The organism is Methylobacterium sp. WL120, assembly GCF_008039465.1.
Classification (GTDB): Bacteria; Pseudomonadota; Alphaproteobacteria; order Rhizobiales; family Beijerinckiaceae; genus Methylobacterium; species Methylobacterium cerastii.
Map to the genome: position 1 here is coordinate 1 of NZ_VRUT01000011.1, position 55,566 is coordinate 55,566.

The 55,566-nt window shown below is 71.2% G+C and carries 55 protein-coding genes, 1 tRNA gene and 1 pseudogene; 29 read left to right on the forward strand and 28 right to left on the reverse strand.

What is annotated here, in order from left to right; all coding sequences use genetic code 11:
• Both FV229_RS03900 and FV229_RS03905 read left to right on the forward strand, forming a co-directional pair.
• On the forward strand, positions 1 to 533 hold a 533-nt coding region (locus FV229_RS03900; protein ID WP_147750692.1), incomplete at its 5' end, for a TlpA disulfide reductase family protein.
• 250 nt (positions 534 to 783) lie between these two features.
• Positions 784 to 1,335: a PAS domain-containing protein gene (locus tag FV229_RS03905; RefSeq protein WP_147750693.1), complete on the forward strand. Its 552-nt coding sequence runs from the start codon at positions 784 to 786 to the stop codon at positions 1,333 to 1,335.
• Between the two features lie 67 nt (positions 1,336 to 1,402).
• Here FV229_RS03905 and FV229_RS03910 read toward each other — a convergent pair whose 3' ends face one another.
• On the reverse strand, positions 1,403 to 2,707 hold the full coding sequence (locus FV229_RS03910; protein WP_147750694.1) for an MFS transporter: 1,305 nt from the start codon (positions 2,705 to 2,707) through the stop codon (positions 1,403 to 1,405).
• A 143-nt stretch (positions 2,708 to 2,850) separates the two neighbouring features.
• Here FV229_RS03910 and nhaA point away from each other — a divergent pair, with 143 nt between their 5' ends.
• The gene (gene nhaA, locus FV229_RS03915) at positions 2,851 to 4,023 is read left to right on the forward strand and encodes a Na+/H+ antiporter NhaA (protein WP_147750738.1); all 1,173 of its coding nucleotides are present in this window, start codon (positions 2,851 to 2,853) and stop codon (positions 4,021 to 4,023) included.
• A gap of 572 nt (positions 4,024 to 4,595) precedes the next feature.
• Complete coding sequence (locus FV229_RS27220; protein WP_187273555.1) at positions 4,596 to 4,757, forward strand: hypothetical protein; 162 nt, start codon at positions 4,596 to 4,598, stop codon at positions 4,755 to 4,757.
• A 50-nt stretch (positions 4,758 to 4,807) separates the two neighbouring features.
• Here the strand turns inward: FV229_RS27220 and FV229_RS03920 are convergent, their stop codons facing one another.
• The 3 genes and pseudogenes from FV229_RS03920 to FV229_RS03930 form a co-directional block, all read right to left on the reverse strand.
• The gene (locus FV229_RS03920; RefSeq protein WP_147750695.1) at positions 4,808 to 5,728 is read right to left on the reverse strand and encodes a metallophosphoesterase; all 921 of its coding nucleotides are present in this window, start codon (positions 5,726 to 5,728) and stop codon (positions 4,808 to 4,810) included.
• A gap of 75 nt (positions 5,729 to 5,803) precedes the next feature.
• Complete coding sequence (locus FV229_RS03925) at positions 5,804 to 6,247, reverse strand: DMT family transporter (RefSeq protein WP_147750696.1); 444 nt, start codon at positions 6,245 to 6,247, stop codon at positions 5,804 to 5,806.
• Positions 6,248 to 6,348: 101 nt separating this feature from the next.
• A pseudogene (locus FV229_RS03930) lies at positions 6,349 to 6,819 on the reverse strand (VIT family protein); the annotation flags it as partial.
• A 443-nt stretch (positions 6,820 to 7,262) separates the two neighbouring features.
• Here FV229_RS03930 and FV229_RS03935 point away from each other — a divergent pair.
• The 16 genes from FV229_RS03935 to FV229_RS03995 all read left to right on the forward strand — a co-directional run bounded on the left by FV229_RS03935 (position 7,263) and on the right by FV229_RS03995 (position 18,714).
• Positions 7,263 to 8,015, forward strand: coding sequence for a lysophospholipid acyltransferase family protein (locus FV229_RS03935; protein WP_147750698.1), 753 nt, complete (start codon positions 7,263 to 7,265; stop codon positions 8,013 to 8,015).
• Between the two features lie 10 nt (positions 8,016 to 8,025).
• Positions 8,026 to 9,330 (forward strand): 3-deoxy-D-manno-octulosonic acid transferase, encoded by a 1,305-nt coding sequence (locus tag FV229_RS03940; protein ID WP_147750699.1) that lies wholly within the window; start codon positions 8,026 to 8,028, stop codon positions 9,328 to 9,330.
• Entirely contained in the window at positions 9,330 to 10,322 is a 993-nt protein-coding gene (gene lpxK / locus FV229_RS03945; protein ID WP_147750700.1) for a tetraacyldisaccharide 4'-kinase, read from the forward strand. Before FV229_RS03940 ends, lpxK begins: the two co-directional genes overlap by 1 nt.
• Before the next feature lie 237 nt (positions 10,323 to 10,559).
• Positions 10,560 to 10,820, forward strand: coding sequence for a DNA adenine methylase (locus tag FV229_RS27915; protein ID WP_246688044.1), 261 nt, complete (start codon positions 10,560 to 10,562; stop codon positions 10,818 to 10,820).
• Positions 10,821 to 10,837: 17 nt separating this feature from the next.
• The gene (locus FV229_RS27920; RefSeq protein ID WP_246688039.1) at positions 10,838 to 11,176 is read left to right on the forward strand and encodes a hypothetical protein; all 339 of its coding nucleotides are present in this window, start codon (positions 10,838 to 10,840) and stop codon (positions 11,174 to 11,176) included.
• Positions 11,177 to 11,343: 167 nt separating this feature from the next.
• Positions 11,344 to 11,544, forward strand: coding sequence for a hypothetical protein (locus tag FV229_RS27925; RefSeq protein WP_246688040.1), 201 nt, complete (start codon positions 11,344 to 11,346; stop codon positions 11,542 to 11,544).
• On the forward strand, positions 11,544 to 12,161 hold the full coding sequence (locus FV229_RS03955) for a hypothetical protein (protein WP_246688041.1): 618 nt from the start codon (positions 11,544 to 11,546) through the stop codon (positions 12,159 to 12,161). The genes FV229_RS27925 and FV229_RS03955 overlap by 1 nt, the downstream gene beginning before the upstream one ends.
• Positions 12,158 to 12,382, forward strand: coding sequence for a hypothetical protein (locus FV229_RS27930; RefSeq protein ID WP_246688042.1), 225 nt, complete (start codon positions 12,158 to 12,160; stop codon positions 12,380 to 12,382). The genes FV229_RS03955 and FV229_RS27930 overlap by 4 nt, the downstream gene beginning before the upstream one ends.
• Before the next feature lie 203 nt (positions 12,383 to 12,585).
• Positions 12,586 to 13,290: a 50S ribosomal protein L25/general stress protein Ctc gene (locus FV229_RS03960; protein WP_147750701.1), complete on the forward strand. Its 705-nt coding sequence runs from the start codon at positions 12,586 to 12,588 to the stop codon at positions 13,288 to 13,290.
• Positions 13,291 to 13,402: 112 nt separating this feature from the next.
• Positions 13,403 to 14,020, forward strand: coding sequence for an aminoacyl-tRNA hydrolase (gene pth / locus FV229_RS03965; protein ID WP_147750702.1), 618 nt, complete (start codon positions 13,403 to 13,405; stop codon positions 14,018 to 14,020).
• 263 nt (positions 14,021 to 14,283) lie between these two features.
• Positions 14,284 to 14,730: a PIN domain-containing protein gene (locus FV229_RS03970; RefSeq protein ID WP_147750703.1), complete on the forward strand. Its 447-nt coding sequence runs from the start codon at positions 14,284 to 14,286 to the stop codon at positions 14,728 to 14,730.
• Between the two features lie 13 nt (positions 14,731 to 14,743).
• A complete protein-coding gene (gene ychF, locus FV229_RS03975) occupies positions 14,744 to 15,841 on the forward strand; it encodes a redox-regulated ATPase YchF (protein WP_147750704.1) in 1,098 nt (365 codons plus the stop codon).
• A gap of 47 nt (positions 15,842 to 15,888) precedes the next feature.
• Positions 15,889 to 16,878 (forward strand): MaoC family dehydratase, encoded by a 990-nt coding sequence (locus FV229_RS03980; RefSeq protein ID WP_147750705.1) that lies wholly within the window; start codon positions 15,889 to 15,891, stop codon positions 16,876 to 16,878.
• 484 nt (positions 16,879 to 17,362) lie between these two features.
• Positions 17,363 to 17,800 (forward strand): hypothetical protein, encoded by a 438-nt coding sequence (locus FV229_RS03985; RefSeq protein ID WP_147750706.1) that lies wholly within the window; start codon positions 17,363 to 17,365, stop codon positions 17,798 to 17,800.
• A 106-nt stretch (positions 17,801 to 17,906) separates the two neighbouring features.
• On the forward strand, positions 17,907 to 18,284 hold the full coding sequence (locus FV229_RS03990; RefSeq protein WP_147750707.1) for a glycosyl hydrolase: 378 nt from the start codon (positions 17,907 to 17,909) through the stop codon (positions 18,282 to 18,284).
• A 7-nt stretch (positions 18,285 to 18,291) separates the two neighbouring features.
• On the forward strand, positions 18,292 to 18,714 hold the full coding sequence (locus FV229_RS03995; RefSeq protein ID WP_147750708.1) for a hypothetical protein: 423 nt from the start codon (positions 18,292 to 18,294) through the stop codon (positions 18,712 to 18,714).
• A gap of 117 nt (positions 18,715 to 18,831) precedes the next feature.
• On the opposite strand, the gene FV229_RS04000 is transcribed toward FV229_RS03995, so the two are convergent.
• Both FV229_RS04000 and FV229_RS04005 read right to left on the reverse strand, forming a co-directional pair.
• Positions 18,832 to 19,830 (reverse strand): helix-turn-helix domain-containing protein, encoded by a 999-nt coding sequence (locus tag FV229_RS04000; protein ID WP_147750709.1) that lies wholly within the window; start codon positions 19,828 to 19,830, stop codon positions 18,832 to 18,834.
• Between the two features lie 127 nt (positions 19,831 to 19,957).
• Positions 19,958 to 22,615 (reverse strand): glucosidase, encoded by a 2,658-nt coding sequence (locus FV229_RS04005; RefSeq protein WP_147750710.1) that lies wholly within the window; start codon positions 22,613 to 22,615, stop codon positions 19,958 to 19,960.
• Positions 22,616 to 23,050: 435 nt separating this feature from the next.
• On the opposite strand from FV229_RS04005, the gene FV229_RS04010 reads away from it, so the two are divergent.
• Positions 23,051 to 23,887 carry a transglutaminase family protein gene (locus FV229_RS04010; RefSeq protein ID WP_147750711.1) on the forward strand — a complete coding sequence of 279 codons (837 nt, stop codon included), beginning with the start codon at positions 23,051 to 23,053 and terminating at the stop codon, positions 23,885 to 23,887.
• 36 nt (positions 23,888 to 23,923) lie between these two features.
• Here FV229_RS04010 and FV229_RS04015 read toward each other — a convergent pair whose 3' ends face one another.
• Positions 23,924 to 24,766: a type 1 glutamine amidotransferase gene (locus FV229_RS04015; protein WP_147750712.1), complete on the reverse strand. Its 843-nt coding sequence runs from the start codon at positions 24,764 to 24,766 to the stop codon at positions 23,924 to 23,926.
• Positions 24,767 to 25,111: 345 nt separating this feature from the next.
• Here FV229_RS04015 and FV229_RS04020 point away from each other — a divergent pair, with 345 nt between their 5' ends.
• The 4 genes from FV229_RS04020 (at position 25,112) to FV229_RS04035 (ending at position 29,234) form a co-directional block, all read left to right on the forward strand.
• Positions 25,112 to 26,608, forward strand: a complete 1,497-nt coding sequence (locus FV229_RS04020) for an ATPase domain-containing protein (RefSeq protein WP_147750713.1) — start codon at positions 25,112 to 25,114, stop codon at positions 26,606 to 26,608.
• Positions 26,605 to 28,659: an ATP-binding protein gene (locus tag FV229_RS04025; RefSeq protein WP_147750714.1), complete on the forward strand. Its 2,055-nt coding sequence runs from the start codon at positions 26,605 to 26,607 to the stop codon at positions 28,657 to 28,659. The genes FV229_RS04020 and FV229_RS04025 overlap by 4 nt, the downstream gene beginning before the upstream one ends.
• Before the next feature lie 67 nt (positions 28,660 to 28,726).
• The gene (locus tag FV229_RS04030) at positions 28,727 to 29,056 is read left to right on the forward strand and encodes a multidrug efflux SMR transporter (RefSeq protein ID WP_281406029.1); all 330 of its coding nucleotides are present in this window, start codon (positions 28,727 to 28,729) and stop codon (positions 29,054 to 29,056) included.
• A gap of 94 nt (positions 29,057 to 29,150) precedes the next feature.
• Positions 29,151 to 29,234: transfer RNA gene (locus FV229_RS04035), tRNA-Tyr, on the forward strand.
• A gap of 90 nt (positions 29,235 to 29,324) precedes the next feature.
• Here FV229_RS04035 and FV229_RS04040 read toward each other — a convergent pair.
• The gene (locus tag FV229_RS04040) at positions 29,325 to 30,053 is read right to left on the reverse strand and encodes a YggS family pyridoxal phosphate-dependent enzyme (protein ID WP_147750715.1); all 729 of its coding nucleotides are present in this window, start codon (positions 30,051 to 30,053) and stop codon (positions 29,325 to 29,327) included.
• Between the two features lie 249 nt (positions 30,054 to 30,302).
• Between FV229_RS04040 and leuS the strand changes: the two genes are divergently transcribed.
• Positions 30,303 to 32,930 carry a leucine--tRNA ligase gene (gene leuS / locus FV229_RS04045; RefSeq protein ID WP_147750716.1) on the forward strand — a complete coding sequence of 876 codons (2,628 nt, stop codon included), beginning with the start codon at positions 30,303 to 30,305 and terminating at the stop codon, positions 32,928 to 32,930.
• Between the two features lie 241 nt (positions 32,931 to 33,171).
• Here leuS and FV229_RS04050 read toward each other — a convergent pair whose 3' ends face one another.
• From FV229_RS04050 to FV229_RS04060, 3 genes are all read right to left on the reverse strand, one after another.
• Positions 33,172 to 33,537, reverse strand: a complete 366-nt coding sequence (locus FV229_RS04050; RefSeq protein ID WP_147750717.1) for a response regulator — start codon at positions 33,535 to 33,537, stop codon at positions 33,172 to 33,174.
• Between the two features lie 148 nt (positions 33,538 to 33,685).
• The gene (hpt, locus tag FV229_RS04055; RefSeq protein ID WP_147750718.1) at positions 33,686 to 34,258 is read right to left on the reverse strand and encodes a hypoxanthine phosphoribosyltransferase; all 573 of its coding nucleotides are present in this window, start codon (positions 34,256 to 34,258) and stop codon (positions 33,686 to 33,688) included.
• 58 nt (positions 34,259 to 34,316) lie between these two features.
• The gene (locus FV229_RS04060; RefSeq protein WP_147750719.1) at positions 34,317 to 35,183 is read right to left on the reverse strand and encodes a zinc-ribbon domain-containing protein; all 867 of its coding nucleotides are present in this window, start codon (positions 35,181 to 35,183) and stop codon (positions 34,317 to 34,319) included.
• 172 nt (positions 35,184 to 35,355) lie between these two features.
• Between FV229_RS04060 and ftsE the strand changes: the two genes are divergently transcribed.
• The 3 genes from ftsE (at position 35,356) to FV229_RS04075 (ending at position 37,999) form a co-directional block, all read left to right on the forward strand.
• Positions 35,356 to 36,066, forward strand: coding sequence for a cell division ATP-binding protein FtsE (gene ftsE, locus FV229_RS04065; RefSeq protein ID WP_147750720.1), 711 nt, complete (start codon positions 35,356 to 35,358; stop codon positions 36,064 to 36,066).
• Positions 36,066 to 37,040: an ABC transporter permease gene (locus FV229_RS04070; protein ID WP_147750721.1), complete on the forward strand. Its 975-nt coding sequence runs from the start codon at positions 36,066 to 36,068 to the stop codon at positions 37,038 to 37,040. The genes ftsE and FV229_RS04070 overlap by 1 nt, the downstream gene beginning before the upstream one ends.
• 143 nt (positions 37,041 to 37,183) lie before the next feature.
• Positions 37,184 to 37,999 carry a YdcF family protein gene (locus FV229_RS04075; RefSeq protein ID WP_246688043.1) on the forward strand — a complete coding sequence of 272 codons (816 nt, stop codon included), beginning with the start codon at positions 37,184 to 37,186 and terminating at the stop codon, positions 37,997 to 37,999.
• Between the two features lie 104 nt (positions 38,000 to 38,103).
• On the opposite strand, the gene FV229_RS04080 is transcribed toward FV229_RS04075, so the two are convergent.
• The 17 genes from FV229_RS04080 to FV229_RS04160 form a co-directional block, all read right to left on the reverse strand.
• Positions 38,104 to 38,760: a hypothetical protein gene (locus FV229_RS04080; RefSeq protein ID WP_147750722.1), complete on the reverse strand. Its 657-nt coding sequence runs from the start codon at positions 38,758 to 38,760 to the stop codon at positions 38,104 to 38,106.
• Positions 38,761 to 38,822: 62 nt separating this feature from the next.
• Positions 38,823 to 39,209, reverse strand: coding sequence for a PepSY domain-containing protein (locus FV229_RS04085; RefSeq protein ID WP_147750723.1), 387 nt, complete (start codon positions 39,207 to 39,209; stop codon positions 38,823 to 38,825).
• Positions 39,210 to 39,677: 468 nt separating this feature from the next.
• Positions 39,678 to 39,974: a hypothetical protein gene (locus FV229_RS04090; RefSeq protein ID WP_246688045.1), complete on the reverse strand. Its 297-nt coding sequence runs from the start codon at positions 39,972 to 39,974 to the stop codon at positions 39,678 to 39,680.
• A 53-nt stretch (positions 39,975 to 40,027) separates the two neighbouring features.
• Positions 40,028 to 40,495, reverse strand: coding sequence for a PTS IIA-like nitrogen regulatory protein PtsN (gene ptsN / locus FV229_RS04095; RefSeq protein WP_147750725.1), 468 nt, complete (start codon positions 40,493 to 40,495; stop codon positions 40,028 to 40,030).
• A gap of 133 nt (positions 40,496 to 40,628) precedes the next feature.
• Positions 40,629 to 41,237, reverse strand: coding sequence for a ribosome-associated translation inhibitor RaiA (raiA, locus tag FV229_RS04100; RefSeq protein WP_147750726.1), 609 nt, complete (start codon positions 41,235 to 41,237; stop codon positions 40,629 to 40,631).
• A gap of 241 nt (positions 41,238 to 41,478) precedes the next feature.
• The gene (rpoN, locus tag FV229_RS04105; protein ID WP_147750727.1) at positions 41,479 to 43,035 is read right to left on the reverse strand and encodes an RNA polymerase factor sigma-54; all 1,557 of its coding nucleotides are present in this window, start codon (positions 43,033 to 43,035) and stop codon (positions 41,479 to 41,481) included.
• Positions 43,036 to 43,316: 281 nt separating this feature from the next.
• Entirely contained in the window at positions 43,317 to 44,327 is a 1,011-nt protein-coding gene (locus tag FV229_RS04110; RefSeq protein WP_147750728.1) for a helix-turn-helix domain-containing protein, read from the reverse strand.
• A gap of 216 nt (positions 44,328 to 44,543) precedes the next feature.
• Positions 44,544 to 46,166, reverse strand: a complete 1,623-nt coding sequence (locus FV229_RS04115) for an ABC-F family ATP-binding cassette domain-containing protein (protein WP_147750729.1) — start codon at positions 46,164 to 46,166, stop codon at positions 44,544 to 44,546.
• Between the two features lie 69 nt (positions 46,167 to 46,235).
• Positions 46,236 to 46,589, reverse strand: coding sequence for a hypothetical protein (locus tag FV229_RS04120; RefSeq protein ID WP_147750730.1), 354 nt, complete (start codon positions 46,587 to 46,589; stop codon positions 46,236 to 46,238).
• Between the two features lie 264 nt (positions 46,590 to 46,853).
• Positions 46,854 to 49,982, reverse strand: coding sequence for an efflux RND transporter permease subunit (locus FV229_RS04125; RefSeq protein WP_147750731.1), 3,129 nt, complete (start codon positions 49,980 to 49,982; stop codon positions 46,854 to 46,856).
• Between the two features lie 10 nt (positions 49,983 to 49,992).
• Positions 49,993 to 51,717, reverse strand: coding sequence for an HlyD family efflux transporter periplasmic adaptor subunit (locus tag FV229_RS04130; RefSeq protein WP_147750732.1), 1,725 nt, complete (start codon positions 51,715 to 51,717; stop codon positions 49,993 to 49,995).
• Positions 51,718 to 51,799: 82 nt separating this feature from the next.
• Complete coding sequence (locus FV229_RS04135) at positions 51,800 to 52,216, reverse strand: hypothetical protein (protein ID WP_147750733.1); 417 nt, start codon at positions 52,214 to 52,216, stop codon at positions 51,800 to 51,802.
• Between the two features lie 91 nt (positions 52,217 to 52,307).
• A complete protein-coding gene (locus tag FV229_RS04140) occupies positions 52,308 to 52,847 on the reverse strand; it encodes a type II toxin-antitoxin system MqsA family antitoxin (protein ID WP_210246582.1) in 540 nt (179 codons plus the stop codon).
• A gap of 386 nt (positions 52,848 to 53,233) precedes the next feature.
• Positions 53,234 to 53,647 (reverse strand): DUF305 domain-containing protein, encoded by a 414-nt coding sequence (locus tag FV229_RS04145; protein WP_238271104.1) that lies wholly within the window; start codon positions 53,645 to 53,647, stop codon positions 53,234 to 53,236.
• Between the two features lie 58 nt (positions 53,648 to 53,705).
• The gene (locus tag FV229_RS04150) at positions 53,706 to 54,401 is read right to left on the reverse strand and encodes an NrsF family protein (protein ID WP_147750735.1); all 696 of its coding nucleotides are present in this window, start codon (positions 54,399 to 54,401) and stop codon (positions 53,706 to 53,708) included.
• Positions 54,394 to 54,963 (reverse strand): sigma-70 family RNA polymerase sigma factor, encoded by a 570-nt coding sequence (locus FV229_RS04155; protein ID WP_147750736.1) that lies wholly within the window; start codon positions 54,961 to 54,963, stop codon positions 54,394 to 54,396. Before FV229_RS04155 ends, FV229_RS04150 begins: the two co-directional genes overlap by 8 nt.
• A gap of 285 nt (positions 54,964 to 55,248) precedes the next feature.
• Positions 55,249 to 55,566: DUF1223 domain-containing protein (locus tag FV229_RS04160; protein ID WP_147750737.1), on the reverse strand; the 318-nt coding region annotated here is incomplete at its 5' end.

A 55,566-nucleotide genomic window follows, 5' to 3' on the forward strand; every position in this document is an offset into this window, starting at 1 on the left:
CCGCCGTGGCGCGGGTCGACGCCGCCGCCCGCGGCGACGTCGCGGCGATGCAGGCGCCCGAGAAGGCGCGACAGGCGCCGGACATCGCGTTCAAGGGCCCGGGCAAGGAGGTGGGGGGCGAAGGAGCCCAGGCGGACGTGCGGCTTTCGGACTTCCGCGGCCGTCTCGTCCTCGTGAACCTGTGGGCGACGTGGTGCGCGCCGTGCAAGGCCGAGATGCCGGCCCTCGACCGGCTCGAGGCCGCCCTCGGGGGCAAGGACTTCGCCGTCGTCGCGATCAACCTCGATACGCGCAACCTCGACAAGCCGCCGGTCTGGATGCGGGACAACGGCATCGCGCGCCTGGCCTACTATGCCGACCCGCGCGGGCGCGTCCTGCCGGCGGTGCAGCGCGACACCGGCTCGCCCGGCCTGCCGACGACGCTGCTCGTCGACCCCGCCGGCTGCACGATCGGAGTGATGAAGGGGCCGGCCGAATGGTCGAGCCCGGACGGGCTGGCGCTGATCCGCGCCGCGCTCGGCCGCACGTCATGAACCGGTCCATGTCCTGAACCCGGCGGCATGTTCTGCACACGGCGGCATGTCCGGAACCTGGCGTCACGTCCCGAACCGGTCGAGGAACCGGTGACCACGTTCGCGGGCACCGATGTCCACGCGCCCTGCCGACGTCCATAACACCTTGGAACGAGACGCGAAGTCCGGGTCCGGCAGACGAATCGCAGCGATGTCCGATTGCCTGACGCGTAAGTCTGCGGCATAGCCTGGCTATAGCCGAGGTTGGGCCATGATCTTCGTCACGGATGCCGTAGGAAAGATGGTCTATCTCAGTCAGGAATGGACGGTTCTGACTGGTCAACAGCTTGAAGACGTCTCCCAACGTGGCTGGAGCAAGGTCATCCATCCGGACGACCTCGCGATCGTGGGCACCGTGGTGGCCGAGGCGACCGTCGCGCGGAGCGAGTTCACCGTGCGCTACCGCCTGCTCTCGCCGGACGGGCGGGCGATCTGGGTCGCGGCCGGCGCGGTGCCGTCCTTCGGGCCGCCGGAGCGGACCTTCCTCGGATTCCTCGGCTCGATCAGCCTGCTCGCGGCCCCCCCGCCGAAGGGCACCGCGAGCGGTGCGCTCGGTCGCTTCAGCCGTCCGTCGCCGGTGGCGGAATCCGAGCCGCGCTCGGTCCTAGAGCTGGTCGCCGACCACCTGATCACGGCGCATGCGCTGATCATGCAGGACGGCGGCACCTGCGCCTTGGCGGCGGTCGAGGTCGCGCTGCACGAGATCGGGCGCGAACTCGCACGCGTATCCGAGACCGCGCAGGACGGCTCGAACCTGCACTGAGCGTTTATCGCCCGCGGCGGATGCCGGTGCGCGTCAGGAAAATGGTCTTGTCCGCGCCGCGGTCTCCTTACGCCTCCATGTCGGCGTCGAGGTCGCGCCCGCGGGTCTCGTGCATCATCCAGGCGGCGATCGTGCCGAGCACGCTGAAGCCGACGAGGTAGTAGGCCGGCGCCAGCGGGTCGCCGGTGATCGCAATCAGCTTGTTGACGACGTAGTTCGTGCTGCCGCCGAAGATCGACACCGAGAAGGCGTAGACGATCGACAGCCCGGCGCTGCGCACCGCCCGCGGCAGCGATTCGGGGATCGCGACGATGATCGCCGCCGCGTTGATCGAGGACAGAGCCGACATCAGGAACGTCACCGCGTAGACCGAGGCCGCGGTCGGCGACTGCGCCAGCCACCAGAAGGTGGGCACGGCCAGCACCACGATCGCGGCGCGGGGCCAGACCAGCACCGGCCGCCGGCCGAAGCGGTCGGCGAGCCAGCCGCCCAGCAGCGGGAACACCACCGAGGCGAGGCCGAGTGCGATCGGCACCGCGGTCGAGACGGTCTCGGTGAGGCCGAGGGTGGCGCGGGCGTAGACCGGCATGTTGGTGCCGATGGCGTTCGAGACCGTCGAGGCGGCGATGACCACGAAGGTCAGGAGCAGCAGGCGCACGTGCTCGCGCAGCAGCCGCATCACCACCGCGCCGGTGGAGGCCGCCGCCGCCGGGTCTTCGCCCTCGCCCGCCGTCTCGGGCAGGTGGCTGCGGATGACGAGGCCGACCGGGACGACGCCGACGCCGAGCAGGAACATGATGCGCCAGCCCCACTCCGCCATCGCCGCCTCGCCGAGGAAGAACGTGAGCGCGGTGGCGACGACGCCGGCGAACAGCGCGGCGCAGCCCTGGCTGGCGATCTGCCAGCTCGCCACGAAGCCGCGGTGCTTCGGCGGCGCCGCCTCCAGCAGGTAGGCGGTGGAGGGGCCGACCTCGCCGCCCAGCGCGAGCCCCTGGATCAGCCGCCCGACGATGACGATGACCTGCGCCCAACCCCCCAGCGTCGCGTAAGAGGGCGCCAGCGCCAGCATCAGCATGCCGACCGCCATCAGCGCGATGGTGATGAGCATGGCGGGCTTTCGGCCCGCCCGGTCGGCGAAGGCGCCGATGACGATGCCGCCGATCGGCCGCATCACGTAGCCGATGCCGAACAGGGCGAGCGAGGCGAGCAGGCTGTCGGTGGCGTTGGCGGAGGGGAAGAACGCCGCGCCGATCGGAACGGCGAAGAAAACGTAGAGCGTGAAGTCGTAGAATTCGAGCGCGTTGCCGAGGACCACGGCGCCGACCGCCTTTCGGTTCAGGGCCGGATGCTCCGGTGTCGTCGTTGCGGTCATCGCGCGTCCTTGCGTCATCCGTTCTGGCATAGCCGGCCCGGGCCGGGATCGCCACCGGCGGGGTCGCCCGCGAGGGCGAAGGCGAGCGCGAGGGAGGGTGCGAAGGGTTGCCCGCGGGCGCAAAGCCGGGCACCCCCGGCGCCATGACGAAGCCGCGCCCCCTTTCCGCGATCCGTAACGCGCTCGCCAGCGAGGCGGCCGGAGGCCTCGTGCTGATGGCGGCCGCCGCCTGCGCGCTCGTCGTCGCCAACACCGGCCTCGCCGAGACCTACGCCCACGCGCTGCACGCACCGCTCGGTCCGTTGAGCGTGCAGCACTGGATCAACGACGGCCTGATGGCGGTGTTCTTTCTGCTCGTCGGCCTGGAGATCAAGCGCGAGGCCCTGGACGGCCGCCTGCGGACCTGGCCCGACCGGGCGCTGCCCGGCATCGCGGCGCTCGGCGGCATGGCGGTGCCGGCCCTTGTCTACCTCGCCTTCAACGCGGGCACCGGGACGGCGCGGGGCTGGGCGATCCCGGCGGCCACCGACATCGCCTTCGCGCTGGGCGTCCTGGCGCTGCTGGGTAAGCGCGTGCCGGTGTCGCTGAAGATCCTGCTCAGCGCGGTGGCGATCGTCGACGACCTCGGCGCCGTGGTGATCATCGCGCTGGTCTACACCGGCGGCCTCGACCCGACGATGCTCGGCCTCGCCGCCTTGGTGCTGGCGATCCTCGTCGGCCTGAACCGTGCCGGCGTCGCCGCGCTCACGCCCTACCTGTTGCTCGGCCTCGTGCTCTGGGTGCTGGTGCTGCGCTCCGGGGTCCACGCCACGGTGGCCGGCGTGCTCCTGGCGATGACCATCCCGATCCGCCCGAGCCCGGGCCGGCCGGAGGACGCGACCTCGCCGCTGCACCGGCTGGAGCACGCGATCACCCCCTTCGTCGCCTTCGGGATCGTGCCGCTCTTCGGCTTCGCCAACGCCGGGGTGCCCCTGCTCGGCCTGTCCCCGGGGGCGCTCCTCGACCCGGTGACGCTCGGCGTCGCGGGCGGGCTGTTCGTCGGCAAGCAGGTGGGCGTCTTCGCCGCCCTGCGCCTCGCCGTCTCCCTCGGGCTGGCGCACCGGCCCGGCGGGGCGACGTGGCGCCAGGTCTACGGCGTCGCGGTGCTCTGCGGCATCGGCTTCACCATGAGCCTGTTCATCGGCGCGCTCGCCTTCACCGACGCCGCCCACGAGACGGAGGTGAAGCTTGGGGTTCTCGTCGGTTCCCTGCTCTCCGGGCTGGCGGGCGCCGCGATCCTCGGATCTGCCGCCCCGCGGGGCTCCGCGCGAGCCTGAATCCCGGCGGCCGTGAGCCGGCTGCGGAATTCGAAAGAATGGCCTTGCCAGCCCGGCCCGGACGGGTCTAGCCTCTCCTCATGGCGACGCGGCCTCCTCCCCAGAGGCCCCGGCGCCGGATCGAGACGAAGAGGAGGTCTGCCATGCATGCAAGCCCGACCCACGTCCATTCCGCCGACACCGGTGCCGGTGACCAGGACGATCCGCCGAGCGTCCACCGACAGGGATAGAGGTTTTCGGGAGGGTTTTAGGCGCCCGACCCCACGGCCCTGAGCGCCCTGGGACGAACGCCGGACACCAACCCTCGAACCCGGGAACGTGGCCCCTGCCACCGGCCCGTCGGCGAAAGCCGACGGGCTTTTTCGTTGCAGCCATCCGGCCGCTGACGCAGCGCAGCACCAGGCGCGCGGGCCGTCGCAATCGTATCCAAAATTACTTAGGTATCCGCCCCTGGCTGCTCTTGCGCGAGGGTGACGAAGCGGTAACGTCGAGCATCAATACACGAGGAGAGAATCACCGCGGAAGCAGATCGACGGCTCACGAGACGATCAACGCAGCACAGGATGGCCCCCATGCCCGAGACGATTCGCGTCAAGCCCACCCACGACGGCACCTATACGGTCTATCGCGGGTCCACTGCCTTGATCTCAGGCCTCACGCGCCTCCAGGCCGAACGCTACGAGGCCAGCATCGGCGACCGTCGGCTCTCCGGGCTCCTCGCCGCCTCCGCCTGATCCGAGCGTCGGCCCGGCCGCCTCGCGCACCGGGTCGTCCGATCGAAGCGTCAGCCCAGCGTCAGCGGGCCAAGGTCCGTCACGGTCCCGCCCGCTCCGATCCCACGCTGCGTCGCCGACACGACGTGGCGCCCCCCGTTCTCCGAGAACGCGTACAGGATGTAGGCCGCCCGCCGCGCGGCTTCCGAGCCGTGCCCGCCCGCATGCGCGCCGGGCCGGGCCGAGGCGGATGCGCCGCCGACCACCGGGATCGCCCGCCCGTCCGGTCCCGGCAGGTGGGCGACGCTGGCCACGTGGTTGTGCCCGTGCAGGACGAGGTCGGCGCCGACGCGGCCGAGCATCGCGCTGAACAGGGCGGCGTCGCGCAGGTCGCGGCCCGGGCTCGCCCCGCCGGGATGGGGCGGATGATGGATCATCACCACGCGGGCCGGCCGCGACGGGTCTGTCGCCAGCGTCCGCAACAACGATTCGGCCGCCGCGATCTGGCGTGGCCCGAGTCGGCCGGTGGCGACGAACGGGACGGTCGGGATCGCGCTCGACAGGCCGACCAGTGCCAGGGGCCCGCGCCGGCGCAGGTACGGAAACGTGCCGCCTCCGCCGGCGTCGTCCGCGGTCCAGGCGCCGCAGGCCGCGAGCAGCCCTTCGAGCGAGCCGCGCACGTAGGCGTCGTGGTTGCCGGGCACGAAGCTGACCGCCTCCGGCGTGCCGAGCGCCTCCAGGAAGATGCGCGCGGTGTCCCACTCGCTCGGCAGGCCGATGTTGCACAGGTCGCCGGTGCAGGCGACGTGATCCGGCGCCTGCAGCCTCAGGTCCGCGACCAAGGCAGCCAGCGTTTCCATGTCGTGGCTGCGCGAGCGCCCGCGGCGCCAGTTCGCGTAGCCCGTCGCGCGCTTGCCGAAGAGCTGGCGCAGGCGCGGCCGCGGCAGCGGGCCGACATGCGGGTCTGTGAGGTGGGCGAGGCGGAAGGACACCGGGTCATCGCATCGCGGTTGGGGCCGGCCGCGTCAAGCGAGGCGCCGTGCCCGAGGGCCGGCGTGGGGTGGACGTCAGGTCAGCGCCACCAAGCCGACGCCGAAGATCATCAGGCCCGCCCCGAGGACACGCCACAGGCTCGCCGGATGGACCTGGAAGCCGATCCAGCCGTAATGGTCGAGGACGATCGAGGCGGCGACGCCCACCGTCACGACGATCCCGAGGAAGGACGCGGCCCCGAGGGAAGGGGCGGCATAGAGCTGGGCCAGGATCAGCAGGACGCTGAGACAGCCGCCGAGCCAGCCCCACCAGGGCACCTCGGCCATCTGCTGCCAGCTCGGCACGCCGAGCTTGCCGAAGGCGAGGCCGCCCAGCAGCATGAAGCCGGTGCTGACGAAGAGGATCACCACCGCCGCCGTGACCGGAAGCCCGAAGGACTTCGACAGGGCCGCGTTCTGTCCCGGCTGGACCGCATTCGCGAGCCCGGCGAGGATCGTCAGTCCGTAAAGATACCACATGACTCACGGTATCGGCGGCGGCACGGCTCAGTTTCGCCGATCCCGAAGCCTGCGACGAAGTGGTGAGCGCCTCGATCGCAGGGAATGGGCGCGCACCCGCCTCACGCGCTGCCGATCAGCACCCCCACTGCCAGCACCAGCGCGCCGCCGAGCACGATCTGCAGCACCGCCCGGCCGAACGGTGTCGCCATGTAGCGGGTGCGGATCGCGGCGATGACCACCAGTTCGATCGCCACCACCAGCACCGCGAGGCCGGTGGCCAGCGCGAAGGCGTTCGGCCAGTGGCCCGGGATCGCGTAGGGCAGGGTGTGGCCAAGCCCCCCGAGCGCGGTCGCCGCGCCGCAGACGAGGCCGCGCATCCACGGACTGCCCCGCCCGGTGATGCGCCCGTCGTCGGAGAGCGCCTCGGTGAAGCCCATGCTGATCCCGGCCCCGAGGGAGGCCGCGAGCCCGACGAGGAAGGTCGCGCCGTTGCTGTGCGTGGCGAAGGCGGCGGCGAAGATCGGCGCCAACGTCGAGACCGATCCGTCGATCAGCCCGGCGAGACCCGGCTGCACGTAGGCCAGCACGAAGGCGCGGTGGGTGTCGTCGCCGGGTGCGGTTGCGTCGGTGTCGCCGTGGAGGACCGCTTCCATGATCGTCATCCTGTCTGGATCGATTCCAATCTACATATTGGAATCGATCCAAACAAGCCGGCAGAGCGCGGTTTCGCGGTGTCTTTGGACACGCGGCGCGGCTCAAGCGGCCCGAACCGCTCCGGGTCTCGGTTGCGCAGGCTGCGACGACGGGTCTAGAGAGCCACCGGACTGCGCGGGACGGCGCTGTCCCGTTGTCGCGTCCGAACGCCCGACCCGTCGCCAGGCCGGTCGGCGACCTTGCCTCCCTCCGGCCGCCACGCCATCGCGCGAACCCGGCCGAGCCTTGGAAAGCGAGACATGTTCCCCATGCCGACCCTTCCTGCCGTCCGCACGCCGTGTCGCCGCGCGCCCTCGCGCGGCACCCCCGAGGCGGTCGCATGAGCCTCGGCAAGCGCATCATCCGGCATCCGGCCGTGCAGGCGGCGCTCGGACGGCTCGCCGCCGGCTACCTCACGCTGGTGCGCCGAACCAACCGCTTCACCGTGGAGCCGGCGAACGCCGACCCCTGGCTCGACGCGATGTCCCCCTTCGTCGCCGGGATGTGGCACGGCCAGCACATCATGGTGTCCTTCGCCGGGAGGCCGGTGGACCGGGTCGCCACGATCATCTCGAAGAACCCAGACGGCAACATCAACACCATCGCCCTGGAGCGGATGGGCGTGCGGGTGATCCGTGCCTCCGGCGCCCGCGGCCGGGTGGTCAAGGACGCCAAGGCCAAGGGCGGCGCCGAGGGCCTGCGCGCGATGATGCGGGCCCTGAAGAACGGCGAGATCGTCGCCTTCAGCGCCGACGTGCCCAAGATCTCGCGCCGGGCCGACGCCGGCATCCTCACCCTGGCGCGCTTCTCCGGCCGGCCGATCGTGCCGGTGGCGGTGGTGACGAGCCGGCACATCCGCTTCGGAAGCTGGGACCGCGCCTGCCTCGGGCTGCCGTTCGGCCGCGGCGCTGTGGTCTTCGGCGAGGCGATCCGCGTGCCGCGCGACCCCGACCCGGAGACGTTCGAGGCCCTGCGCGTCCGCCTGGAGGCCGAAATGAACCGGGTGCACGACCGGGCCTACACCCTCGTCGGGCGGCTCGACCGCGTCGGGGACAACTGGCTCGGGCGTGCGCCCCGCGCCGAGGCGGCATGACGGTGACGGCATGAGGGCGCCGCCGCTCACCCTGGCCCTCAAGGCTTATCACGGCGGCCTGTGGCTCGGCGAGCCGGCGGTGGCCGGCCTGCTGGCGTGGCGGGCGCGCAAGGGCAAGGAGGACCCGACCCGCTTGGCCGAGCGCCGCGGCCTGCCCGGGCGGGCGCGGCCCGTGGGCTCGCTGGTCTGGATGCACGGGGCGTCGGTGGGCGAGTCGCTCTCGCTGGTCGGCCTCGTCGAGGGAATGATCGCCCGCGGCTTCTCGGTGCTGGTCACCACCGGCACCCGCAGCGCCGCCGACCTGATCGGCGCGCGCCTGCCGGCGGGCGCCGTACACCAGTACATGCCCCTCGATGCGCCGCGCTGGGTCGCGCGCTTCCTCGACCATTGGCAGCCCGACCTCGCCCTGGTCGCCGAGTCCGAGATCTGGCCCAACACCGTGGTGGCGCTGCATGCCCGCGCCATCCCCTTGCTGCTCGTCAACGGACGGATGTCGGAGCGCTCGTTCGCCGGTTGGGCGCGTGCGCCGCGCACGGCCAAGGCGCTGCTGGCGCGAATCGCGATCTGCCTTGCGCAGACGCGCGACGACGCCGAGCGCTTCGTGCGCCTCGGCGCGCCGCGGGTGAGCGTGGCCGGGAACCTCAAGTACGATGCCGCGGTGCAGCCGGCCGACCGGCAGCAGGTGGCCTATCTCGGGGACATGATCGGCGACCGCCCGGTCTGGGTCGCAGCGAGCACCCATCCGGGCGAGGACGCGGCGGCGGCCGAGGCGCATGCGGCGCTGAAAGACCGGTTCCCGCGGCTCCTGACCATCGTCGCCCCGCGCCACCCCTATCGCGGTGGCGACGTGGCGGCCTGCGCGACGGCTCACGGGCTGCGCAGCGCGCGCCGCTCGGCCGGCGGGCGCCCGCACCCGTCGGTCGACCTCTACGTCGCCGACACGATCGGCGAGCTCGGCCTGTTCTACCGCCTGAGCCCGCTGGTGTTCCTCGGCGGCTCGCTGGTGCCGCATGGCGGCCAGAACCCGATCGAGCCGGTGCGCCTCGACGCCGCCGTGCTCCATGGCCCGCATACGGAAAACTTCACCGAGGTCTACCGCGCGCTCGATGCCGGCGGCGGCGCCGCCGCTGTCGCCGACGCGGCCGAGCTGGCCGCGACGCTCGCCGACCTCATGGCCGGCCCCGACCGCATCACCGCGATGACCCGAGCCGGACAGCGCGCACTGGTGCCGTTCGAGGGCGCGGTGGAGCGGACGCTCGCGGTGCTCGATCCCTTCATCGCGCAGATGAAGCTCGCCGCGTTCCACCAGGGCTGATGCGCCCCCCGCGCTTCTGGCTGGGCGACGCGAACCATCCGGCCGCGCGCCTGCTGGCGCCCTTCGGCCGCGCCTACGGCCGCGCCGCCGGGAACCGCATGGACCGGCCCGGCGCGCGGGGCGAGTGCCCTGTCCTGTGCCTGGGCAACTTCACCCTGGGCGGTGCCGGCAAGACCCCGAGCGCGGTCGCGCTCGCCGCGCTGCTGCGCGAGCTTGGGCGCACGCCCGCCTTCCTCAGCCGCGGCTACGGCGGGCGCCTGCCCGGACCCGTCCTCGTCGATCCCGCCCGCCATGGCTGGCGCGACGTCGGCGACGAGCCGCTGCTGCTCGCCCGCCACGCGCCGACGGTCGTCGCCCGCGACCGCGTCGCCGGCGCGCGGCTCTGCGTGGCGGAGGGCGCCGACGTCGTCGTCATGGACGACGGGCTGCAGAACCCGAGCCTGGCGAAAGACCTCGCGCTCGCCGTCGTCGACGCAGGCGTCGGCGTCGGCAACGGGCTGTGCGTCCCCGCCGGCCCCTTGCGAGTCCCGCTGGCGCGGCAATGGCCGCATGTCGGCGGCCTGGTGCTGATCGGCGAAGGTCCCGCCGGCGCGGCGGTGGCGGCTGAGGCTCAGGCGCACGGCCTGCCGGTGCATCGCGCCCGGCTGGTGCCCGAGGGCGCCGCGGTCGCGAGCCGGCGCGTGCTGGCCTTCGCCGGCATCGGCCGCCCGGAGAAGTTCTTCGCCTCGCTCTGCGAGGCCGGCGCCGAGGTCGCCGCGACCCGCAGCTTTCCCGATCACCACCCCTATCGCGACGCCGACCTGGCCCGGCTGGCGGCGGAGGCCGACGGCCTCGGCGCGGAACTCGCCACCACCGAGAAGGACCGCGTCCGCCTGCCCGAAGCGTTCGCGGCGCGGGTGCGGGTGCTGCCGGTCGCGCTGCACTTCCAGACGCCCGAGACGCTGGAGATACTGGTGTCGGCGGCGCTGGACGATCCAGACGGAAGGACGTGAGGCCCTCTGCCGCCGCCTTTGGACAAGCGTGAAAGGCGATGACGACATCGCAACCGGCCGTGCTATCGCGTGTACGGTGGCGTGGTTCAGGCGCGCCGGTCACGAGCCCTTCTGGTCGGAGATGCGCGATCGATGAACGTTGCGGTCCCGAACGCGCTACAGATCAAGGCGGGCGACGCGGAACGCGGCGCGATGTCCTTGCCGGGCAGGGCGGCGGCCTTTCCCGAGCTGCGATACATGGGATCGAAGAAGCGGCTGCTGCCTTGGAGCCATGGCGTGCTTCAAGGCCTCGACTTCGAGACGGCGATGGATCCGTTCAGCGGCAGTGGCTCCGTCGCCTATCTGATGAAGGCCATGGGACGGCGGGTGGTCGCGACCGATTTCTTGAACGTCTCGGCGACCGTCGCAAGGGTCTCGTCGAGAACTCGAAGTCTCGGATCGACGCCGACGCCCTCAATAGGCTTCTGTCCCGTAACGATCGAGCCGATACGTTCATAGAGCGCACCTTCACGGGGGTGTTCTTTCGTCCGGAGGACCTGCGGTTCCTGGACCGGGTTTCGGCGAACCTGACCAAGCTCGAATGCGATCACCAACGCGCTCTCGCGGTCTCGGCTCTCGTCCGATCGTGCCTCCAGAAGCAGCCGCGCGGCGTCTTCACGATCTCGGGCGATCCGGCGCGCTACGACGATGGCCGACGCGATCTGCGCTTGAGCATCGAACAGCATTTTCTCGAACAGGTCGCCGTCTACAACGAAGCCGTCTTCTCCAACGCTCTCGAAAACCGGGCGCTCAGATGCGACGTGTTCGACGCCGACGCGCAAGGAATCGATCTCGTCTACCTCGATCCGCCATAAGTTCCACGTGCGGATGATAATTGCTACATCAAGCGCTACCACTTCGTGGAAGGGCTTTCCGTTTATTGGAAAGATCTCGACATCATGGAGGGTACGAAGGTCAAAAAATCGCCAAGCGCTATACGCCTTTCAGCTATCGATCCCAGACCGAAGATGCCTTCGATCGGATGTTCGCCCGCTTCAGGCGCCAGACTATCGTGATGAGCTACAGCTCGAATGGTTTTCCCGATCTGGAGCAGTTGACGATATTGTTGAGGAAATACAAGCGCAACGTCGAGGTCTATACGCGCCCTCATCGGTACCACTTCGGCACCCACGTCGCCGTTAAGCGGGCGTCCGTCGATGAGTATCTGATCGTGGGGCGCTGATGCGTGTCGTCGATCAGGGGGCCGAAGAGATCGCCGAAGCCCTCGGTTCGCTCGATGTGGACTGGATGGATGCCACGGCCGGCAACGTCATCGCCAAGCTGACGGCGTTCGGCGTGAAGGAGGCATACGGCCGGGCCGATGTGGCTGCGCTTCTCGACGACCACTTCGACGAGGGGCTTTTGTGTTGCAGGCTGTTCCTCGGCCTCTCGAAGGACCAGTCCGAGGCGCTTCTCCGCGAGGCGCTCGGCAAGGGTGGTATCGGGGTGACGCGCAATCAAACGGATCGGGCGGCGTTCCTGGTTGCACTCGAAGGTTTCGGCCTGCTCGACGCGATGGCGACCACCGTCAACCGAAAGCTCGTCTGGAGCGATGTGCTGGTCGAGCGCCTTCGGTCCGGCCGCGCCAGCGCGATCTCGGGGCAGAAGCGGGGGCGCGGCCTCGAAGACTTCGCAGAAGCCATCGTGAGAGAGGTATTCGGGGAAGGGGCCTACGAACTGCGATGCACGTTCACGGGCGTCGGCGGCAAGATCGCGAAATGCGACATCGCCATCCCCGCCGGACCCGTCCGCTCATCCTCATCGAGGCCAAGGCCTACGGCGCGACCGGTTCGAAGTTGACGGACATCCTGGGCCATCTCGACGCCATCATCGAGGCGAAACGCCGAGATGCCGCGTTGCTGGTCATGACCGACGGCACGACCTGGAAAGCCAGGATGGCGGACATGGCCAAGATCGTCGCGCGTCAGAACGATGGTCGCATTCTCAGAATCTACACGATGCAGATGCGCGATCAGTTCCTCGCGGATCTCACGACTCTCAAAGCCGAGTTCGGTTTATAGGATTGCGAGAGGCGACGGGCAGGCTCGCTGCGGCGCCCGGCGAAGGATTGCGCCGCGTTGCCATCCGGCCCCAAGCCCGCTATAGGCGCTCCACGCCCGCCAGACACCCTTGGAGGCACGGGCGCGTGGGGTTTCGGTTCGGCCGTCCGTCTCGGGCGGCCTTCGTCGTTTCCCCGACCATTCATCAATCAAAGGATCACGCCATGAGCGCAGTCAAGACGCTTGAGGCCGTGGCACGCGACCGGGTCGGCAAGGGGGCCGCCCGGGCCGTTCGTCGCCAGGGCCAGGTTCCCGCCGTCGTGTACGGGGGAGGCCAGCCGCCGCAGTCGATCGCCATCGACCTCATCCGCACCCGCACCCTGATCTACGCCGGCGGCTTCAAGACGACGCTGTTCGAGATCAACGCCGGCGGCAAGAAGACCCGCGCGATCCCGCGCGACTTCCAGCTCGACCCGGTCAGCGGCGTGCCGATGCATGTCGACTTCCTGCGCGTGGTCGCCGGCCAAACCGTCACCGTCGAGGTGCCGGTGCACTTCCACAACGAGGACGCGGCCCCGGGCATCAAGCAGCAGGGCGGCACCCTCAACATCTCGCTGCACACCTTGGCCGTCGAGGTCGCCCCCGACCAGATCCCCGACGGGATCGAGATCGACCTCACCGGCCGCCAGATCGGCGACGTGATCCACGTCTCCGACGTCACATTGCCGGCCGGCGTCGTCTACACCGGCGAAGCCACCGACCCGATCGCCAACGTCGTGCCGCCGACCGTGCTCGGCGCCGAGGTCGAGGCCGAGGAGGCCGCGATTGCCGAGGCGCAGTCGGCGGAAGCCGAGGCCGAGAAGGTCGAAGCCGAGGCCGAAGAGGCCGAGGCCGCTGCCGAAGCCTCCGAGGAGAAGAAGGAGGACTGAGCCCTTCGCGGCTCGATCCTCCCGCACCGCCCTCGTGGTGGTGCGGCTTCGAAACGATGCCCCGGCCGCGAGGCCGGGGCGTTCTTGTTTTGGAAGGCCGGAGTCCGTCGCCATGCGACTCATCGTAGGCCTGGGCAATCCGGGCAAAGCCTACGCGCGCAACCGCCACAACATCGGGTTCCTCGCGATCGACGAGATCGCGCGGGTCCACCGGGCGAGCCCGTTCCGGCGACGCTTCCAGGGCGAGGCCGCCGAGGTCTCGTTCGGGGCCGAGCGCGCGATCCTCTTGAAGCCGCAGACCTTCATGAACGAGTCCGGCCGCTCGGTCGCCGAGGCGCAGCGCTTCTACAAGATCGCGCTGTCCGACGTGATCGTATGCCACGACGAGCTCGACCTCGCCGCGGCCAAGATCCGGGTGAAGCTCGGCGGCGGGAACGCCGGGCACAACGGCCTGCGCTCGATCACGGCCCAGTGCGGCAACGACTATCGCCGCGTGCGCCTCGGCATCGGGCATCCCGGCGACAAGGCCCTGGTGCACGCCTACGTGCTCAACGATTTCGCGAAGTCCGAGGAGCCCTGGGTCGAGGACCTGTGCCGGGCGGTCGCCGACGAGATCGCGCTGCTCGCGGCGAACGAGAACGAGAGCTTCCAGAACAAGGTCCACCTCGCCATGGTCGGCCGTGGCTGGGCCGACGTGAAGCGGCCGGGCGAGAAGGCCGCCAAGAATTGACACGAAAACACGAGGACACGATATCGAAGGCCTTGGAGGCCGTCCGATGAAGAACCTCACCATCACCCTCGACGAGGACCTGTTTTCCTGGGCGCGCGTGGAAGCGGCCAAGCAGGGCCAAAGCCTGTCCCGCTTCGTCGCCCAGGCGCTGGCAGACCGCCGGGCGCCCGAGCTTGCGCACCAGCTTGCGATCCTCGAGGACTTCTTCGAGGGACCCGGATGGCCCGGCATCGCCGAGAACCTCCCCACGCGCGACGAGATCTATGACAGGTCGGCTCTTCTTCGACACGAACATCCTGATCTACGCCCTGGATCCGAAGGATCCGGCGAAGCGGTCGATGAGTATGGAGGTGATCACGAAGGCTCTGACGCAGGGACGTCTGGTCGTCAGCCCGCAAATTCTGAACGAATGCGTCTGGGTCGCGGCCTATAGGAAGAAGCTCGTTCCTCCGGCCGACATCGAGCGCTACCTGTCCGCATTCCACCATGCCTGCACCGCCCCGCTCGACGTTGAGACCCACCGTCTGGCGATTCGCGTGTCTGCTAAGCACCGCCTGTGTTGGTGGGACAGCATCGCCCTCGCTTCGGCGCTTCAGGCTCGCTGCCAGGCCTACGTCTCTGAAGATATGCGGGACGGCCAAGCCGTCGAGTCCCTGACGATCATCAATCCCTTCGGGCCTCGCGCCCGCGCCACCCTGGCGCTTACCTAACGGACCTGACCCCATGGGCTTCAAATGCGGCATCGTCGGCCTGCCGAACGTCGGCAAGTCGACCCTCTTCAACGCGCTGACGCAGACGGCGGCGGCGCAGGCCGCGAACTATCCGTTCTGCACCATCGAGCCGAACGTCGGCGACGTGGCGGTGCCCGACCCACGCCTCGACGACCTGGCGCGGATCGCCTCGTCGAAGGAGATCATCCCGACGCGGCTGACCTTCGTCGACATCGCTGGCCTCGTGCGCGGCGCCTCGAAGGGCGAGGGCCTCGGCAACCAGTTCCTCGCCAACATCCGCGAATGCGACGCCATCGCCCATGTGGTCCGCTGCTTCGACGACGGCGACGTCACCCACGTGGAGGGCAAGGTCGACCCAGGCGCCGACATCGAGACCATCGAGACCGAGCTGATGCTGGCCGACCTCGACAGCCTCGAGAAGCGCGTCGTCGCCCTGGAGAAGCGGGCTCGTGGCGCCGACAAGGAAGCCAAGGAGTTCCTCGACCTCGTCAACCGCGCCCTGCCGTACCTGCGCGAGGGCAAGCCCGCCCGCATGGTCGCCCGCAAGCCGGAGGAGGAGAAGCTGTTCCAGCAGCTCGGCCTGATGACGGCCAAGCCCGTGCTCTACGTCTGCAACGTCGACGAGGGCGACGCCGACAAGGGCAACGCCTACTCGAAGGCGGTGCAGGAGCGCGCGGCGGCCGAGGGCGCGCAGGCGGTGGTGGTCTCGGCTAAGATCGAGAGCGAGATCGCGGTGATGCCGGCCGCCGACCAGGGCGACTACCTCGAGGCGGTGGGGCTCGCCGAGCCCGGCCTGAACCGGGTGATCCGCGCCGGCTACGATCTGCTCGGGCTCATCACCTACTTCACCGTCGGCCCGAAGGAGGCCCGCGCCTGGACGATCACCAAGGGCACCCGCGCGCCGGCCGCCGCCGGCGTGATCCACACCGACTTCGAGAAGGGCTTCATCCGCGCCGAGACGATCGCGTTCTCCGACTACACCACGCTGAAGGGCGAATCGGGCGCGCGCGACGCCGGCAAGCTCCGGCTCGAGGGCAAAGAGTACCTCGTGCAGGACGGCGACGTGCTGCATTTCCGCTTCGCCAACTGACGCGCGCGGCCGCGCCGGACCACCTGCGTCCAGACGGAGACATGCCCATGTCAGGCCTCTACTTCGAGGATTTCGCCGCCGGCCAGGTTCGCGGCGGCGCGCGGCTGACGGTGAGCCGCGACGACATCGTCGCCTTCGCCCGGGAGTTCGACGCGCAGCCGTTCCACCTCGACGAGCGCGAAGCGGAGAAGACCTTCGCCGGCCGGCTGATCGCGTCGGGCTGGCACACGGCCTCCCTCGGGATGCGGCTGCTGCAGGCCGGGCCGATGGGCGGGCACTCCTCGCTCGGATCGCCCGGCGTCGCCGAGCTGCGCTGGTTGAAGCCTGTGCTGCCGGGCGATTCGCTCTCCGCCACCCTGCGCGTCGAGGAGACCCGCGCCTCGGCCTCGAAGCCGGATCGGGGCTTCGCCGTCTGCCTGCTGACCCTGGAGAACGACCGCAGCGAGGCGGTGATGACCCAGGCGTTCACGGTGATGCTGGCCCGCCGCGGGGCCGAGCCGGCGGCGCCGCGGGTCGTGGAGACCGGCGTTCCGGCCCCTCTGGTCGAGCCCGACGACGCCGAGATCGTGCCGTTCCTGAAGGACGCCGCGGTCGGCGCCACCCGCGACTTGGGCGCCTACGCCTTCTCGGCCGAGGCGATCCTGGACTTCGGCCGCGCCTACGACCCGCAGGTGTTCCACACCGATCCGGAGGCCGCCAAGGCCACGCATTTCGGCGGCCTGTGCGCCTCGGGCTGGCACACCGCCGCCGCCTACATGAAGCGGCTGCTCGCCACCCGCACCCGCGACCACGCCTTCACCGCCGCCCGCGGGCTGGCGCCGGCGACCGGCCCCTCGCCGGGTTTTCGCGACATGCGCTGGCTGAGGCCGGTCTACGCCGGCGACACCGTGCGCTACGCCACGACGCTCACCGACAAGCGCGCCTCCGCCTCCCGCCCCGGCTGGGGCCTCGCCTTCGCCGACAACGTCGGCGTCAACCAGCGCGGCGAGACGGTGTTCTCGTTCGCAAGCTCGGTGTTCTGGCAGTGGGCGCCGTAACGCGCGCGTCCGGCGCCGTCGCCTGCGTCGGGTGACGAGCGAAATCCGATAACGCGACGACCGTCCGGACGTCCCTGAAGCGATCCATCGCGAACCGCCCGGCTCGATCCGCTCGGGCGGAGAGGTGTCCGTCCGGCGGTCGGCTCGTGCGCGGGGGGAAGGCCGATGGGATCGCGCGCCGCTAGGCCTCCGGCCGGAACGGTTTGCCCGCCAGCGCCGTTCCTCGCCCCCTGCAGCACCCGTCCGACGCACCGCCCGCACAGACCGGGCCGGCCGCGACGACGGGTCGTTCGCGGCGGCGCGCCGAGGTCATCCTCCGGTGGCGATGCCGCATGCCAGTTTGCGGGATGATGAACGAAGCATATCAATTTCGTTTAACTGCTGTTCATGTCATCGATTTGCAGAATTGTGCAGAAATACCGCGGAACGGTTTTTCTATGCTGTCCGTTTATGGCCCGTACAACCGGATAAACGGAGATAATACATGTTAAAGCACGTTCGCGTCGCCGCCCTTGCGACCACCTTCGTCATCGGCGGCGCCGCCATGGCGCTCGCGCAGTCGTCCTCCACCGTGGGCACCGGCGGCTCTTCGGCGGGCGGCGGCACCAGCTCGTCGACGGTCGGCACTGGCGGCTCCTCGGCAGGATCCGGCAGCGGCTCGGGTTCGACCGTGGGCACCGGCGGCTCCTCCGCGGGCGGCGGCAAGAGCTCGTCCACGGTCGGCACCGGCGGTTCGTCGGCGGGCGCCGGCAGCGGTTCGGGGTCGACGGTCGGCACCGGCGGCTCCTCGGCCGGCAAGGGCACCAGCGGCTCCTCGATGGGAACGGGCGGTTCCTCGTCCGGCATGTCGGGCAGCGCGTCCGGTCATGACCGCGGCGGCCCCGGCAACTCCGAGAACGCCCCGGGCCACAACAAGCGCTGATCCGGCTCCGGAACGGCGACATCGGGCGCGGCTCCTCGGAGCCGCGCCCTCCTCGACCTTCGCACCGCGCCTTTCATTCCCTCCCCGCCATCAAGGAGACCTGACCATGGCTCGCCTGATCCTGCCGCTTCTCGGTGGCGCCCTCGTCCTCGCCGGCGTCGCGACCGGCCAAGCCCAGACAAGCACGGTCACGACCGGCCCGAACGGCGTCTCGGGCAGCACGACGGTGACGACCGGCCCGAACGGAAAGCCGTGCAAGGTCGTGCATTCCGACGACGCGAAGAACGCCGGCACGATGTCGAGCTCGGTCACGGCCGGGGCGGACGGCGTGCGGAGCGCGACCACGGGCGGTCCTTCGGTGACCACGCGGTCCGGGAGCGGCTCGACCAGCAGCTCGGCCTCCAGCTCGAGTTCCGGCGGCACCACCATGACGACCACCGGCGACGGCGACTGCGTCGTCACCGTCCCCAAGACCACGAAGTGAGGCTGACATGACGATCCGATTCATCGCCCCCCTCGCCGCCTTCGGGCTCCTCGTCGTCCCGGCGCTCGCCCAGACCGGGGGCAGCGCCACCGGCGGCACGGCGGGCTCGGCGGCGGCCGGCGGCACCTCCGCCTCGACCGTCGGGACCGGCGGGACTTCGACGGGAGCGAACGGCGCGACGGGCTCGTCCCTGGCCACCGGCGGCAGCGCGGCGGGCGGCAAGACGATGGATCGCTCGCACGTCAACGAGACCGGGAACGGCGGGCTCAACGGGCAATCGAAGGCGATGGCCCATGACGGCGGCACCTTCTCGAAGTCGCACACCCAGACCAAGGTTCGCGACGGCGAGGGCGTCGAGTCCCGGACGAAGACCATGTCGCACGAGCCCGGCTCCAAGCCGGTGAAGTCGACCACCACGACCGGTCGGTGACCGCCTTTCCGGCCGCGTGATCCCGATGTCCCGGCGGGCCATCCTGCCGGGACATGGCCGAAGACCAGAACCCGACGACGCCACGCGCCCGGCGTGGCGTCGTCGCTCCGTTGCGGGTCATCCCCGCCGGCCGGCCTCGCGCCGTGCCTGGGAAGGCGTGCGCCCGTACACACGCTTATAGCGCTGCCCGAAGTCGCTCATGTGCACGAAGCCCCAGCGCCGCGCGATCTCCGCGATCGGAACCGCGGCGGCGGACGCGGAGGTCAGATCCTCGTGGGTGTGCGCGAGCCGCCGCTCGGTGATGAAGGCGATCGCCGTCTGCCCAGTCCGGTTGCGGAACTGGCTCTGGAGGGAGCGAACGCTGAGCCCGGCGGCCGCGGCGATCAGCGACAGCGTGAGCGGCTGCGAAAGGTTCGCCTCGATGAAGTCGAGCGCGATGGTGAAGCGCGAGGCCGTGGCGTCGGTCGTCGCGGCCGTCGCCACGCCGGCGCGCCTGGGCCAGACAGACAGGAGCTGGTAGCTGAGGATCTCCTGGACCAGCGGGAAGGCGATGTCGCCGCCGCGACCCGCCTCCTGCCCGCGGCGCTGCACCTGCCGCATCATCAAGAACAGGGCGATCATGCCCGGCGTGGCGACGTCTGCGATCGGGGCGAAGGCCGGAAGAGCCGGCTGTCCGCCCGTGAGCGCGGCGTTGGCCGCCGAGAGCGCTTCGAGCGTGATCGTTCCGTTGATCGCGCTGAAGGCCGGCGAGGCCTGGATCTCGCTGACGTCCTCGAAGTCGACCAGGGTCGCGTATTTCGGCGTACCTTGCGTCTTGCCCGACTGGTTGCGGTAGATGATGTGCCCGTTCGCGATGAAGCGGACCGTCAGGATGTCGACGGCGACCCGCGGCTTGGTGATGAAGCCGCTGGAGGAGCGCGTCTCCCACAGGCACAAGGTGCTGCTCTTGTTGCCGGCCATCTCGATGTCGGGCTTCACCGAGCGGAGCACGTCGAAGTTGATCGCGAAGCTGCTCAGGTCGTTGAACGTCTGAAGCTGACGCGCGGACGCGATGCGGGCCGCGAACTCGCTCTGCGGAACCCACGCGGCTTGGCGGTTCGAAGTCCGGGCCGTCATCGTCTCAACCTGAAGTTCATGCCGTCGATCCGGCTTCGATCGCGTCGGCCTTCATGGCATTTCGTGGCCGCGTCGGCCAAGCTCCCACACCCGCGCACGCCCCCGCGGAGATTGCGGTCCCAGTGCCTCAGGTCCCGCCCCTTTGCGCCCGGTGGTGCAGCAGGTTGACGATCAGCGCGGTCCAGCCGGTCTGGTGCGAGGCGCCGAGGCCCCGGCCGGTGTCGCCGTCGAAGAACTCGTGGAACAGCAGGGCCTCCTCGGCGCCGTCCGCCGGGGGGATCGGCACGCGGTCGCCGTCCGTGGGGCGGCGGCCGTCCGCGCCGCGGGTGAACAGGTCGATCAGCCGCTCCTGCAGCGCGTCGGCGATGGCGGCCAGCGTGTGCATCGCGCCGGAGCCGGTCGGGAACTCCACCAGGAAGTCGGCGCCGTAATAGGAGTGGAACCGGCGCAGGGCCTCGATGATCAGGTAGTTCGTCGGCATCCAGACCGGCCCGCGCCAGTTCGAGTTGCCGCCGAACATGTTCGAGGTCGAGTCGGCCGGGTCGTAGCGCACCGTGAACGAGGCGCCGAACTCGTTGAGCACGTAGGGCTGGTCGCGGTGCGCCTTCGAGAGCGAGCGCACGCCAAAGGGCGAAAGGAACTCGGCCTCGTCGAGCATCCGCCGCAGCAACGCCTTCATCCGGTGGCCCCGCAGGAGCGAGAGCAGCTTGCGGTCGCCGACGCCGCCCTCGTCCCAGCGCGAGACCAGGCAGGCGAGGTGCGGGCGGTTCTCCAGGAGCCAGTTGAGCCGCCGGGCGAAGTCCGGCAGGCGCTGGAGCACGAAGGGCTCGATCACCTCCACCGCGAACAGCGGCACGAGGCCGACCATGGAGCGGACGCGCAACGGCAGCATCCCGCCGCCGGGCATGTCGACCTCGTCGTAGTAGAACTCGTCCTCCTCGTCCCACAGGCCGAAGCCCTCGCCGCCCATGTCGGTCATCGCCTCGGCGATGAGCAGGAAGTGCTCGAAGAACTTCGACGCTGTGCTTTCGTAGACGTCGTTGTGGAGCGCGAGCTCGAGGGCGATGCGCATCATGTTGAGCGCGTACATCGCCATCCAGGCGGTGCCGTCGGCCTGGTGCACCATGCCGAAGCCGGGGGGCGGGCGCGAGCGGTCGAACACGCCGACGTTGTCGAGCCCGAGGAAGCCGCCCTGGAACACGTTGCGGCCGCCGGCGTCCTTGCGGTTCACCCACCAGGTGAAGTTGATCAGGAGTTTGTGGAACACGCCCTCGAGGAAGGCGAGGTCGCCCCGGCCGCCGCGGCGGTCGCGGTCGATCTCGAACACCCGGTAGGTCGCCCAGGCGTGGACCGGCGGGTTGGTGTCGGAGAACTCCCATTCGTAGGCCGGGAGCTGGCCGTTGGGGTGCATGTACCATTCGCGCGTCAGCAGCAGGAGCTGCTTCTTGGCGAAGTCCGGGTCGAGCAGCGCCAGCGGCAGGCAGTGGAAGGCGAGGTCCCAGGCGGCGAACCACGGGTACTCCCACTTGTCGGGCATCGAGAGCACGTCGGAGGCGGCGAAGTGGCGCCATTGGGTGTTGCGACCGCCGTCGCGCTCCCGCGGCGGCACCGGCTGGGCCGGATCGCCCTGCAGCCAGCGCCGCACGTCGTAGGCATAGAGCTGCTTCGACCAGATCAGGCCGGCCGACGCCTGCCGGAAGATGGTGCGGGCTTCCGCGTCCGCGATCCCGTCCTGCAGGTCGTCGTAGAAGGCGTCGGCTTCGGCGATGCGCCGTGTGCGGATCGCATCGTCCGCGTCGAGCGGGCGCGCCCGCGTCCCGGCTGACAGCCGCAGGCGTACCCGGCGGGTCTCGCCGGGCTCGAGGCGCAGGGCGTAGTGCAGGCCGAGCTTGGTCCCCGCGTCCCGGCGCACCGCCGAGGCGTCGCCCTCGACGATCGCCGCGTGCAGCCCGTCCTTGAACGGGCCTTCGGCGTCCGGCTGCCCCGCGTGCCGGCGCAGGTTGGTGTCGTTCTCGCAGAACAGCAACGCGGGCTCGCCCTCGAAGGCCAGCCGGTAGCGCCCGAGCCGCGGGTGCTCGCAGGCGACCCCGCCCTCGGGGTGGCGCCCGATCCACGGACGCGGCTGCGCCCCGTCCTCCCGCCAGGACCAGGTGTTGCGGAACCAGAGCTGCGGCACGAGGTGGAGGTCGGCCGCCTCCGGCCCGCGGTTCGTCGCCGTGATCGCGACGTGGACGTCGTCGACGTCCGCCTTGGCGTATTCCACCGTCACGTCGAAGAAGCGCGCCCCCTCGAACAGGCCGGTCTCCTCGATCTCGTATTCGGGAACCTCGCGGCTGCGCTGCAGGCCCTCGCGCACGAGGTCCTCGTAGGGGTAGGCGCCTTGCGGATAGCGGTAGAGGAACTTGAGGTAGGCGTGGCTCGGGACCGCGTCGAGGTAGTGGTAGACTTCCTTCACGTCCTCGCCGTGGTTGCCCTGCTCGTTGGTGAGGCCGAACAAGCGCTCCTTCAGGATGCGGTCGCGCCCGTTCCACAAGGCCAGCCCGAGGCAGAGCTGCCCGCGCTCGTCGCAGATGCCGGCCAGGCCGTCCTCGCCCCAGCGATAGGCGCGCGAGCGGGCCTCCTCGTGGGTGAGCGAGCGCCACGCGTTGCCGTCGCGGCTGTAATCCTCGCGCACGGTGCCCCATTGCCGCTCGCTCAGATACGGCCCCCACAGCGACCACGCCCGCTCGCCGCGCGCCTGCTCGGCGATGCGGCGCCGCTCCGCCCAGGCGATCGCCTCGTTCATGCGCGGGTCCCGCGGCCGAGGATCGCCGCGGCGGGGGTGGAGGAGGGCAGGGGAACGGTCATGGCATCCCAAGGGGCCGAAGGGTCGACGCCTCGTGCGATGCATCATCAGCGCCACACCGCGGCGCCGGGGGTATTTCCTCAAGCTGCAGACGTATCGCGCAGGTGAAGCTGCGCTCGTCCCTCCTCTCCTGCAAGAGGAGGGAGCTGGCGCTATGTCCTCGACCGCGTCTCTGATTTGCGCCGACTGTTCTACCGGCTTGCAGCAACGCCCGGGTCCTGATCGGACAAAAACTGCCGTTTCTCTGGGCAGAACCTGCGCGGCAAGCACATCTGACCTGCGGAACCTCGAGCATAGCGTCCGTGTTCAAGGCGCGTCCACGCTTTCGCCTCTGCCCCGCCTGCGCCCTCGCTCGCGGCCGTCACGGATCCACCGATGCTCGTCCAAGCCGGCTTCACCATCGCCTTCAACACCTTCGGCCCGACCCCGATGAACCTGCTGCTCAACGTGCGGCCGGAGCGCCGGGTCGACCTCGTGACGCCGGAGGTCATCGCGTTCGATCCGCCGGTGCTGGCGACGCAGCACGTCGACGCCTTCGGCAACGTCTGCACCCGCATCGTCGCCCCGGGCGGCCGGATCACGATGTCGGCCGACTTCACGATCCGCGATTCCGGCGAGCCGGACGCGTATGAGCCGGAGGCCCGCCAGCACCCGGTGCAGGACTTGCCCGACGACGTTCTGCCGTTCCTCCTCGGCTCGCGCTACTGCGACACCGACAAGCTCTCGGCCACCGCGTGGTCGCTGTTCGGCGCGACGCCGGAGGGTTGGGCACGGGTGCAGGCGATCGTCGACTTCGTGCACAATCACTTGCAGTTCGACTATCAGCGGGCCGACAACACCCGCACCGCGCATGACGGCTACGTCCAGCGCGTCGGCGTCTGCCGCGACTTCGCCCACCTGGCGATCGCGCTCTGCCGCTGCATGAACATTCCGGCCCGCTACGCCACCGGCTACCTCGGCGACATCGGCGTGCCGAAGGACCCGGCGCCGATGGATTTCTCGGCCTGGTTCGAGGTCTACCTCGGAGACCGCTGGTACACGTTCGACGCCCGCCACAACACGCCGCGGATCGCCCGCATCGTCATGGCCCGCGGGCGCGACGCGACGGACTGCGCTCTCACCACCAGCTTCGGCACCGCCTACCTGATGCGCTTCGACGTGAACACCGACGAGGTCGCGACGAACGACGGGACGATGGCCGAGGCAGCCTGAGGCTTCGCCTCGAACGCAAGGCCGACCGGAACCGCCCTAGCCGGCCTGTCGCGCGACGAGGCGGTCGAGGAAGTTGCCGATCTCGCGACGGCGTTGACGCGGCTCCAGGACATCGGCGCCGAGGCCGTGTCGCCAAGCGAGCGGCGCGTCCGCGGCGGCGTGCAGCGCATCGATCTCGGCGGCGTAGTCCGAGACGGCGCCTGCGTCGGGCGCGAGGCCGGCCTCGACCACGGCCTCGGCGCAGACCCGCAGCATCGCGGCAAGCTCGTCGAGGTCGAGTTCCGGGTGATACTGCGTGCCCCAGAACACGCCGTCCCCGTGCGGGATCTCGATCGCCTGCACGTCGAGGAGCGCGTTCGCGGCGAGAACCCGCGCGCCGGGCGGGGGCACGATCACCGCGTCGGAATGGATCGCCGGCGCGTCCCACGCCGCCCCGCGGCCCGACAGCAACGGGTGGTCGCGGCCCTCGGCCGTCGCGGCGATGCGGCGGGCGAAGCCGTATTCGGGGCCGCGCGGGTTGGGGCCGGCGTCGCCCCCGGTGACGACCGCCGCGAGCTGGACGCCCCAGCAAGAGCCGAACACCGGCAGGCCGGCCTCCAGCGCCGCCTGCATCAGGTCGCGCTGGCGCATCACCTCCGGGCTGCGCTCGGCGACCTTCAGGGTCGATCCCGTGAAGATCACGCCGTCGTAGGTGGCGAGCCCCGCGCCCTCGGGCAGGCCGGCGTCGGCGTCGGCCGGGCTGACGAGGCGGCACTGCGCCTCGGGGTGGTAGGCGTGGACGACGTCGGCGTAGGATTCGGCCGAGGTGCGTCCGGTGGCCGTGACGTGCTGCGCGCGGTCTTCGCGCGCATTGCCGTCCGCGATGAGCAGTCGAAGCATGGTGTCCTGAAAAGTCGTCGGCGAGCGGATCTTGGGAACGCCCGGCAGAGCCGGATGATACTGCGACATAGGCGCAAAGCGACGAGGTCAGGACGATCCGAATTGTCGCGACCGGCGCCTTGGCGGGCTGCGGACCGAGGGGACCTATCGGCGCGCCCCGCGTTGAGGCAAAGGCAGGTGCCGTCGGGGCGAGGTCGTTCGTGTCGGGCGAGGCGCCGCGCCATAGGCACCTCGCACGGTGCGCCGGCCCGTCGCCGGCACGCCTTCCATCGCAGGTGACTGCATCTCTCGCAGGCGGCTGCTTCTTCCGCAGGTGACTGCACCACATCCGTGATGGCGAAGCCGATGGATCAACCAACCCGCGTCGCCTCCTTCTCTCGCGAGACCCTCTCGACCGGGGTGGCGGGACTGGACGACGTCCTCGCCGGCGGCCTGACCAAGGGGCGCCTCTACCTGCTCGAAGGCACGCCCGGCACCGGCAAGACCACGCTCGCCCTGCAGTTCCTACTCGATGGCGTCGCCCGCGGCGAGACCTGCCTCTACGTCACCCTGTCGGAGAGCGCGGACGAGCTGCGTTCTTCGGCGGCCTCGCACGGCTGGTCGCTCGACGGGGTCGAGCTCTACGAACTGGTCAACGAGCTCGGCCTCGATCCGGAGAGCGAGCAGTCGGTGCTGCACCCCTCCGAGGTCGAACTCGGCGAGACCGTCCGCGAGGTGATGGAGCGGGTGGACGCGGCAAAGCCCGACCGGGTGGTGTTCGACAGCCTGTCCGAGCTGCGGCTGCTCGCGCAGAACCCGCTGCGCTATCGCCGCCAGATCCTGGCGCTGAAGCAGCTCTTCGCGGCGCGCGGCTGCACGGTGTTCCTACTCGACGACGGCACCGCCGACGTGCAGCTCCACAGCATCGCCCACGGCGTCTTCCTGCTGGAACACAACCAGCGTAACTTCGGCGCGGGCCGCCGCCGCCTCCTCGTCCTGAAGATGCGCGGCGTGAAGAGCCGCGGCGGCTACCACGACTTCATCCTCGAGACCGGCGGGATCGCGCTGTTCCCGACCCTGGTCGCCGCCGAGCACGGCGTCGACTTCGCGCCGGTCACCCGCTCCACCGGCGCGCCCGGCCTCGACCTGCTGCTCGGCGGCGGGCTCGTGCGCGGCACCAACACCCTGCTGCTCGGGCCGTCCGGCGCCGGCAAGACCACGACGGCGGTCCGCTGCATGCTGGCGGCGCTGGAGCGGGGCGAGCGGGCCACCTACTTCCTGTTCGACGAGGGACGCGCGACGCTGCTGGCGCGCTCCGCCCTGCTTGGGATGGACCTGCAGCCGCATCTCGATGCGGGCACCCTCACCATCGCCCAGGTCGACCCGGCCGAGCTGGCGCCGGGCGAGTTCGCCTGCCGCGTCCGCGAGGCGGTCGAGCGACGCGGCGCGACCTTCGTCGCCCTCGACAGCCTCAACGCCTACATCCACGCGATGCCGGGCGAGCAGTTCCTGATCCTGCAGATGCACGAGCTCCTGACCTACCTGAACCAGATGGGCGTCACGACGCTGCTGGTGCTCGGGCAGCATGGCGTCATCGGCGACGTGCGCTCCGACCTCGACCTGAGCTACCTCAGCGACGGCATCCTGCTGTTCCGCTACTTCGAGGCCAAGGGCGAGGTCCGCACCGCGCTCTCGACGGTGAAGAGCCGGGTCAACGCCCACGAGCGCACCATCCGCGAGCTGCGGTTCTCCCGCGGCGGGATCCAGGTCGGCGAGGCGCTGACCGACTTCGAGGGGGTGCTGTCGGGGTTGCCGGCCTATGGCGGCAAGGTCGCGATGCTGCGCAGCGAACCGGCGGAATGACCGAGCCCGACCTCGACGAGACCCGCGTCCTGATCCTGGCGCCGCGCGGGCGCGACGCCGCGGTGATGGAGCGGCTGCTGGCCAAGTCCGGCACCCGCGTCGCCGTCTGCGCCGACGCGGCCGCGTGGCTCGCCGCCCTCGCGGGCCGGGCGGGCTCGGCGATCGTCACCGAGGAAGCCCTGCTCGACGTCGACCCCGACGCGCTCGGGACCTGGATCGAGCGCCAGCCGCCCTGGTCGGACTTCCCCTTCATCATGCTGGCGACGCGCCAGGCCGGGCGCCGCCCCGCGGAGGGCGCGGCCATGGTGGAGCGCCTGGGCAACGTCGTGCTGCTCGAGCGGCCGATCAACGCCGAGACCCTGGTCAGCGCGGTCGCCTCGGCCCTGCGGGTGCGGCGGCGCCAGTACCAGGCGCGCGAGCACATCCGCGAGCGGGAGCAGGCCGAGGAGCGCCTGCGGGTCGCCAACGAGACCCTGGAGCGGCGGGTCGCCGAGCGCACCGGCGAGGTCGAGGCCGCCCGCGAAACCTTGGCCTTCGCCCTCGATTCCGCCGGGATGGGGACGTGGGACCTCGATCTTCTCACCGACACCGCGCGTCGGTCGGACCGCCACGACGCGATCTTCGGCTACGCCACGCCGCTGCCGCATTGGGGCCGGCAGACCTTCCTCGCCCACATCCACCCGGAGGATCGCGAGGCGGCGGAAGCGGCCTTCGCGCAGGCGGCGCGGGCCGGGACGCTCGATCTCGAATGCCGGATCGTGCGCCCCGACGGAGCCGTGCGCTGGGTCGCGGCCAAGGGCCGGGCCGAGTACCGCGCCGACGGCACCCCCGTCCGCATGGCCGGCATCGTCCTCGACCGCTCCGACCAGCGCAACACCGAGGAGGCCCTGCGCCAGGCGCAGAAGATGGAGGCGATCGGCCAGCTCACCGGCGGCGTCGCGCACGACTTCAACAACCTGCTGACGGTGATCGTCGGCGGCCTCGACATGGTGCTGCGCAAGCCCGACAACGTCGAGCGGGTCAAGCGCCTGGCCGACGCCGCGATGACGGCGGCCCGGCGCGGCGAGCAGCTGACGCAGCAGCTCCTCGCCTTCTCCCGGCGCCAGATGCTGCGGCCGCAGACCCTCAACCCGAACCGCCTGCTCATCGACTTCCGGCCGCTCGCCGAGCGCGCCGCCGGGGGCGCGATCGAGCTCGCCTTCGACCTCGACCCGGCCCTCGACCCGATCCGCATCGACCCGGCCCAGTTCGAGGCCGCCATCCTCAACCTCGTCGTCAACGCCCGCGACGCGATGGAGGCGGACGCCGGTCACGCCCGGATCGAGATCCGCAGCCGCAACCTCCGCCTCGACACCGCGGCGGTGGCCGACAAGGGCGTGCCGCCGGGCGCCTACGTCGAGATCGCGGTGTCCGACACCGGCAGCGGCATCGCGCCGGAGCTTTTGGCGCGGGTGTTCGAGCCGTTCTTCACCACCAAGGAGGTCGGCAAGGGCACCGGCCTCGGCCTGAGCCAGGTCTACGGCTTCACCCGCAGCGCCAAGGGCTTCGTCGCCATCGACTCCGAGGTGGAGCGCGGCACCACCTTCCGGCTGCGCTTCCCGCGCTCGACCGACCCCGCCGGCGAGGAGGCGGAGACGGGCGAACGCGGCGTGCTGCCGCTGCGCCGCGCCGGCGAAGGCGAGACCGTGCTGCTCGTCGAGGACGACGAGCAGGTCCTCACCATGGCCGTCGAGAGCCTTGAGGAACTGCGCTACAAGGTCGTCGTGGCGCGGAACGCTGCGGAGGCGCTGGCCCATCTCCGGGACGTCCAGCGCATCGACATCCTGTTCTCCGACGTGATGATGCCTGGCGGCATGAACGGCTCGCAGCTCGCGGTGGAGGCGCAGCGCCTGCGCCCCGGCCTCAAGGTGCTCCTCACCTCCGGCTACGTCGCCGACCTCGACGAGGGCCAAGTCATCGGCCGCGGCGAGCTGCCGGTGCTCAGCAAGCCCTACCGCCGCGACGAGCTCGCCCGCTCGCTCCGCCTCGTCCTCGGCGGCGACGAAGCCTGAGCGGGGCGCGCGGGGTTCCGAAGCCTGGCCCGAACCGCCGATCCATCGAACCGGGAGCTTTGCGGCCGTGCACTGGGTCCACCTGATGATCGCGATCGTCGCCGAGGTCGTCGGCACCAGCGCGCTCAAGGCGTCGGACGGGTTCTCCCGGCCGGTGCCGCTGCTGATCACGGTCGCCGGCTACGCGGTGGCGTTCTTCTTCCTTGCGCTCACCCTGCGGACGATCCCGATGGGGGTCGCCTACGCGGTCTGGTCGGGCGTCGGCATCGTGCTGATCTCCCTCGTCGGCTGGCTGGTGTTCCGGCAGAGCCTCGACGCCCCGGCCCTGCTCGGCCTCGGCTTGATCGTCGCCGGCGTCGTGGTGATCAACGGCTTCTCGAACGCCGTCGGGCGCTGACGCGCCGGCCCTGCCCTGCGGGCCGTCCCGCACGGTTGACACGCCGCCACCCCCTCACCATAAGAGCCCCGCGCGGCCCGATGGGCCGCCCTTTGGGGGAATGTCCCGAGCGGCAAAGGGGGCGGACTGTAAATCCGCTGCGTAAGCTTCGTAGGTTCGAGTCCTACTTCCCCCACCACGTCCTTTCCCTTGCGATGTTCGATCCCTTGCGATGGCCGACGCCGTCGCCTCTCCCGAGGCTGCGGACTCGCGATGGCGCGTGCGCTGGTCAGGCCTTTCGCGTCCGCGCCCCAAAGATCGACGTGCCGACCCGGACATGGGTCGCGCCCATCTGGATCGCGGCGCCGTAGTCGGCGCTCATGCCCATCGAGAGGATCGGCAGGTTGTGCCGGCGGGCGAGCGCGGCGAGCAGGCTGAAATGGGCCGAGGGCGGGTCCTCGACCGGCGGAACGCACATCAGGCCCTGGATCGCCAGCCCGTGGGTGCCGACGCACTCGGCGAGCAGCACGTCGAGGTCGGCGGGCGATACGCCGCCCTTCTGCGGCTCGTCCCCGGTGTTGACCTGGATGAGCAGCTTGGGCGTGCGCCCGGTCCGCGCGATCTCCTTGGCCAGCGCCGCGGCGAGCGACAGCCGGTCGAGCGAGTGGATCACGTCGAAGAGCTCCACCGCCTCGCGCGCCTTGTTCGACTGCAGCGGCCCGACGAGATGGAGTTCCACGTCCGGGTATCGTGCCTTGAGCGCCGGCCACTTGGCCTTCGACTCCTGCACGTAGTTCTCGCCGAACAGGCGCTGGCCAGCCTCCAGCGCCGGCACGATGCCCTCCGCCGGCACGGTCTTGGAGACGGCGATCAGATGGATCCCGGCCGGATCGCGCTCGCAATCCTCGGCCGCGCGGGCGATCCCGGTCCGCACCTCGGCGAGGCCTGCGGCGACGTCCGCCTCGCCGACGGGCGGCTTGTCCGGGATCGGCGGCGTATCGATCGGTGTGTCGGTCATCGGGGTCCTTCGGGGGCGTCCGGCGGTCGCTGCGTGAGAGGTGGTCCACGCCGCCGCGCTGTCCAGCGGCACGGCATCGACATAGGCGATCTGGCGCCTCAATGCCGGGATCGCGCCCGCGGTGCAAAGCTCTCGCTCGCTCGACGCCCTCGGCCGAGCAGGTAGATCCGTTGGCCGAGCCCGGCGCGAATGTGCTAACGCCGCCGCTTCCCCGGCCCGCCCCGCCTGATCCCGGTTCCCGACGACGCCATGACGAACCCGCCCAGCCACCAGACCCTCGAGCGCTACAACGCCAAGGATTCCGAGCCGCGCTGGCAGGAGGCCTGGGCGCAGGCGCGCCTGTTCGAGGCCGACAACGCCGACACCCGCCCGAAATACTACGTGCTGGAGATGTTCCCCTATCCGTCGGGGCGCATCCACATGGGCCACGTGCGCAACTACGCGATGGGCGACGTGGTGGCGCGCTACAAGCGGGCCAAGGGCTTCGCGGTGCTGCACCCGATGGGCTGGGACGCCTTCGGGCTGCCGGCGGAGAACGCGGCGATCGAGCGCAAGACCAACCCGCGCGACTGGACCTACGCCAACATCGCGACGATGCGCGGGCAGCTGCAATCCATGGGGCTGTCGCTCGACTGGAGCCGGGAGGTCGCGACCTGCGATCCGGACTACTACAAGCACCAGCAGCGCATGTTCCTCGACTTCCTCGGCAAGGGGCTGGTCACGCGCCGCACCGCCAAGGTGAACTGGGACCCGGTCGACCACACCGTGCTCGCCAACGAGCAGGTGATCGACGGGCGCGGCTGGCGCTCCGGCGCGCTCGTCGAGCAGCGCGAGCTGACGCAATGGTTCTTCAAGATCACCGACTTCGCGCAGGACCTCTACGACGCGCTGGACGGGCTCGAGCGCTGGCCGGAGAAGGTCCGGCTGATGCAGAAGAACTGGATCGGCCGCTCGCAGGGGCTGCAGGTCCGGTTCGCGTTGTCGCCGGACGCCGAGGCGGCCTTCGCGGAACGCGCGGCCGACGCGACCATCCGGGAGGTCGAGGTCTACACGACCCGGCCCGACACCTTGTTCGGCGCCAAGTTCCTGGCCATCGCCGCCGACCATCCCCTGGCGGCCGCCCTGGCCCCCGGCGACGCCAAGCTGCAGGACTTCATCGCCGAGTGCCGCCGCATGGGCACGGCCCAGGCGGCGATCGATACCGCGGAGAAGCTCGGCTACGACACCGGGCTCACCGTGCGCCATCCCCTCGACCCGTCCTGGACGCTGCCGGTCTACGTCGCGAACTTCGTGCTGATGGAGTACGGCACCGGGGCGGTGTTCGGCTGCCCGGCGCACGACCAGCGCGACCTCGATTTCGCGAACAAGTACGGCCTCGGCAACACGCCCGTGGTCTGCCCCGAGGGCCAGGACCCAGCCACCTTCGTGATCACCGACACCGCCTTCGACGGCGACGGGCGGATGATCAACTCGCGCGACCTCGACGGCCTGACCACGGACGAAGCCTTCGAAGCGGTGGCGAGTCGCCTCGAAGGCGAGGTGCTGTCCGGCGCGCCGGTCGCAGCGCGAAAGGTGCAGTTCCGCCTGCGCGACTGGGGCGTCTCGCGCCAGCGATACTGGGGCTGCCCGATCCCGATCATCCATTGCGACGCCTGCGGCCCGGTGCCGGTGCCGGTGGCGAACCTGCCGGTGAAGCTGCCCGAGGCGGTCTCGTTCGACCAGCCTGGCAACCCGCTGGAGCGCGACCACGCCTGGCGCACCGTGCCGTGCCCGTCCTGCGGCGCGGCGGCGCGGCGCGAGACCGACACGATGGACACCTTCGTCGACTCGTCCTGGTACTACGCCCGCTTCACGGCGCCCTGGCTCGCCGACCGGCCGACCGACCCGGCGGCGGTCAACCGCTGGCTTGCCGTCGATCAATATATCGGCGGCATCGAGCACGCGATCCTGCACCTGCTCTACGCGCGCTTCTTCATGCGGGCGATGCAGGCGACCGGCTGGTCCGGCGTCTCCGAGCCGTTCGCCGGGTTGTTCACGCAAGGGATGGTCGTCCACGAGACCTACAAGGACGAGGCCGGCGCCTGGGTGCCGCCGGCCGACGTGCGCCTCACGACGGAGGCCGGCGAGCGCCGCGGGTTCCACGTGGAAACCTCCGGCCCGATCGCGATCGGGCCGATCGAGAAGATGTCGAAGTCCAAGAAGAACGTCGTCGATCCCGACGACATCATCGCCTCCTTCGGCGCCGACACCGCACGCTGGTTCATGCTCTCGGATTCACCGCCTGAGCGCGACGTGATCTGGACGGAGGAGGGCGTGCAGGGTGCCGCCCGCTTCGTGCAGCGGGTGTGGCGGCTGGTGAACGCGGCCGTCGCGGCCTCGGGCTCCGGCGACGGCGACCTCGCCCTGCGCAAGGCCGCGCACAAGGCGCTCGCCGCCTTCGGCGAGGACGTGGAGCGCCTGCGCTTCAACCGCTGCGTCGCCCACGTCTACACCCTGGCCAACGCCCTCGAGGAGGCGTTCCGTGGTGGCGCCTCGGCGGCGGCCGGCCGCGAGGCCGCCGGCATCCTGGTCCAGCTCATCGCGCCGATGATGCCGCACCTGGCGGAGAGCTGCTGGGCGGTGCTCGGCCGCGACGGGCTCGTCGCGCAGGCGCCGTGGCCGGACTTCGACCCGGCGCTCCTGGTCGAGGATGCGGTGACCCTGCCGGTCCAGGTCAACGGCAAGAAGCGCGGCGACGTCACCGTTCCGCGCGACGCGGACGCCGCCGCCGTCGAGGCCCTGGTGCTCGCCGACGAGACGGTCCAGCGGGCGCTGGAAGGCCGGACGCCCCGCAAGGTCATCGTCGTGCCGGGGCGGATCGTGAACTTGGTGGTGTGAGGTGGAGCCGACTTCCCCTCTCCCCGCACGCGGGGAGAGGCCGGGCTGCACCGCGTCGTGCAGCCAGGTAGCGCAGGCGGAGCCGAAGCGACGGTGAGGGGGAGCTTCCGGAGGAGCCTCGTCCGGCCAAGCCCCTCACCTTCGGCTGCCGCCTTGCTTTGCCGACGACGAGGTCGGCAAAGCCCTCTCCCCGCATGCGGGGAGAGGGGATGCTCTCAAAGCGGTGCGGGTGGCCGCCCCTTCAGGCGGCCAGCGCCCGGCTCACCGTGGCGCGCAGGTCCGCCAGCGAGAACGGTTTGGTCAGCACGTCGGTGACGATGGCGTCGAGCCCGCGGGCGCGTTCGCGCTGGTCGGCGAAGCCCGTCATCAGGAGGATGGTCAAGTCCGGAAAGTCGCGCTTGGCCGCGAGCGCCAGCGCGATGCCGTCCATCAGCGGCATCCGGATGTCGGTCAGCATCAGGTCGAAGGCGCCGTCGGATTCGTTCAGCCGGTCGAGGCCGTCGCTGCCGTCGATCGCCGTGACCACGACATGGCCATCGATCTCGAGGCCCCGTTTGAGAAAGCCGCGGACCGTCTCTTCGTCATCCACCAGAAGGATGCGCGCCATGTCGCCTGTATTCGATCCGTCGAAGAAGGGCCGTGCAGCCCGGTCATGCCTGGAGAACGTCTAAACAAGGGCCGCCCTGTCAAGACATTTCGGCGCACGATGTAGTGCGCCGCATGCGGGTTGCGAAAATGCCGCGCCGGATCGCGGCTCAAGCGCCGCCGAACAGGTCCGGATCGGGGCTGTCGTAGTCGACCACGCCGACGAACGGCAGCTGCCGGAAGGCGTGCGCGGCATCCATGCCGTAGCCGACGACGAAGGCGTCCGGGCAGGTGAAGCCGACGAAGTCCGCGTCGATCTGCACCGCGCGCTTGCCGGGCTTCTCCAGCAGTACCGCGGTGAGGACGCGGGACGCGCCGCGGGCCATCAGCAGGTCCTTGGCGAACACCACCGTGCGGCCCGATTCGAGGATGTCGTCGACGAGCAGCACGTCGCGGCCGCGCACCTCGCTCTGGACGTCGCGCAGGATCTCGACCTGGCCGGAGGAGACCGTGCCGGTGCGATAGCTCGACAGGTGAACGAACTCGACCTGCGGCGACAACCCGACGCGGTGCAGGGCGCGCAGAAGGTCGGCGGCGAACATGAAGCTGCCCTTGAGCACCGCCACCACCAGCAGGTTCTGCGGGGCGGCGGCCTTGATCTCGCGCGCCAACGCCTCGTTGCGCGTCGCGATGGTGGCTTCGTCGAAGAGGACGCGGACGCGTCGGGAGGGCGTGGTGGTCATGCGCCCTTCATAGCCCATTCCCGCGCGCGCAGACCACGGCCCCGTGCTCGAAAATGCGTCAGGGCGTGGCGGAATCCGTCTTCACATCACCCTTCACATCCATCTTCACATCACCTTTCATCTCCACCTTCACGTCTTCCGCCTTGACCGCATCCGCAAAGCGGACCTCGATGCCGCGTCCCTGCTCGGGCGGATCGGGGAAGCGGGCGGCGAACCGCGCGGTCTCGCCCTGCGCCAGGCGGCTGCGCGGCGGGGCGATGGTGTAGGTCTTCACGACCCGCTCGGCGGCGTCGCGCACCAGGACGCTGATCGGCGGCACCGGCATCCCGTTCCGGGCGGTGCCGACGAGGTCGCCCTCGACCACCAATTCGCCCGGCCGCTCGCCGCCGGCCTGGTTCCGTAGGGCGGTGGCGTCTCGGATCTCGATGCCGCGCAGGTTCACCGGCAGGCCGATGCGCGCGAACAGCCCAGCCGCCTGCGGCAGCGCCTGCACCACCTGCACGCGGGCGAGGCAGGCGAGGGGGATCGCGGCCAGCACCACGAGGCCTGCGGCGAGCGCCGGCGACAGCGCGGCGACGCCGCCCTTGCCCGCGCCCTTGCCCGCGCCTTTGCCGAGCGGCTTGTAGCCGGGCTTGGGCTTTCCCGCCTTCGCGCGGCGCGGGGCGTCGGGCACGTTGTCGATCGTCTCAGGGGTCGCCGCCTCGCGCACCGCGGCCGAGGCCTCGGCCCAGGCCTCCGCGGAGACCGCTTCGTCGGCGGCGGCGCTCGCCGCCTGCAATTCGGCCTCGTGGGCGGCGACGACCTCCGCCGGCGACACGAACCACGTCTCGCGGCAGGCGGCGCAGCGCACCGAGCGCCCTTCGGTCCCGACGCGGGCCGTGTCGATCCGGTACTCGCTGGCGCAGGTCGGGCAGACGATCAGCATACGCGGCACGCTCGGTGACGGGCGCCGCCGCGCGGGACCTGCGGCGAAAACCCTTGGGCGATCCTCGGCGGTTAGGGTTAAGCTCCGGTGAAACTGCTGAGAACCGGCTTGAAATGGCCATGCGCGGCGGTCATCCCGTCGTGGACGGGATGGAACGGGAGCGGGCGGGCCCTTGCGCGAAACGGCGACGACGAAAAGCCTGCTCTCCGGCGCGGAAGGGCCGGTGGTCCAGTTCGAGAACGTCGGCATGCGCTACGGCCTCGGGCCGGAGGTGCTGTCCGACGTGAGCTTCCGCATCCAGCCGCACTCGTTCCAGTTCCTCACCGGGCCGTCGGGCGCCGGCAAGACGACGCTGCTGCGGCTGATCCTGCTCTCGGTGCGCCCGACCCGCGGGCTGGTCTCGGTGTTCGGCAACGAGGTCAGCGGCATCTCCAGCGCGTCGCTCACCGGGCTGCGGCGCCGGATGGGCGTGGTGTTCCAGGATTTCCGCCTGCTCGACCACCTCACCACCTACGAGAACGTCGCGCTGCCGCTCCGCGTCCAGGGCCGAGCCGAGACCAGCTACCGGGCCGAGGTGGTCGAGCTGCTGCGCTGGGTGGGCCTCGGCGAGCGCATGCACGTGCTGCCGCCGCTGCTTTCTGGCGGCGAGAAGCAGCGCGCGGCCATCGCCCGCGCGCTGATCGCCCGCCCCGACCTGCTGCTCGCCGACGAGCCCACCGGCAACGTCGACCCGAGCCTCGGCCGCCGCCTGCTGCGGCTCTTCCTCGAACTGAACAAGCTCGGCACCTCGGTGATCATCGCCACCCACGATTTCGGGATCATGGATTCGGTCGATGCGCGCCGGATGGTGATCGGCGACGGCCGCCTGCGGATCGAAGGCTGATGGACGCAACCCGCGAACGCACCCAGGCCGCCGCCCGCAAGCCCGTCGATCGGCCCGCGGCCGAGCCGGCGCTTCCCCCGACCCTGCGGCGCAACGCGCCCCTGGTGCCGACCGATTCCGCCGCGAGCCGGTCGCTCGCCGCCGTCATCGCCATCCTCACCTTCCTGGCGGGCCTCTGCGCGGGGGCGGCCGAGATCGTCGCGTCGAGCGCCGGGCAGTGGCAGGGCACGGTGGCGCAGGAGGTGACGATCCAGGTGCGCCCGGCGCCGGGCCGCGACCTCGACGCCGACATCGCGCGGGCCGACGCCATCGCCAAGTCCGAGCCCGGCATCGCCGCGACGCGGGTGTTCTCCAAGGTGGACGCCGAGCGCCTGCTCGAACCCTGGCTCGGCAGCGGCCTCGACCTCTCCGACCTGCCGGTGCCGCGCCTCATCACCCTGAAGCTCGGCGACCAGGCGCCCGACCTCAAGCACCTGCGTGCCGGCCTCACCGAGGCGATGCCGGGGGTCGCCAGCCTCGACGACCACGCGCTCTGGCTGCAGCGGCTCTCGACCGCGGCCAACACCTTCGTCGGCATCGGCGTCGGCATCGTCGCCCTGGTGCTGATCGCCACCGGCCTCGCGGTCGCGTTCGCCACCCGCGGCGCCATGGCGGGCAACCGCGAGGTGGTGGAGGTGCTGCACTTCGTCGGCGCCGACGACGACTTCATCGCCCGCGCCTTCCAGCGGCGGTTCTTCGGCCTCGGGCTTCGCGGCGGCATCATCGGCTCGGCGGCGGCGCTGGCCGCCTTCGCGCTGGCCGGGCTGCTCGCCCGCAACTGGCGGTCGGGCCCGGCGGGCGACGAGGTCGAGGCGCTGTTCGGCGCCTTCCACATCGGCTGGCGCGGCTATGCCAGCGTGATGGCGATCGGCGTCATCGCCTCGCTCGTCACCGCCGTGATCTCCCGGCTGACCGTGCGGCGCTTCCTGGCCTGAGGGCGCGACCGGGCGACCTGTGCGAACCGCTCCGAAAACCTCCGTGATCGAAAGCGCTTGGCGAACCGTTAACCCTCCGGAAAGGATTCGCCGCCGCAAATGTCGCCTCCGCCCCGCCGCATTCGGCGCTATCCTCAGCGAGCATGACCACGCGTATGGCGCGCGCCTTCGATCCGAGACGGGCCGGCCCGGGTGACGAGCTTGCCGAGCTCACCGGCTGGGTCTGGGATGCCGAGCCGCGCTCGGTGCCCGCGGCGCCGGCCGCGCGGCCCCTCGGCCCGGTGGCGCTGACGATCCTCGGCCTCGGTGGCCTCGCCGCGGTGGCTTTGGTCGCCGGCTTCCTCGCCTTCGTCGCCGCCCTGGACCGCAGCGAGCGGGTGCCGCAGGGCCGCGCCGACGGCATCGTCGCGCTCACCGGCGGCGCCCAGCGCATCGGCGACGCGATCGACCTTCTGGCCGGCGGCTACGGCCGGCGCCTGCTGATCACCGGCGTCAACGAGCGCACCAGCCGCGACGAGATCGCCCGGCTCAACCCGACGCAGCGCCACTGGATCGATTGCTGCGTCGACCTCGACTATCGGGCGCGCAACACCATCGGCAACGCCATCGAGACCCGGCGCTGGATGCGCCACAACCGCTTCAGCACCGTCGCGGTGGTGACCTCCAACTACCACATGCCGCGGACGCTGATCGAACTCGACCACGCCCTGCAGGGGGGCGACCGGATCGTGCCCCATCCGGTGATCGCCGAAGGGTTCGACGGCGCCGACTGGTGGCACAGCCCCTCGGCCACCAAGCTGCTGGCGTCGGAATACCTGAAGTTCCTGGTGGCCTGGGTCCGCACCCGGTTCGAGACCGATCCGGAGAGCTCCCGCGTCGCGATCCTGATCGGCCGCGGCAAGCCTGTGAAGGCACCGGTACGGATGGTCGCAGAGCCGCTGCTGCGCGACCTGCGCTAGACGCCCCTTTGTCTTCCGAACACGAATCAGCCCCGGGCGCCGGGGCGCCGCGGGGCTGAAGATCGTGGGCCGCCGCCGGGGCGACGGACCCTAAGCGAGACCGCTTAAAGCGGCCGGGCGGGGTAGGTGCGGACGCCGGGGCGGCCGCCTGCGTTCGGCGGCAGGCCATTCGTCGGCGTCGGGCCGGCCGGGTCCGATGCGGTCAGCGCGGGGCCGCTCCAGCCCTCGGAGCGCCAGCTGTTCGAGCGCTCGCCGACGTCGACCGAGCCGTGCTCCTCGAGGATGTCCATCACCGTGTTGGCGTGGGCCTCGTCCGCCCGCACCGTGACGAGGGTGCCGCCGCGGCGGATGCCCTCGTTGTAGGTGTGGGCGTCGGTCTCGCTGATGCCGGCGCCCGTCAGGGCTCCGACGAGGCCGCCGGCGGCGGCGCCGATGCCGGCGCCGGTCAGGGTCGCCACGAGCCAGCCGGCGGCGACGACCGGGCCGACGCCGGGAATCGCGAGCAGGCCGAGGCCAGTGAGGAGGCCGGTCGCGCCGCCGACCACCGTGCCGAGCGAAGCGCCCGTGCCGGCCGCGGTCTCGGCCTTGTGCGCGGTGTCGGCGTGGTCGCCGGTCCCGAGGCGGCCGGCATGCCGGTCGCCTTCGTTGTTGCTGACGACGCTGATGTCGCCGTGCGAGACGCCGGCGGCCTCAAGGCGGGTCACTGCCGTGCTGGCCGCGTCGTAGTCGTCGTAGAGGGCGGTGATGGTCTGATGTGCCATGGTCAAATCCTGGATGTCGTCGAAAATCGCGCGGCTGCGCTCGAACCGTCCGGGGACGGCGCTCACTGCGCGGCGACGTTGCCCTTGAAGTCGACGCCGACCTTGACCGGCTTGCCGTTCAGCACGGCTTCGGCGCGCCAGATGCCCTTGTCGTCCTTCTTCAGGCCGCGGACGTCCTTGTAGCCGGCATCCTCCAGGCGCTTGTGCGTCTGGGCTTCGGTGAAGCTGTTGGCGCCTTCCTCCAGCTTCGCGTTCGCGGCCGCGTTGGCGGTGGCCGGCTTGGAGGCGTCGGGGCGGTCGGTGTTCGGCCGCGTCACGGCCTCCTGACCACCGGACTTCTCGCTGGACTTTGCGTCCGGCGCGGGGGTGCCCGTGGTCGTGGTCTGAGCGGAGGCGATGCCGGTCCCGAGCAGGGTCACGAGCGCGATGGCAGTCAGATGGCGTTGCAAGGCGGTTTCCTCTACTGTTACCCCCAATCAATCCCGTCGCAGCCCCAAGCGTTCCGAACTATATTCTTCGAAGACATCTTCGCGCCGGCTCAAGAAAGCGTGGCGTTTCGCGAGAAATTGTCGTTTTCCCGGGAACGGTTTCGCGATGAGCGCTGAGACGCACCGGAAAGCCGGGCATTTCGTGCCTCGTAAACGCCTCGCCCCATCGGATGAACCGTGGGGTCCCCCTCTCCCCGCATGCGGGGAGAGGCCCGGCCGCACCCCGTCGTGCAGCCGGGAAGCGAAAGGCTGAGCCGAAGCGAGGGTGAGCGAACGGAGGAGGCTCATCCGGATCGGCCCCTCACCGTCGGCTGCCGCCTCGCTCGGCCGACGACGAGGTCGGCCGAGCCCTCTCCCCGCAAGCGGGGAGAGGGGGGCGCACTCGGCAAGCCGTCGGGAACGAAGGTGGGCGGCAGCCCAGCCGGCGGGTCAGCCCCGGCAGCGGGCCTTGATCGCGGCCGAGAATTCCTTCTCGGAGTCCTGCACCTGGCTCAGGCGCGCGCCGCGCTCGCCGCCGGAGAGGCAGCGGCCGTAGACGCCGGCGACGCGGCGCATGGTGTCGACGTGGCGGCGCCAGATCCGGCAGCTCTTGGCGTCGTCGCCGTCGGCCTGCTCGAGTTGGTCGATCGCCTGGCGCTGCATCGACTGGGCGACGAGCATGTCGCGGGCGCAGGTGCCGTCGGCCGCGCCCTGTTGCGCCCGCGCGGCGTGCGGGACGGCGAGCAGCGTCGCCGCCACGGCGAACGGCAAGACCCGAGGCCGGCTCACGCGACGCCCGGTCATGCGGCCTGCGAGGTCGAGGTGTGGGTGAGCAGCGCGTAGAGGGCGTGCGCGTCGCGCGCCGCGCGGATGCGGTCGAGGATGCCGGGCTCGCGCAGGATGCGCGCCACCTGGGCCAGGGCCTTGAGGTGGTCGGCGCCCGCGCCCTCGGGGGCGAGCAGCAGGAAGGCGAAGTCCACCGGGCGGCCGTCAAGGGATTCGAAGTCCACCGGCCGGTCGAGGCGGGCGACGAGCCCGAACAGCCGGTCGAGGCCCGGCAGCTTGCCGTGCGGGATCGCGACGCCGTCGCCGATGCCGGTGGAGCCCAAGCGCTCGCGCTGCAGCAGGGTCTCGTAGACGTCGCGGACGTCGAGCGTCGGCAGGCGGCGGACCGCCTGGGCGGCCAGGTCCTGCAGCACCTGCTTCTTGGCCCGGGCGCGGAGCGAGGGCACCACGGAATCCGGATCGAGGAATTCCAGCATCGGCATCGAAAGACCGCCCGCCCGCTCTCGAACCATGGGGGCCACGCCCCCATGAAGAGGGCGCGCACCGCGTTGTCCGCGCGGCCGCGCCCCAAAAACACCAATCCCCGCCCCGAAGGCCGGTTCCGGCGTCCTCGGCTCAGGCCGCCGCGCTCGGCGGGTCGACCCAGCCGATCGCGCCGTCGCTGCGCCGGTATACGACGTTGATGCGCCCGGTGCCAGCGTGCACGAAGACGATCACCGGGGCGCCGGTGAGGTCCAGCGCGGTGACCGCCTCGCTCACCGAGTGGCGCTTGAGGGTCTTGGTGCTCTCGGCCACGATCGGCGGGTGGCTCGCGCCGTCGTCGGGCTCGTCCTCGTCCTCGTCGTCCTCGGGCGCGGCGAACACCGCGTAGGCCGCCTCGATCGCGGCGCCGTTCGGCCCCCCGTTCGGTCCTTGGGCGTGCTCCTTGAGCCGGTGCTTGTAGCGGCGCAGGCGCTTTTCCAGCCGGTCTGCGGTCTGCTCGAAGCTGGCGCGCGGGTCGTGCGCGGTGGACGACGCCTCGATGGTGAGCCCGGAGACGAGGTGCAGCACGCAATCGGTGCGGTAGGCGGTGCCGTCGCGCCGGAGCGTGACATGCCCGGTGCTGCTCTCGTTCATGTGCCCGTCGAGGTATTTTGACAGGGTCGCCGCCATCCGCTCGTCGACTCGGCCCCTGAGGGCTTCGCCGAGGTCCAGGCCGTGGCCCGTGACGCGCAATGACCCCATGTATCCTCCGGTGCGGTTGACCCTGGTCTTTCGCCCGCCGACCGCGGCGAGCGGGATTCGGCGGAACGCCGACCCGTCGGCGTGACGGGGGACGGAGTAGAGAAGCCGGCGCAGGCGAAGTCAACGGACGTGAGAAGCCTTGCCGGTCACGGTCCAACCGCCGGGGCGGGCCTGAAACCGCCCTGCGCGGCAGCGCCGTCATCCTCCAGCGCGGCGGGCGAAGAGCCCGCTCGCGGCGCGTTCACCGCGCCATCATCACCCCCGCCACCATCCCGCCCTGCGCGTAGCGTTCGCGGCGGCGCTCGATCGACGAGGGGATGCGCAGGGATTCGCGGTACTTCGCCACCGTGCGGCGGGCGATGTCGACGCCTTCGTGGCGCAGCTTCTGCACCAGGGCGTCGTCGGAGAGCACGTCGTCCGAGGTCTCGCCGTCCACGAGTTGCTTGATGCGGTGGCGCACGGCCTCCGAGGAGTGGGCGGCGGTGCCGGCGGCCCCGGGGATCGCGGCGGTGAAGAAGTACTTCATCTCCAGGGTGCCGCGGCTGGTGCCGATCGCCTTGTTGGAGGTGACGCGCGAGACGGTGGATTCGTGCATGCCGATCGCCTCGGCGACCGTCTTGAGGTTCAGGGGCCGCAGGTGCGTGACGCCGTGGACGAAGAACCCGTCCTGCTGGCGCACGATCTCGGTGGCGACCTTGAGGATGGTGCGCGCCCGCTGCTCCAGGCTCCGGGTGAGCCAGTTCGCGGTCTGCAGCGCCTCGGAAAGGAAGGCCTTGTCGCCCTCCGCCTTCGCGCCGCGCACCACGCGGGCGTAGTAGCTCTGGTTGACCAGGACGCGGGGCAGCGCCTCGCCGTTGAGCTCCACCAGCCAGGAGCCGTCGGGGGCGGCGCGCACGAACACGTCGGGGATCAGCACCTCGACGCCGCTCGAGCCGAAGGCGCGGCCGGGCTTGGGATCGAGCCGGCGGATCTCGCCCAGCATCTCGACGAGGTCCTCGTCGTCGACGCCGCACAGGCGCCGGAGGGCGGAGAAGTCGCGCTTGGCCACGAGGTCGAGGCGCGAGACCAGCGCCTGCATCGCCGGGTCGAACCGGTCCTTCTCCCGCAGCTGCAGCGCCAGGCATTCGGCGAGGTCGCGCGCGGCGACGCCGGCCGGATCGAAGCTCTGGACGAGCTTGAGCACGCCGGCGACCCGGTCGAGGGAGGCGCCGAGGCGCTCGGCCACCGCATCGATCGATTCCCGGAGGTAGCCGGCCTCGTCCACCGCATCGATCAGGAAGCCGCCGATCAGCCGGTCGGTGGCGTCGCGGGTGGCGAGGTCGAGCTGGCGGCCGAGATGCTCGCGGAGCGACGTCTCGACGGTGAGCGTCGCCTCGAAGTCCGGGGCCTCCGAATCGAAGCTGCCGCCGGTGTTGCCGTAGGGCGCGGGCGTCAGCGAGAGCATGTCGCCGGTGGCCGCCTCGCGGATCGGGCTCGGCGCGTCGTCGGGGTAGACGTTGTCAAGGCGGGCGTCGAAGTCGCCGTCGATCTCGCCGCGGCCCGGGTCGACCTCGGTCGCCTTCCACTCCGCCCCGTCCGCGAAGGCCTCGGCGGCGGGTTCCGCGCCCGCGGCCTCGCCCGGGCCGTCGGTCGGCTCGGCCTCGGCGCGCTCCAGCAGCGGGTTGCGCTCCAGCTCGGCGTCGACGTAGGCCGCAAGATCGAGCTGGGAGAGTTGGAGGAGCTTGATCGCTTGCAGAAGCTGCGGTGTCATCACCAGGGACTGGCCCTGGCGCATTTCCAGCCGTTGCAGCAAACTCATCGCGTCGCCTCGGTCCTCTTCGGTGAACAGGCCGCGCCCCGCGTTGTTACGCAATAGGCACGGTTCTTGCTTTAACTTCAGTTAAGCCCTTTAAACCCATCGCGCCCCCGCGTCAAAGCGTGTTGGGTGTGCTGCGCGCTGGTTCGGTGGATGGTGGCGCCGACGCCACAGCCGGCACACGGCACGCTCGCACGGATGTGCTGAGGAACGGTTGCCGTACGCAGGCTTCGCCGCGGGCGGTCCTTGCCTGTCCGGGCGGGCCGGATCAGCGCATCCCCGCGTCAGTACAATTCGATCAGCCAGTCGTTGAGCGGCTGGGTCCGGCCGTCGCCCGGGTCCTTCGCGCGTCGCAGCTGCTCGATCATGCTCCGGAACTGCCCCGGCGGGCGGCCGAAGGTCGAGCGGAAGGCGCGGTTGAGGTGCTGCTTGCTGGAGAAGCCGTGCGCGTGGGCGATCGCCGCCAGCGGGTGCGCCCCGCCGCGGCGGCGCAGCACGTTGCGGATCCGTTCGAGGCGCCGCAGCTGGATGAAGCGCGCGACGCCGCCGTCCGCGGCGAAGCACCGGTACAGCACGGTGCGCGAGATCCCGACGCCGCCGGCGATCGCGTCGGCGTCGAGGCCGTGGTCCGACAGGTGCGCCTCGATGAACGCCTCGACCTTCCGGCGGCGTCCGCCGTCGGGCTGCCCCAACGCGGCGACGGCCTCGGCACCCGGCGGCGTTCCCTTGAGGGCCGCGGCCAGGAGCATGCCGAGCACGGGGCCGAACTGGTCCGACGTGTCCGGGGTCAGCGCCTCGACGCGGTGTGTGAAGGAGATCATCAGGTCGGCGATCACGCCGGCCACCCGCTGCGACAGCACCGTGCCGTGGAAGGCCCGCGGGTCCGGGATCAGCGTCCCGATCTGGTCGCGGGCCACCGCCACGGTGATCGTGTGCGTGTCGTCGCACCGGTTCCGCTGCGGCGCGCTGGTGTCGATGACCAGGATCTCGCCCGGGCGCAGGCGGCGCTCCTCTCCCTCCGCGCCGGCGATCAGGCTGCCGGAGAGCAGCAGGTGGAGCGTGAGGTGGTCGAAGCCGTCGCGGCGGACGCGGGCGACGTCGCGGTCGTGGCCGACGCCGGCGAGCCGGCGCTCGAACACCAGCATGCGGTTGAAGCGGTAGGCCCGCACCTCGGCGTGGAACGCCCCGTCCGTGCGCGTCACGTCGGCGCCGGTCGCGTAGAGGGCGTGATACGCGTCGAACCCGACGGCCGGGCGCAGGGCCTTGCTGGAGAAGGAGAGCAAGGGCAGCGACACGTTCTTCGACCCCTGCTGGCGCGGACCGCGATCGGCCTCGGCCCGCGATAACCCTAACCTATGTCAATCACCTAAAGGATTCGACAAGACTAGGGCGAGGTCTGCAACGCATGGTCGTGCGGTCGGCCGCCGTCTTCCCTGGGTGGGACCACGTATAGGCGCCTCGAACAGCTCGCGGTCTACGCAGGCGCGAAGGTCACCGCCCTCGTCGCGCCTTCAGCTGCGCAGGCCCGGTGCCTCCTGACCCGTCCGGGCCACGTACTCGGTGTAGCCGCCACCGTATTGGTGGATGCCGTCAGGGGTGAGTTCGAGCACCCGGTTCGAGAGCGCGGCCAGGAAGTGGCGGTCGTGGCTGACGAACAGCATCGTGCCCTCGTAGCTGGACAGCGCGTCGATCAGCATCGCCTTGGTGCCGATGTCGAGGTGGTTGGTGGGCTCGTCCAACACCAGGAAGTTCGGCGGGTCGAACAGCATCTTGGCCATCACCAGCCGCGCCTTCTCGCCGCCCGACAGCACCCGGCAGCGCTTCTCCACGTCGTCGCCCGAGAAGCCGAAGCAGCCGGCGAGCGCCCGCAATGACCCCTGGCCGGCCTGCGGGAAGGTGCTCTCCAGGTCCTGGAAGACGGTCAGATCCCCGTCGAGCAGGTCCATGGCGTGCTGGGCGAAGTAGCCGAGCTTGACGCTGCCGCCGACCGCGACCGTGCCGTCGTCGGGCGCGGCCGAGCCGGTGACGAGCTTCAGAAGCGTCGACTTGCCGGCGCCGTTGACGCCCATCACGCACCAGCGCTCGCGCCGGCGGATGCCGAAATCCAGGCCCTCGTAGATCGTGCGGCTGCCGTAGCGCTTGTGCACGCCCTTGAGCATCACGACGTCGTCGCCCGAGCGCGGCGCCGGCTGGAACTCGAACGTCACGGATTGCCGGCGCTTCGGAGGCTCCACCCGCTCGATCTTGTCGAGCTTCTTCACGCGGCTCTGCACCTGGGCGGCATGAGAGGCCCGGGCCTTGAAGCGCTCGATGAACTTGATCTCCTTGGCCAGCATCGCCTGCTGGCGCTCGAACTGCGCCTGCTGCTGGCTCTCGTTCAGCGCCCGCTGCTGCTCGTAGAAGGCGTAGTCGCCGGAGAACGTCGTGAGGGTGCCGCCGTCGATCTCGATCACCTTGCCGACGATGCGGTTCATGAACTCGCGGTCGTGCGAGGTCATCAGCAGCGCGCCCTCGAAGCCCTTGAGGAAGGATTCGAGCCAGATCAGGCTCTCCAGGTCGAGGTGGTTCGACGGCTCGTCGAGCAGCATCACGTCCGGGTTCATCAGGAGGATGCGGGCCAGCGCCACGCGCATCTTCCAGCCGCCCGACAACTTGCCGACGTCGCCGTCCATCATCTCCTGGCTGAAGCTCAGGCCGGCCAGCACCTCGTAGGCCCGGCCTTCGAGCGCGTAGCCGTCGAGCTCCTCGAAGCGCGCCTGGACCTCGCCGTAGCGGGCGATCAGCGCGTCCATTTCGTCGGCCCGGTCGGGATCGGTGAACGCCGCCTCCAGCGCCTTCATCTCCAGGCCGACCGCGCTCACCGGGCCGGCGCCGTCCATCACCGCCGAGACCACGCTGCAGCCCGACATCTCGCCGACGTCCTGGCTGAAATAGCCGATGGTGACGCCGCGATCGGTGGAGACCTGGCCCTCGTCTGGCTCCTCCTCGCCGGTGATCATCCGGAACAGGGTGGTCTTGCCGGCGCCGTTGGGGCCGACGAGGCCGATCTTCTCGCCCTTCTGCAGGGCGGCCGACGCCTCGATGAAGACGATCTGCCGGCCGTTCTGCTTGCCGATCTTTTCGAGGCGTATCATGCGGTGGAAAGGCCCTGGTGTGGTCCCGCGGGCCTTACGGCATCGGGCGCATCACCGAAAGGGCAGGGCTCATCTCTCGAAGCGGGCTTGCAGGGTGTGGCCGTGCATCCGCGCCGACAGCACCACCTTGGCGCCGGCGGGCAGCGGCGCCTTGAGCGCGCCGACGAGCCGGTTCGGCTCCGCGCCGGCCAGCGCCACCGTCTCGGTCCGGCCCCCGGCCTGGACGAAGGCCTTGCCCGTCACGCCGACGGTCCTGGCCGGGCCGCCGTCGTCGTCGGTGACGAAGAAGGTCAGCGCGGCGTCCGAGGCGACGAACTCGATCGGATGCCCGTCCGCCACCACCACGACGCCGCCGTTCGGGCCGGCGGCGAAGGCCGGGACGGCGAGGGTGAGGAAGAGGGCGGTGGCGAGGATGGGGCGCATGAGGGGCTCCTGGGTTTTACGGGGGGAGGTCTGTCGAAGGCCCTTCGCAAGGCCTCGACATCTTCGCGACGAAGCGCGGGTCCCCTCTCCCGGGCGGGAGAGGGTTGGGGTGAGGGGCAAGAATTGGCCGGAGAGGTCACGCCCCTCATCCCAGCCTTCTCCCCTGGGAGAAGGAGCCGCGGTGCGTCTCGCGCGATCCGTACCGGAGCCGTCGTCTGACTGCGCGGCGGTCCTAGGGGGAGGGAGACGTAGCGGAACGACCCGTCAAAACGCCTCGGCCGTCGCAACTCCGGTCGGCGCCTCCGCGCGGGCGGCGGCTCGCAGGCGTTCCAGCGGCTTGCGGCCGAAGGCGAGGAACAGGATCGGCGTCAGCACCGTGTCGAGCAGCGTCGCGCTGATCAGGCCGCCGAAGATCGTCACCGCCACCGGGTGCAGGATCTCCTTGCCCGGCGCGTCGGCGCCGACCAGCAGCGGCGCCAGCGCGATGCCGGCCGCGAGCGCCGTCATCAGCACCGGCGTCAACCGCTCCAGGCTGCCGCGGATCACGAGGTCTGGCCCGAATGGCAGGTCCTCGTGGATCGCGAGGTTGAGCCAATGGCTGATCTTCAGGATGCCGTTGCGCGTGGCGATGCCGGTGAGGGTGATGAAGCCGATCATCGAGGCGACCGAGAGCGGCTGCCCGGCGAGCCACAGGCCGACCACCGAGCCGATCAGCGCCAGCGGGATGCTGCCGAGGATGATCAGGGTCAGCACCGCCGAGCGGTAGCGCCCGTAGAGCAGGGTGAAGACCAGCGCCAGCGAGACGAGCGAGAGCAGGCCGATGGTGCGCGCCGCCTCGCCCTGCGCCTGGAACGAACCTTCGAGGCTCGTGGCGTAGCCCGGCGGCCACCGGGTGGCGTCCACCTGCTCGCGGATGGCGGCGACGACCCGGCCCATGTCGGCGCCCGGCGCGGTGTTGGCCTGGACGACGATCCTGCGCCTGGCGTTCTCGCGCAGGATCTGGTTCGGGCCGTCGGTCTCGCGGATGTCGGCGATCTGGCGCGCGGGCACCCAGCCGGACGGCGTCTCGACCAGGAGGTCGCCGAGCGCCTGGGTCGTGCGCTGGGTGTCGGACAGCCGCATCACCACGTCGAAGCGGCGGACGCCGTCCACCACCCGCGAGACCACCTGGCCGTTCGAGAGCCGGCTCAATTGCTCGACGAGGGCCGCCGGCTGCACGCCGTAGAGGGCGGCCCGGGCGTAGTCGACCCGGACCTCGAGCTGCGGGATCAGCACCTGCTTCTCGACCTGCAGGTCGGCGATGCCGGGGATCGCGGCCAGGCGTTGCCGCAGGTCTCCGGCGAGGCTGCGCAGGGTGTCGAGGTCGTCGCCGAAGATCTTCAGGGCGATCTCGGCCCGCACGCCCGAGAGCATGTGGTCGAGCCGGTGCGAGATCGGCTGGCCGACGTTGACGCCGACCGGCAGCAGGGCGAGGCGGGAGCGGATGTCGGCGACGAGGGCGTCCTTGGCCCGGGCGCCGGGCTTCAGGTCCACCTCCAGGTCGGAGGAGTGGACGCCCTCGGCGTGCTCGTCGAGCTCGGCCCGGCCGGTGCGGCGGCCGACGGAGCGCACGTCGGGGATCTCCAGGAGCAGGCGCTCGGCCACCAGCCCCATCCGATTGCTCTCGGGCAGCGAGATGCCGGGGTTGAACGTCATGTTGACGGTGAACGAGCCCTCGTTGAACGGCGGCAGGAAGGCGCGCGGCAGCCACGCCGCCGCGACGCCGGCCGCCGCGACCGCGACCGCGGCCGCGAGCAGGATCGGGCGCCCGCGGGGCAGGGCCACGCGCAGGGTCGCGGCCAGCGCGCGCTTGAGCCGGCGGATCAACCCGCTCTCGTGCTGGTCGAGGCGCTTGAGGCCGGGCAGGAGGTAGTAGGCCATCACCGGCGTCAGGGTGATCGAGACCACGAGGCTCGCCAGGATCGCGACGATGTAGGCTTGGCCCAGCGGGGCGAACAGGCGGCCCTCGATGCCGGAGAGGGCGAACAGCGGCACGAACACCAGCACGATCACCATCGTCGCGTAGACGATGCCTGAGCGCACCTCCTGCGAGGCGGCGACCACCACCGCGAAGGTCGAGCGCGGGTCGCCCGCCGCGCGGTTCTCCTTAAGCCGGCGAAAGATGTTCTCGACGTCGACGACCGCGTCGTCGACGAGCTCGCCGATGGCGATGGCGAGCCCCCCGAGGGTCATCGTGTTGATCGACAGGCCGGCGAGGTGGAACGCGATGGCCGTCGCCAGGATCGAGACGGGGATCGCGGTGAGCGAGATCGCCGTGGTCCGCAGGTTCAACAGGAAGGCAAACAGCACGATCGCCACCACCACGATCGCTTCCACCAGCACCTGCTCGACGTTGCGGATCGAGGTCTCGATGAAGTTCGCCTGCCGGAAGATCAGCCGGTCGGCGCGCACGCCCGCCGGCAGGGTCGCGGTGATCTCCGAGAGCGCCGCCTCGATCCGGGCGGTGAGCGCGACGGTGTCGGCGCCGGGCTGCTTCTCCACCGAGATCACCACCGCCGGCGCGCCCATGTAGCCGGCGTCGCCCCGCTTGACCTTGGCGGAGAACGACACCTCCGCCACCTGCCGCAGGTAGACCGGCCGCCCGTCCACGGTGGCGACGACCATGTTGCGCAGGTCGTCGAGGTTCATGGTCCGGCCGAGGTTCCGGATCAGGTATTCGCGGGCGTACTGGTCGGTGAAGCCGCCGCCGGTGTTGGTGCCGAACTGCGCCAACGCGGTCTCGAGCTGCGCCTGCGTCACGCCGAGCGCCCGCAGCGCCGTGGGTTGGGGCGCGACGCGGAACTGGCGCACTTCGCCGCCCATCGGGATCACCTGCGCCACGCCGGGGATCGACAGCAGGCGCGGCCGGATCGTGAAGTCGGCGATCTCGCGCAGGCGCATCGAGTCGACCGTGTCGCCGGTGAGCGCGACCATGACGATCTGCCCCATGATCGAGGAGATCGGCCCCATGGTCGGGCTCACCTCCGCCGGCAGCTGCGGCCGCGCCATGGCGAGGCGCTCGGCCACCTGCTGGCGGTTGCGGTAGATGTCGGTGCCCCAGTCGAACTCGACATAGACCACCGACAGGCCGACGCCCGAGACCGAGCGCACGCGGGTGACGCCGGGCAGCCCGTTCATCTGCGTCTCCAGCGGGAAGGTGACGAGCTGCTCGACCTCCTGCGGGGCGAGGCCTTCCGCCTCGCTCATGATCGTGACGGTGGGCCGGTTGAGGTCGGGGAAGACGTCGACCGGCAGGCGCGTGACGGTGAACGCGCCGTAGACGACGAGGATCGCGGCGATGGCGAGCACCGCCAGCCGGTTGCGCAGGGCCTGCGTGACGAGGAACGTGAACATGCCGGCCTCCTCAGCGGATCTGGTTGAGGAGTTCGGAGCCCTGCGTCACGATCCGCTGCCCGGGCTTCAGCCCCGAGACCACCCGCACGCGGGCGGCGTCGAGCGGTTCGACCTGGACCTCGCGCGGCGCGAAGCGCTCCGGCGCGACGTGCTCGTAGACCAGGGTCTGGCCGTTGCCGCCGCGCACCACGCTGAGCCGCGGCAGGGCGAGGCCGGTCTGTTGGGTGTCGGTGGCCGCGAGCACGGTCACGAACTGGCCGGTGCGCAGCTCGGGCGGCGCGTCGCGCACGGCGAACTGGATCGGCACGGCCTGGGCGCGGTCGGCGAGGCCGGCGCCGCGGTAGGCCAGCTCGAGCCGGCGCCCGTCGGCGAGCCGCGCGGTGGCGTCGGCCGTGCTGGCCAGCGCGTCGAAGCTCAGGGCCTCGACCCAGAGACGGGCCGGATCGACGATCTTGAACACCATCGCGCCCGGGCTCGCCATCTGGCCGGCGACCGCGTTGGCCTCGGCGACCACCCCCGAGACCGGCGCCGCCAGCGCTTCGGGCTGCGAGCGGACGCCGTCGAGGGCCTTGCGGCGGTCGACCAGGCCCTTGAGCTCGGCGTCCGCGTCGTCGATCTGGACCTGCGAGACCGCGCCGCCGGGGCTCAGCTTGCGGTAGCGCTCGACCCGGCGCGCGACGATGGCGATCTGCTGGTCGAGCTCGCCCTGGCGCTGGCGCATGTCCGACACGTCCACCGCCTGGACCGGCGGCGTGACGAAGGCCAGCACCTCGCCCTTGCGCACCGGCGAGCCGAGGCGCGGGAACAGGCCGGATTCCGGCGGCGACAGCCGGCCGCCGACCGAGGATTGCACCACGCCGCTGCCGTTCGGGTCGGCGATGATCCGGCCCGGCAGCTCCGTGGTCCGCGCCAGCACGCCCGACGCGGTGACGAGGGTGCGCAGCGTCAGCACGCGCTGGGTGGGTTTCGGCACGAACACCGACCCGTCGGGCAGGCGCCGGGCGAGGTCCTGTGCGCCGGCGGCGGCCATCGGCGTCGGCGCGTCGTGGTCGTCGTCGCCGTGCGCGAAGGCGGAGGGCGCGAACAGCAGCCCGGCCGCCAGCACAAGGAGCGCGACCGCCGCGACGCCCCGGCGGGCTCGCATCAGCACCGTCGCGAGGATGCCGAGCACGAAGCCGGCGCCCCCGACGAGGAACGGCATCGGGTCGGCGCTGCGCAGGTGCGCGCCGAAATCGTGGGCGACGGCGAGGCCCGCATGCCAGGGCGCGGGCTCGACCGCCGGGGCGGGGGGCACCGGGACGTCGAGGTCGACCGGGAACAGGTCGGCCCTGCCGCCGACGGTCACCGTGAACAGCACGTCGTACGCGCCCGGCGTCGCGCTCCAGGGGGCGTCGAGGCGGTAGCTGCCGTCGGGCGCCGCAACCGCCGTCGCCTGGCCCGCCGGCGTCTCCGCCGTGATCGTCGCGTCGGCGACGGGCTCGTTGGTGTCGGCGCGGTCGAGGAACACCGTCAGCCGTCCGTCGCGCGCCACCGCGACGAGTTCGAGGGCGTCGGTGCTGGACGTGCCGCGCGGGGCCTCGACGCCGGGCGCCGCGGCGGCCTCGGAATGGTCGTGGCCTTCGTGGGCGCGCGCCGCGCCGGCCCATAGGCCGAGGGTGAGCGCGGCGGTCGCCAGGAACGCCGCAAGAGACGCCACGAGGGGCGCCGGAAAGGCGGCGGGAAGCCGGATCGTCATGGGAGGTCGACTTTCGCATCGGGACGGAGCGCGGCTCGACCAGACGAGCCGCGTCGTGCGCGCCGGCCGGCGGCGCGCGGTCTCAGGCGAAGGGTCGAGGGGGCTCGGGAAGGGCCTCGGGCACCGCGCTCGGGCGCGCGGTCTCCGGCCCCATCGCGACGCGGAGGCCGTTCAAGTCGTCGGAGCGGACGCCGTCTCCATCCGTGGCCGCGACGAAGACGTGGGCGCAGCAGCAGCCCGGGCAGGCCATGCAATCCGCCCGGTCGGACGCCGAGTCTCCCGCGGCGACGACCGCCGCCTGCATCGCGGGACCCGGCTGGGCCGCCGCGTTCAGGATGTGGCCGACCCCGGAATAGCCGACCGCGGGATGGCCGGCGCCGGTGTGGTTCGCGTGCGCGTGCCCGGCATGCGCCTGGGCGAAGGCCGGGACCATGACGAGGAGCGCCGCGACCCGAAGGATCGCAGCGAGCCGTCGAAGGAGGTGCCGGGCGCTAAGCATCGGGGCGAAGCCTAGCACGATTCGGGCGAAAGGGCAGGGTCGGCTCCGATGATCACGGGTCATGCCGCTCGGGCATTGGCCAAACACCCCGTCATTCCGGGGCCGCGAAGCGGAGCCCGGAATCCAGAGCCGCCGAAGCGTGGGCGACTGGCTCCGCCTCGGACGCGATTCCGCTCACGGCAAGGGCGTCGACGACCGCCTCGGGGTGGCGATGGATCGTCCAGATCAATGTCATGGCCGTGGCGTTCGGCTTCGACTTGCCCTGCTCCCAATTCTTGACCGTCGCCTCCTCCAGCCCGAACCGGAGCGCGAACTGAGCTTGCGAGAGCCGCAGGGCCTCGCGCACGCTCCGGACGGAGATCGGGTCCGGCCCGTGCTTGCGGACCGCGATGCCCAACGCCGTCAGCTCCGAGGCGAGGCGGCTCAGGCTCTCGACCTTCGGGAGCTCGACATAGGCCTCGCCCTTGTCGAACACCTCCGTCATGACCGCGTGGGCGGCCTTCACCGGAAGGTGCCTACGGACCAGGGCGCGGGCCGCCGCCACCGTGTCGAGGTGCGAGCCCGGAAGCCGCTTGAGGTTGAGGCGTTCGGCGGAGCCGTCGCGGACGAGGGTCTCGTCCCGGATTTGCACCCGTGGTCCGAACGCCGCCAACAACGTGGATCGCGTCGACATCCAATTCCTCCATGACCCCCTGCGCGATGTCGCGGAGCACGGCCGCGCCCCACTTCGTCGTCGGGTCGCCGCCGACGTGCATGCCCTTCAGCTCCAGGACGCGTCCCGACAGCGTCACCTCGGCCATCACATCGAGCGAACCCCAGGGGGTCCGCACCTCGACCGTGAAGATCGGGTCGTCGCTGGCGGCATGATCGACGACGATCCGAACCTTGCAGGCCGACACCGGTTCTTCCTGTACGCAGGATGCCTATAAGATGCCGAACGTCCGATCCGTCAAGGCCGCACCCGCGCCGAACGGGATCGGGGCTCACGACAGAACGTTCGGAGCCGCAGAGCGCGTTTTACTTCGCGCCCGTCCGCGCCAGGATCGCCCGCATCCGGGCGATCTCGCCCTCCTGCGCCTTGACGATTTCCTCGGCGAGCGCCCGCACCTCCGGGTCCTTCGAGTATTGCAGCGCGACCCGCGCCATGCCGATGGCGCCCTCGTGGTGGGGGATCATGCCGCGCACGAAGTCGGCGTCGACGTCGCCGCTGTACCGGATCGCCATGTCGGCGTGCATCCGCGCGTCGACGGCGCGGAACGCCTGGGTCGAGGGCGCCTCGCCGGCGGCCGGCGCGGGATGGCGCCCGGCATGGTCCATGTGCTCGTGACCCATCTTATCGTGGTCCATGCGCGGCGGCGTGCTCTGTGCCAGCGCCGCGCCGGCGAAGGTGGCGGCCAGCGCGATCGCGGCGGGGCGGACGATGTTTCGCATGGGGTCGAGGCTCCTCACGGGGATGTGGGCCACCGTGAAGCTTGCCATAGTGGTAAGGTCAACCGCCGCCGGAGGATCGATCGTTCCGGGCGCGCACGCCCGCATCCGGGCCGCCCCCGAGCAGCCGCCCGCCGAAGATTCCGTTCAGCCCGATCACGCCGAGCACGGTGACGGCGTGGATCAGGAGGTCGGTCGCGGTGGCGTCGTGCGGGTGGAACGGGACGAGCAGGGTCGCCGCCGCCGCGGCCGCCGCGAGGCCGCCGAGCGCCGCGGTGAGGTTCGGGTGCAGCGGGCAGGCGCGGCGCAACATCACCACGAGCAGCACCGAGAGCGGCAGCGACACGCCGACGAGGAAGGCGAAGCAGCCCTCCATGGCGTGGCCGTCGGCCGGGGTGGTGCCGGGGGCGAGCCAGCCGCGCAGGCATCCGAGCCCGCTCGCGCCGACCCAGAACGCGGCCGGCACCAGCGGCAGAAGCCCCCAGCGCAGGGAGCGGCCGGGCACGCTGGTCATGAAGGCGGCGAGCGCGGCGGTGATCGCGGTGAGCCCGGCGCAGAGCGCCGCGATGCGCAGGTCCGGCGTGGCGAGGCGCATGCGCAGGCTGTCCATGTCGGCCATCGGCATCAGGATCGCGGCGACCGCCAGCACAGCCGCGAGCCAGGCCGCCGCGCGCCAGGCCGGCGGGCTGAGCCGGCGCACCGGCGCGAGGCCGCCGACGAGGTCCTCGACCAGGGATTCGTGCACGGATTCAGGCATCGCCGCCCTCCTTGTCCCGGGCCAGCGTGCCGCGCAGCGCCTTCAGGGCGCGATGCAGGTTCACCTTCAGCGCACCCTTGCTGCGGCCGGTGAGCGCCGCCGCCTCCTCCAGCGAGCGCTCAGCGTAGGCGAGCTGCTCCACCGCCTGACGCTGCCCGTCCGGCAGCGCCGCCACCGCCCGCGCCAGCGCGGCGTTGCGCTCGTCCGCCTCGATGCGGGTGTTCGGGGCGGGCCCTGCGTCGGCGTGGGCCTCGTAGGCGAGGGGGTCGTGCACTTCCTGCGGGCGGCGCCCCGCGCGGCGCAGCCGGTCGATCGCCCGGCGCTGGGTGATGGCGCGCAGCCACGGCAGGAACGGCCGCGCCGGGTCGTAACTCGCCCGCGCCTTGTGGATCGTCAGCAGGGTGTCCTGCACCACGTCGTCCACCGCCTCGCCGCGCACGCCTTGCGCGCGGGCGATGCCTGCGATCACCGGCAGGCAGGCGTTGAGCAGCCGGCGGTAGGCCGCCGCATCGCCGCCTTGCGCCGCGGCCATCGCCGTCGCCAGACTGTCCTCGAGCGCCATCGCCGCCCTGTCGCCGCGTCGTGTCCCCGACCCTAGCGCAACGGCGCCGCCGGGGGAACGCACCCGCAGCGTGGGAGCCGGGCCGACGGCGGACAGGAACATCGGCGAGCCTCAGGAACGACGTCGGGCGCCCATCGCCCGCATCCGTCTTCGCCGGGGCGGCGTGAAGGTTACGCTCATGCCGAACCTCGCTGAGCCCGACTCATCGAGGTTCGGCCCCCCCCGCGACTGCGGGGCGGCGGTCGTCCGCCGGATCGCATGGGTTCTGACCCATGAGACTTGGTATCAGGTGGCCGGCCCGAGCCGCGCCGCGCCGAAGATCCGGCCGTCGGCGCCCTGCACGATCACCGCGGCGTCGGCGCCGGCCGGGAGCGGAGTCTCCCAGGTCGCCGCCTGACCGCTCCAGCGGCCGAGGTCGGACACGGCGCGGACGACGTTGGCCTGGGCGATGGTGCGGCCGGCGTTCTCGCCGCGGGCGACCCGGGTGGCGTGGCTCGGATCGAACCCGACGAGGGTCACGGTGCCGGCGCCCTGCCCGGCGCCGACCGCGACGACGAGGGTGCCGCCGCGCCGCGCCAGCGTCACCGGCGCCTCCGCGGAGGC

Coding starts and splice junctions, on each gene's coding strand:
- FV229_RS03905 (WP_147750693.1), top strand. CDS start 784: ATGATCTTCGTCACGGATGCCGTAGGAAAGATGGTCTATCTCAGTCAG.
- FV229_RS03910 (WP_147750694.1), bottom strand. CDS start 2,707: ATGACCGCAACGACGACACCGGAGCATCCGGCCCTGAACCGAAAGGCG.
- nhaA (WP_147750738.1), top strand. CDS start 2,851: ATGACGAAGCCGCGCCCCCTTTCCGCGATCCGTAACGCGCTCGCCAGC.
- FV229_RS27220 (WP_187273555.1), top strand. CDS start 4,596: ATGCCCGAGACGATTCGCGTCAAGCCCACCCACGACGGCACCTATACG.
- FV229_RS03925 (WP_147750696.1), bottom strand. CDS start 6,247: ATGTGGTATCTTTACGGACTGACGATCCTCGCCGGGCTCGCGAATGCG.
- FV229_RS03935 (WP_147750698.1), top strand. CDS start 7,263: ATGAGCCTCGGCAAGCGCATCATCCGGCATCCGGCCGTGCAGGCGGCG.
- FV229_RS03940 (WP_147750699.1), top strand. CDS start 8,026: ATGAGGGCGCCGCCGCTCACCCTGGCCCTCAAGGCTTATCACGGCGGC.
- lpxK (WP_147750700.1), top strand. CDS start 9,330: ATGCGCCCCCCGCGCTTCTGGCTGGGCGACGCGAACCATCCGGCCGCG.
- FV229_RS27915 (WP_246688044.1), top strand. CDS start 10,560: ATGGGATCGAAGAAGCGGCTGCTGCCTTGGAGCCATGGCGTGCTTCAA.
- FV229_RS27925 (WP_246688040.1), top strand. CDS start 11,344: ATGTTCGCCCGCTTCAGGCGCCAGACTATCGTGATGAGCTACAGCTCG.
- FV229_RS03955 (WP_246688041.1), top strand. CDS start 11,544: ATGCGTGTCGTCGATCAGGGGGCCGAAGAGATCGCCGAAGCCCTCGGT.
- FV229_RS03960 (WP_147750701.1), top strand. CDS start 12,586: ATGAGCGCAGTCAAGACGCTTGAGGCCGTGGCACGCGACCGGGTCGGC.
- pth (WP_147750702.1), top strand. CDS start 13,403: ATGCGACTCATCGTAGGCCTGGGCAATCCGGGCAAAGCCTACGCGCGC.
- FV229_RS03970 (WP_147750703.1), top strand. CDS start 14,284: ATGACAGGTCGGCTCTTCTTCGACACGAACATCCTGATCTACGCCCTG.
- ychF (WP_147750704.1), top strand. CDS start 14,744: ATGGGCTTCAAATGCGGCATCGTCGGCCTGCCGAACGTCGGCAAGTCG.
- FV229_RS03980 (WP_147750705.1), top strand. CDS start 15,889: ATGTCAGGCCTCTACTTCGAGGATTTCGCCGCCGGCCAGGTTCGCGGC.
- FV229_RS03985 (WP_147750706.1), top strand. CDS start 17,363: ATGTTAAAGCACGTTCGCGTCGCCGCCCTTGCGACCACCTTCGTCATC.
- FV229_RS03990 (WP_147750707.1), top strand. CDS start 17,907: ATGGCTCGCCTGATCCTGCCGCTTCTCGGTGGCGCCCTCGTCCTCGCC.
- FV229_RS03995 (WP_147750708.1), top strand. CDS start 18,292: ATGACGATCCGATTCATCGCCCCCCTCGCCGCCTTCGGGCTCCTCGTC.
- FV229_RS04000 (WP_147750709.1), bottom strand. CDS start 19,830: ATGACGGCCCGGACTTCGAACCGCCAAGCCGCGTGGGTTCCGCAGAGC.
- FV229_RS04005 (WP_147750710.1), bottom strand. CDS start 22,615: ATGAACGAGGCGATCGCCTGGGCGGAGCGGCGCCGCATCGCCGAGCAG.
- FV229_RS04010 (WP_147750711.1), top strand. CDS start 23,051: ATGCTCGTCCAAGCCGGCTTCACCATCGCCTTCAACACCTTCGGCCCG.
- FV229_RS04015 (WP_147750712.1), bottom strand. CDS start 24,766: ATGCTTCGACTGCTCATCGCGGACGGCAATGCGCGCGAAGACCGCGCG.
- FV229_RS04020 (WP_147750713.1), top strand. CDS start 25,112: ATGGATCAACCAACCCGCGTCGCCTCCTTCTCTCGCGAGACCCTCTCG.
- FV229_RS04025 (WP_147750714.1), top strand. CDS start 26,605: ATGACCGAGCCCGACCTCGACGAGACCCGCGTCCTGATCCTGGCGCCG.
- FV229_RS04040 (WP_147750715.1), bottom strand. CDS start 30,053: ATGACCGACACACCGATCGATACGCCGCCGATCCCGGACAAGCCGCCC.
- leuS (WP_147750716.1), top strand. CDS start 30,303: ATGACGAACCCGCCCAGCCACCAGACCCTCGAGCGCTACAACGCCAAG.
- FV229_RS04050 (WP_147750717.1), bottom strand. CDS start 33,537: ATGGCGCGCATCCTTCTGGTGGATGACGAAGAGACGGTCCGCGGCTTT.
- hpt (WP_147750718.1), bottom strand. CDS start 34,258: ATGACCACCACGCCCTCCCGACGCGTCCGCGTCCTCTTCGACGAAGCC.
- FV229_RS04060 (WP_147750719.1), bottom strand. CDS start 35,183: ATGCTGATCGTCTGCCCGACCTGCGCCAGCGAGTACCGGATCGACACG.
- FV229_RS04070 (WP_147750721.1), top strand. CDS start 36,066: ATGGACGCAACCCGCGAACGCACCCAGGCCGCCGCCCGCAAGCCCGTC.
- FV229_RS04075 (WP_246688043.1), top strand. CDS start 37,184: ATGACCACGCGTATGGCGCGCGCCTTCGATCCGAGACGGGCCGGCCCG.
- FV229_RS04080 (WP_147750722.1), bottom strand. CDS start 38,760: ATGGCACATCAGACCATCACCGCCCTCTACGACGACTACGACGCGGCC.
- ptsN (WP_147750725.1), bottom strand. CDS start 40,495: ATGCCGATGCTGGAATTCCTCGATCCGGATTCCGTGGTGCCCTCGCTC.
- raiA (WP_147750726.1), bottom strand. CDS start 41,237: ATGGGGTCATTGCGCGTCACGGGCCACGGCCTGGACCTCGGCGAAGCC.
- rpoN (WP_147750727.1), bottom strand. CDS start 43,035: ATGAGTTTGCTGCAACGGCTGGAAATGCGCCAGGGCCAGTCCCTGGTG.
- FV229_RS04115 (WP_147750729.1), bottom strand. CDS start 46,166: ATGATACGCCTCGAAAAGATCGGCAAGCAGAACGGCCGGCAGATCGTC.
- FV229_RS04120 (WP_147750730.1), bottom strand. CDS start 46,589: ATGCGCCCCATCCTCGCCACCGCCCTCTTCCTCACCCTCGCCGTCCCG.
- FV229_RS04125 (WP_147750731.1), bottom strand. CDS start 49,982: ATGTTCACGTTCCTCGTCACGCAGGCCCTGCGCAACCGGCTGGCGGTG.
- FV229_RS04130 (WP_147750732.1), bottom strand. CDS start 51,717: ATGACGATCCGGCTTCCCGCCGCCTTTCCGGCGCCCCTCGTGGCGTCT.
- FV229_RS04135 (WP_147750733.1), bottom strand. CDS start 52,216: ATGCTTAGCGCCCGGCACCTCCTTCGACGGCTCGCTGCGATCCTTCGG.
- FV229_RS04145 (WP_238271104.1), bottom strand. CDS start 53,647: ATGCGAAACATCGTCCGCCCCGCCGCGATCGCGCTGGCCGCCACCTTC.
- FV229_RS04150 (WP_147750735.1), bottom strand. CDS start 54,401: ATGCCTGAATCCGTGCACGAATCCCTGGTCGAGGACCTCGTCGGCGGC.
- FV229_RS04155 (WP_147750736.1), bottom strand. CDS start 54,963: ATGGCGCTCGAGGACAGTCTGGCGACGGCGATGGCCGCGGCGCAAGGC.